Annotated in this window: 48 protein-coding genes, 1 tRNA gene and 1 rRNA gene (1 of these 50 running past the window's edge); 37 read left to right on the forward strand and 13 right to left on the reverse strand. The window is 50.0% G+C overall.

Annotation, left to right across the window (positions count from 1 at the left end; translation table 11 throughout):
* Positions 1–103: ribosomal RNA gene (rrf, locus tag ACO0K8_RS00005) — 5S ribosomal RNA — on the forward strand; the annotation flags it as partial.
* 678 nt (positions 104–781) lie between these two features.
* Here the strand turns inward: rrf and ACO0K8_RS00010 are convergent.
* From ACO0K8_RS00010 to ACO0K8_RS00025, 4 genes are read right to left on the reverse strand one after another with little or no spacing between them, the layout of a single operon-like run.
* The gene (locus tag ACO0K8_RS00010; RefSeq protein ID WP_422944579.1) at positions 782–2,131 is read right to left on the reverse strand and encodes a TolC family protein; all 1,350 of its coding nucleotides are present in this window, start codon (positions 2,129–2,131) and stop codon (positions 782–784) included.
* Positions 2,128–2,472 carry a DUF3240 family protein gene (locus ACO0K8_RS00015; protein ID WP_422944580.1) on the reverse strand — a complete coding sequence of 115 codons (345 nt, stop codon included), beginning with the start codon at positions 2,470–2,472 and terminating at the stop codon, positions 2,128–2,130. The genes ACO0K8_RS00010 and ACO0K8_RS00015 overlap by 4 nt, the downstream gene beginning before the upstream one ends.
* Entirely contained in the window at positions 2,473–5,592 is a 3,120-nt protein-coding gene (locus tag ACO0K8_RS00020) for an efflux RND transporter permease subunit (RefSeq protein ID WP_422944581.1), read from the reverse strand.
* The gene (locus ACO0K8_RS00025) at positions 5,592–6,869 is read right to left on the reverse strand and encodes an efflux RND transporter periplasmic adaptor subunit (RefSeq protein WP_422944582.1); all 1,278 of its coding nucleotides are present in this window, start codon (positions 6,867–6,869) and stop codon (positions 5,592–5,594) included. Before ACO0K8_RS00025 ends, ACO0K8_RS00020 begins: the two co-directional genes overlap by 1 nt.
* Positions 6,870–6,976: 107 nt before the next feature.
* On the opposite strand from ACO0K8_RS00025, the gene ACO0K8_RS00030 reads away from it, so the two are divergent.
* Both ACO0K8_RS00030 and ACO0K8_RS00035 read left to right on the forward strand, forming a co-directional pair.
* Positions 6,977–7,687, forward strand: coding sequence for a response regulator (locus ACO0K8_RS00030; RefSeq protein WP_422944583.1), 711 nt, complete (start codon positions 6,977–6,979; stop codon positions 7,685–7,687).
* A 46-nt stretch (positions 7,688–7,733) separates the two neighbouring features.
* A complete protein-coding gene (locus ACO0K8_RS00035; protein ID WP_422944584.1) occupies positions 7,734–9,122 on the forward strand; it encodes an ATP-binding protein in 1,389 nt (462 codons plus the stop codon).
* Between the two features lie 63 nt (positions 9,123–9,185).
* Here the strand turns inward: ACO0K8_RS00035 and ACO0K8_RS00040 are convergent, their stop codons facing one another.
* Positions 9,186–10,106, reverse strand: a complete 921-nt coding sequence (locus ACO0K8_RS00040) for a LysR family transcriptional regulator (protein WP_422944585.1) — start codon at positions 10,104–10,106, stop codon at positions 9,186–9,188.
* A 164-nt stretch (positions 10,107–10,270) separates the two neighbouring features.
* On the opposite strand from ACO0K8_RS00040, the gene ACO0K8_RS00045 reads away from it, so the two are divergent.
* Together ACO0K8_RS00045 and ACO0K8_RS00050 are read left to right on the forward strand one after the other, a co-directional pair.
* Positions 10,271–11,413 carry a YeiH family protein gene (locus tag ACO0K8_RS00045; protein WP_422944586.1) on the forward strand — a complete coding sequence of 381 codons (1,143 nt, stop codon included), beginning with the start codon at positions 10,271–10,273 and terminating at the stop codon, positions 11,411–11,413.
* A gap of 219 nt (positions 11,414–11,632) precedes the next feature.
* Complete coding sequence (locus tag ACO0K8_RS00050) at positions 11,633–12,250, forward strand: PEP-CTERM sorting domain-containing protein (RefSeq protein ID WP_422944587.1); 618 nt, start codon at positions 11,633–11,635, stop codon at positions 12,248–12,250.
* A 143-nt stretch (positions 12,251–12,393) separates the two neighbouring features.
* On the opposite strand, the gene ACO0K8_RS00055 is transcribed toward ACO0K8_RS00050, so the two are convergent.
* The gene (locus tag ACO0K8_RS00055) at positions 12,394–12,846 is read right to left on the reverse strand and encodes a hypothetical protein (protein WP_422944588.1); all 453 of its coding nucleotides are present in this window, start codon (positions 12,844–12,846) and stop codon (positions 12,394–12,396) included.
* A 107-nt stretch (positions 12,847–12,953) separates the two neighbouring features.
* Positions 12,954–13,421 (reverse strand): hypothetical protein, encoded by a 468-nt coding sequence (locus tag ACO0K8_RS00060; protein WP_422944589.1) that lies wholly within the window; start codon positions 13,419–13,421, stop codon positions 12,954–12,956.
* A gap of 332 nt (positions 13,422–13,753) precedes the next feature.
* On the opposite strand from ACO0K8_RS00060, the gene ACO0K8_RS00065 reads away from it, so the two are divergent.
* The 3 genes from ACO0K8_RS00065 to ACO0K8_RS00075 all read left to right on the forward strand — a co-directional run bounded on the left by ACO0K8_RS00065 (position 13,754) and on the right by ACO0K8_RS00075 (position 18,136).
* Complete coding sequence (locus tag ACO0K8_RS00065; protein ID WP_422944590.1) at positions 13,754–14,947, forward strand: aromatic amino acid transaminase; 1,194 nt, start codon at positions 13,754–13,756, stop codon at positions 14,945–14,947.
* A gap of 193 nt (positions 14,948–15,140) precedes the next feature.
* Complete coding sequence (locus ACO0K8_RS00070; RefSeq protein ID WP_422944591.1) at positions 15,141–17,162, forward strand: LTA synthase family protein; 2,022 nt, start codon at positions 15,141–15,143, stop codon at positions 17,160–17,162.
* A 158-nt stretch (positions 17,163–17,320) separates the two neighbouring features.
* Entirely contained in the window at positions 17,321–18,136 is an 816-nt protein-coding gene (locus tag ACO0K8_RS00075) for a class I SAM-dependent methyltransferase (protein ID WP_422944592.1), read from the forward strand.
* Between the two features lie 173 nt (positions 18,137–18,309).
* Here ACO0K8_RS00075 and ACO0K8_RS00080 read toward each other — a convergent pair whose 3' ends face one another.
* Complete coding sequence (locus tag ACO0K8_RS00080; RefSeq protein WP_422944593.1) at positions 18,310–18,948, reverse strand: NAD(P)H-dependent oxidoreductase; 639 nt, start codon at positions 18,946–18,948, stop codon at positions 18,310–18,312.
* A gap of 223 nt (positions 18,949–19,171) precedes the next feature.
* A complete protein-coding gene (locus ACO0K8_RS00085; RefSeq protein WP_422944594.1) occupies positions 19,172–20,005 on the reverse strand; it encodes a hypothetical protein in 834 nt (277 codons plus the stop codon).
* A 277-nt stretch (positions 20,006–20,282) separates the two neighbouring features.
* Here ACO0K8_RS00085 and ACO0K8_RS00090 point away from each other — a divergent pair, with 277 nt between their 5' ends.
* The 5 genes from ACO0K8_RS00090 (at position 20,283) to ACO0K8_RS00110 (ending at position 26,327) form a co-directional block, all read left to right on the forward strand.
* Positions 20,283–21,134, forward strand: coding sequence for a helix-turn-helix domain-containing protein (locus ACO0K8_RS00090; RefSeq protein ID WP_422944595.1), 852 nt, complete (start codon positions 20,283–20,285; stop codon positions 21,132–21,134).
* Between the two features lie 11 nt (positions 21,135–21,145).
* Positions 21,146–21,448 (forward strand): putative quinol monooxygenase, encoded by a 303-nt coding sequence (locus ACO0K8_RS00095; protein ID WP_422944596.1) that lies wholly within the window; start codon positions 21,146–21,148, stop codon positions 21,446–21,448.
* A 472-nt stretch (positions 21,449–21,920) separates the two neighbouring features.
* Positions 21,921–23,351: an FAD-binding oxidoreductase gene (locus ACO0K8_RS00100; protein WP_422944597.1), complete on the forward strand. Its 1,431-nt coding sequence runs from the start codon at positions 21,921–21,923 to the stop codon at positions 23,349–23,351.
* Positions 23,352–23,450: 99 nt separating this feature from the next.
* Positions 23,451–23,636: a hypothetical protein gene (locus tag ACO0K8_RS00105; RefSeq protein WP_422944598.1), complete on the forward strand. Its 186-nt coding sequence runs from the start codon at positions 23,451–23,453 to the stop codon at positions 23,634–23,636.
* Between the two features lie 441 nt (positions 23,637–24,077).
* Positions 24,078–26,327 carry a DUF7151 family protein gene (locus tag ACO0K8_RS00110; protein ID WP_422944599.1) on the forward strand — a complete coding sequence of 750 codons (2,250 nt, stop codon included), beginning with the start codon at positions 24,078–24,080 and terminating at the stop codon, positions 26,325–26,327.
* Between the two features lie 287 nt (positions 26,328–26,614).
* Here ACO0K8_RS00110 and ilvE read toward each other — a convergent pair whose 3' ends face one another.
* The gene (gene ilvE / locus ACO0K8_RS00115) at positions 26,615–27,607 is read right to left on the reverse strand and encodes a branched-chain-amino-acid transaminase (protein ID WP_422944600.1); all 993 of its coding nucleotides are present in this window, start codon (positions 27,605–27,607) and stop codon (positions 26,615–26,617) included.
* Positions 27,608–27,879: 272 nt separating this feature from the next.
* Positions 27,880–28,719: a PhzF family phenazine biosynthesis protein gene (locus ACO0K8_RS00120; protein WP_422944601.1), complete on the reverse strand. Its 840-nt coding sequence runs from the start codon at positions 28,717–28,719 to the stop codon at positions 27,880–27,882.
* A 619-nt stretch (positions 28,720–29,338) separates the two neighbouring features.
* On the opposite strand from ACO0K8_RS00120, the gene ACO0K8_RS00125 reads away from it, so the two are divergent.
* The gene (locus ACO0K8_RS00125; protein ID WP_422944602.1) at positions 29,339–30,709 is read left to right on the forward strand and encodes an AAA family ATPase; all 1,371 of its coding nucleotides are present in this window, start codon (positions 29,339–29,341) and stop codon (positions 30,707–30,709) included.
* Positions 30,696–31,337 (forward strand): hypothetical protein, encoded by a 642-nt coding sequence (locus ACO0K8_RS00130; protein WP_422944603.1) that lies wholly within the window; start codon positions 30,696–30,698, stop codon positions 31,335–31,337. The genes ACO0K8_RS00125 and ACO0K8_RS00130 overlap by 14 nt, the downstream gene beginning before the upstream one ends.
* A 360-nt stretch (positions 31,338–31,697) precedes the next feature.
* Here the strand turns inward: ACO0K8_RS00130 and murI are convergent, their stop codons facing one another.
* On the reverse strand, positions 31,698–32,570 hold the full coding sequence (murI, locus tag ACO0K8_RS00135; protein WP_422944604.1) for a glutamate racemase: 873 nt from the start codon (positions 32,568–32,570) through the stop codon (positions 31,698–31,700).
* Between the two features lies 1 nt (position 32,571).
* Positions 32,572–34,089 (reverse strand): fumarate hydratase, encoded by a 1,518-nt coding sequence (locus ACO0K8_RS00140; RefSeq protein WP_422944605.1) that lies wholly within the window; start codon positions 34,087–34,089, stop codon positions 32,572–32,574.
* A gap of 364 nt (positions 34,090–34,453) precedes the next feature.
* Between ACO0K8_RS00140 and acs the strand changes: the two genes are divergently transcribed.
* From acs to ACO0K8_RS00250, 22 genes are all read left to right on the forward strand, one after another.
* Entirely contained in the window at positions 34,454–36,436 is a 1,983-nt protein-coding gene (acs, locus tag ACO0K8_RS00145; protein WP_422944606.1) for an acetate--CoA ligase, read from the forward strand.
* A gap of 263 nt (positions 36,437–36,699) precedes the next feature.
* The gene (gene pssA / locus ACO0K8_RS00150; RefSeq protein ID WP_422944607.1) at positions 36,700–37,566 is read left to right on the forward strand and encodes a CDP-diacylglycerol--serine O-phosphatidyltransferase; all 867 of its coding nucleotides are present in this window, start codon (positions 36,700–36,702) and stop codon (positions 37,564–37,566) included.
* A 387-nt stretch (positions 37,567–37,953) separates the two neighbouring features.
* Positions 37,954–39,492, forward strand: a complete 1,539-nt coding sequence (locus ACO0K8_RS00155) for a 2-isopropylmalate synthase (protein WP_422944608.1) — start codon at positions 37,954–37,956, stop codon at positions 39,490–39,492.
* Positions 39,493–39,698: 206 nt separating this feature from the next.
* Positions 39,699–39,968 (forward strand): 30S ribosomal protein S15, encoded by a 270-nt coding sequence (gene rpsO / locus ACO0K8_RS00160; protein WP_126126253.1) that lies wholly within the window; start codon positions 39,699–39,701, stop codon positions 39,966–39,968.
* A gap of 210 nt (positions 39,969–40,178) precedes the next feature.
* Entirely contained in the window at positions 40,179–42,317 is a 2,139-nt protein-coding gene (gene pnp / locus ACO0K8_RS00165; RefSeq protein ID WP_422944609.1) for a polyribonucleotide nucleotidyltransferase, read from the forward strand.
* A gap of 226 nt (positions 42,318–42,543) precedes the next feature.
* A complete protein-coding gene (locus tag ACO0K8_RS00170; protein WP_422944610.1) occupies positions 42,544–43,521 on the forward strand; it encodes an NAD(P)H-quinone oxidoreductase in 978 nt (325 codons plus the stop codon).
* A gap of 263 nt (positions 43,522–43,784) precedes the next feature.
* The gene (gene tpiA / locus ACO0K8_RS00175) at positions 43,785–44,531 is read left to right on the forward strand and encodes a triose-phosphate isomerase (RefSeq protein ID WP_422944611.1); all 747 of its coding nucleotides are present in this window, start codon (positions 43,785–43,787) and stop codon (positions 44,529–44,531) included.
* A gap of 96 nt (positions 44,532–44,627) precedes the next feature.
* Complete coding sequence (gene secG, locus ACO0K8_RS00180) at positions 44,628–44,990, forward strand: preprotein translocase subunit SecG (protein ID WP_422944612.1); 363 nt, start codon at positions 44,628–44,630, stop codon at positions 44,988–44,990.
* 114 nt (positions 44,991–45,104) lie between these two features.
* Positions 45,105–45,189 (forward strand) — tRNA-Leu (locus ACO0K8_RS00185).
* 127 nt (positions 45,190–45,316) lie between these two features.
* On the forward strand, positions 45,317–45,676 hold the full coding sequence (locus ACO0K8_RS00190) for an NADH-quinone oxidoreductase subunit A (RefSeq protein WP_422944613.1): 360 nt from the start codon (positions 45,317–45,319) through the stop codon (positions 45,674–45,676).
* Positions 45,677–45,682: 6 nt separating this feature from the next.
* Positions 45,683–46,159 carry a NuoB/complex I 20 kDa subunit family protein gene (locus ACO0K8_RS00195; protein ID WP_295755387.1) on the forward strand — a complete coding sequence of 159 codons (477 nt, stop codon included), beginning with the start codon at positions 45,683–45,685 and terminating at the stop codon, positions 46,157–46,159.
* Positions 46,160–46,218: 59 nt separating this feature from the next.
* Positions 46,219–46,818: an NADH-quinone oxidoreductase subunit C gene (locus tag ACO0K8_RS00200; RefSeq protein WP_422944614.1), complete on the forward strand. Its 600-nt coding sequence runs from the start codon at positions 46,219–46,221 to the stop codon at positions 46,816–46,818.
* Positions 46,819–46,828: 10 nt separating this feature from the next.
* Positions 46,829–48,082: an NADH-quinone oxidoreductase subunit D gene (locus tag ACO0K8_RS00205; protein WP_422944615.1), complete on the forward strand. Its 1,254-nt coding sequence runs from the start codon at positions 46,829–46,831 to the stop codon at positions 48,080–48,082.
* 48 nt (positions 48,083–48,130) lie between these two features.
* On the forward strand, positions 48,131–48,619 hold the full coding sequence (gene nuoE, locus ACO0K8_RS00210; protein WP_422944616.1) for an NADH-quinone oxidoreductase subunit NuoE: 489 nt from the start codon (positions 48,131–48,133) through the stop codon (positions 48,617–48,619).
* Positions 48,619–49,914: an NADH-quinone oxidoreductase subunit NuoF gene (nuoF, locus tag ACO0K8_RS00215; protein WP_422944617.1), complete on the forward strand. Its 1,296-nt coding sequence runs from the start codon at positions 48,619–48,621 to the stop codon at positions 49,912–49,914. Before nuoE ends, nuoF begins: the two co-directional genes overlap by 1 nt.
* 43 nt (positions 49,915–49,957) lie before the next feature.
* Positions 49,958–52,285 (forward strand): NADH-quinone oxidoreductase subunit NuoG, encoded by a 2,328-nt coding sequence (gene nuoG, locus ACO0K8_RS00220; protein ID WP_422944618.1) that lies wholly within the window; start codon positions 49,958–49,960, stop codon positions 52,283–52,285.
* Complete coding sequence (nuoH, locus tag ACO0K8_RS00225) at positions 52,282–53,352, forward strand: NADH-quinone oxidoreductase subunit NuoH (protein WP_422944619.1); 1,071 nt, start codon at positions 52,282–52,284, stop codon at positions 53,350–53,352. Before nuoG ends, nuoH begins: the two co-directional genes overlap by 4 nt.
* A gap of 10 nt (positions 53,353–53,362) precedes the next feature.
* Positions 53,363–53,851, forward strand: a complete 489-nt coding sequence (nuoI, locus tag ACO0K8_RS00230; RefSeq protein WP_422944620.1) for an NADH-quinone oxidoreductase subunit NuoI — start codon at positions 53,363–53,365, stop codon at positions 53,849–53,851.
* A gap of 18 nt (positions 53,852–53,869) precedes the next feature.
* Positions 53,870–54,496, forward strand: coding sequence for an NADH-quinone oxidoreductase subunit J (locus ACO0K8_RS00235; RefSeq protein WP_422944621.1), 627 nt, complete (start codon positions 53,870–53,872; stop codon positions 54,494–54,496).
* A gap of 1 nt (position 54,497) precedes the next feature.
* Positions 54,498–54,806 (forward strand): NADH-quinone oxidoreductase subunit NuoK, encoded by a 309-nt coding sequence (gene nuoK, locus ACO0K8_RS00240; RefSeq protein ID WP_295755422.1) that lies wholly within the window; start codon positions 54,498–54,500, stop codon positions 54,804–54,806.
* Between the two features lie 92 nt (positions 54,807–54,898).
* The gene (nuoL, locus tag ACO0K8_RS00245) at positions 54,899–56,947 is read left to right on the forward strand and encodes an NADH-quinone oxidoreductase subunit L (RefSeq protein WP_422944622.1); all 2,049 of its coding nucleotides are present in this window, start codon (positions 54,899–54,901) and stop codon (positions 56,945–56,947) included.
* 20 nt (positions 56,948–56,967) lie between these two features.
* Positions 56,968–57,671 carry the 5' portion of an NADH-quinone oxidoreductase subunit M gene (locus ACO0K8_RS00250; RefSeq protein WP_422944623.1) on the forward strand. It continues 790 nt past the right edge of the window, so 704 of the gene's 1,494 nt are visible here — the first part of the coding sequence; the start codon lies at positions 56,968–56,970; the stop codon falls past the right edge of the window.

The raw sequence follows: 57,671 nt of genomic DNA on the forward strand, positions 1-57,671 counted from the left end.
ATAGCAAGTCGGTACCACCCCTTCCCATCCCGAACAGGACCGTGAAACGACTCCGCGCCAATGATAGTGCTGCAACCAGTGTGAAAGTAGGTCATCGTCAGGCTTTTATTAGAAAACCCCTCAACAGTTTCCTGTTGAGGGGTTTTTGCTTTGCAGGTCCAAATTTCAATCCGATTCCCCTTGACTTGCCTCCCATATACTCGGCTTTCGCACCTCACTTGCTCAGCCGACTACCTACCGGGTTGCACCGCACCTGCACAGCCATTGCAAAGATGCTCCTGCCCTGTATCTTTACAATACGCACGTTGTCCATGCGCAATTGACCTGTTTCAATTTAATTTTAGGGGAGTATGTGAGAACGAAGCACGCTGACGATATCATGGGGCCAAGATCTTTCGCACTTTAAGTGCTGGGCCTAAGCAATACTGCAAGTAGAGAAGAGATCCGACGACGGAGTGAAAATGAATCGGGATTGCCCCGATTCATTTCGTCAGCTTGCGTGTGATGATGTGATACTACCTACCAGTATATTTGTACCGCGCGCTATTCGTATGCGCAACAGGCATGCTTTTGAAAATTTTTTGGGGAGTATATAAAAATATTGTAGTAACTGAGTTTGTCTGCAAGATAATTCATCCTAAAATTACACATCCACATGCCGGTCGCACCACGGCTCTTACTGCAATTCATTTAATTGTTTTTGCCATCGAATCTGGATGCGAATCGTAAAGCTCATCAATGTTGCGATGAACCTTACGAGAGTGTTGGAATCACTAATTTCTTATCGATTTTCTGCAACTTGATCAATCGACCAGATCAGATGCGCGTCTAGTAGCAGGCGGGCCAGCGCGGCCAGTGCATCTATCTGTGCCGATTCGCTTGCCAGCGTGGCGTCCAGCGCTTGCCTTCTGGTTGCCAGTGCTTCGCTTAAGCTGGCTTCGCCCAATTTATAGGCGCTCATCATCTTGCTTGCCTGGGTCAGGCTTTGTTGCTGTATCTGCTGCATGGTTTGCCAGATGGCATGGCTGCGTTTGCTGTCGGTGATGACCCTTTGTGCTGCTGAGTACACTTTCAGCCTGGCCTGAGTCACTCTTTCCGCAGCCATTCTGGCTTTCAGGCTGGCATTGCTTGCTTCGGCGCTGCGTGCGCCGCCCGGTAAGGGGATGGAAATGCTGATGCCTAGCATGCGCGTCTGGCCGCCATTCTGCGTTTGCTCCCGGCTGCTCAGCACGCCTACGGTCGGGTCTGGCATTTTGTCGCTGGCGATTCTGCCCGCTTGCAGGTTAAACAGATCGGCTTCGGCTTGCGCCAACTCCAGTTCGTGGTTGTCGTCCATAATCTTGTCTTGCCAGAAGCTGGCTGATTCCGTCAGTGTCGCCGGCACCGGCAATTGTTCTAGGCGAGGTTGCGGCAGGCCCGGATAATTGGTTTCCAGCATCTGACGAATTTGCTCTTCCCTTAACTGCGCTTGCTGCAATAGGATGCTGACACGTCTGGTTTCGGTATCTGCCATCAACAATTCCAGTTGTGCGGCGTCGCCGGCCTTCACCCGTTTTTCTGCGATGCCGCGCAATTGCTCGGCCAGCGTCAGTTGCTCACCAAGTCTGCGTATGCCGGCGCTTTCACGCAGACTATCAAACCAGTCTTTCATGAGGCTGCGGCTGGCTTCATGCCACAGGTCGGCTTGAGCGGCATGGGCCAGTTCTATGCCTTTGTCTCCTATGGCCAGGTCCTTGGCCGCCTTGCCAAACCAGCGCACCGGCCTTTCTAGTGTCAGCTCTTGCTCATTGAAACGCTCGCCATTCTGCTCGCTACGTCGTTTGGCGGTTGCCCGTAGCGTCCATTCGTATTGCCCGGCTTGCAGCCGTGTTTTGCCGGAATTTGCCAGCTCTATGCCAAGTGCGCCGGAGCGCAATTGCGGTAGATTTTCCAGGGTCTTGCGCACCGCCTGTTCAGGGGGGAGTGCGGAGAGCGCATGCACCAGATCGGCGTTATACGGCATCGCCTTGACCGCATGATGCGCGGTATTTGGCACAGTTGCTTGTGACACTGTTTGCGCGATGGTTGCCGTAGCCGTCGCTGCAGCGCTGAGTGTCGTCAGCAGCAAGAAGAAAGCGCGAGCTGATTTCATTGTAGTCTCCCGAATGCCGAAACGGCGGTGATCCAATAGGCGACATCGTGATTGCGAATTTCCTGCCCTAGCGCTTGCAGCAGTAGCTGCAATTCCGTGTCTCGTCCGACAATGAAGACCAACTTGCGTTTGCAGCGCCCCTGGACTTTCTCCATGGTCGAGAGCAGGGAAGCTCCGTGCCCCATGCCTTGCGCATCGATGATAGAAAAACCGTTGGCCCACTGCGGGTGTAGCATCAGGAAATCAAGTATCTCTTCTTCCAGCGTGACCGGAATCGCCAGTGTCAGCATGGCGTCGTATTTTGTGCTCGCTGTTGTGGTTGTTACGTTAGTCGTTATCATTTAGCTTTCCTCATATTCAGTATTGGTTTCCGGAACGCCAAAGCGCTGGAATAAAATCGGTAGCAGGATCAGGGTCAGCAAGGTCGCAGTCACCAATCCGCCTATCACCACGATCGCCAACGGACGTTGGATTTCCGAACCAGGGCCAGTGGCCATCAATAAGGGAATCAAGCCGAAGCCAGTGATACAGGCGGTCATCATGACCGGCCGGAAGCGTCGCAACGCACCTTCCGAGACCACTTCGGCTAATGGCGTGCCGCGTGCCACCAATTGGTTAAAGTAGGTAATCATCACTAGTCCGTTCAATACCGCGATCCCCATCAGGGCGATGAACCCTACCGAGGCCGGTACCGATAAATACTCGCCGGTGACGGCTAGCGCCACCACACCACCCAATAGCGCAAAGGGAATATTGACGAATACCAGGAGGGATTGGCGTACGCTGCCCAGCGTGGTAAATAGCAGCAGGAAGATCAGTGCCAGCGCAATCGGTACCACCAGCGCCAGACGTGCCGCGGCGCGTTGCTGGTTCTCGAACTGGCCACCCCAGGACATGCGATAGCCGGCCGGTAGTTTGATTTGTTGCGCGACCTTGCCCTTGGCTTCATCGACAAAACCAACCAGATCACGACCGCGTACATTCGCCCTGACCACTACCAGACGCGAGGAGTTTTCACGCTCAACCTTGACCGGACCATCGACTGTGCGCAAGCTGGCTAACTGGCTCAAGGGAATCGAGGCACCATCGCTGACTGGCAGTTGCAGTTGACTGAACAACTCTACCGACATCTGTAGCTGGTCACTGCCGCGTATCAGTAATGGCAGACGTCGGCCTTGTTCGATGACGACTCCGGCACTACGGCCTTCGACCAGCGTGCGCAGCTCGTTTTGTATCTGCTCTACGCTAAACCCGAGGCGACCGGCAGCTTCGCGGTTGATGTCGACCTGTAGGTATTGCACACCTTCATTCTTGACCGTGAGTACATCCTCGTTGCCGGAGATGCCGCCCACCAGTTTGACGACTTGTTCGGCCAAGCTTGCCAGCACTTGCGTATCCGGGCCGTAGATTTTGATCGCCAGGTCGCCGCGTACCCCGGACAACATTTCCGAAGTGCGCATTTCTATCGGCTGGGTGAAGCTGAAATTCATCCCGGGGAATTGTGCGGTGACGCTGCGCAGGGAATCGATTAAGGCTTCCTTGTCTTTGCTGCGCCATTCCGCCCGCGGTTTCAAGACCAGAAAGGTGTCGGTTTCATTGAGTCCCATAGGATCTAGCCCCAGCTCGTCAGAACCGGCACGCGCCACGATGCTGCTGACATCTGGCACTTGTTCCAGGATGCGCTGTTGTACCGCCATATCGAGTTTGGCCGATTCCTGCAGATTGACGGACGGCAGTTTTTCTATCTGCATGATGATGTCGCCTTCATCCAGGGTAGGCATGAAGGATTTTCCTATGAATGGAAACAGCGCCGCCGTGACCACTAAGGCCGCTACGGAAGCGAGCATGACTTTTTTGGCGTTTTTCAATGCCATCGTCAATAAGCTTAAATACATCGCTTCTAGTTTGCGCACCAGCCAGGGGGCCGGGCCATGGGCTTCTTTCAGGAAAAACGAGGACAGTACCGGTATCACGGTCAATGACAGTATCAACGAGGCGGCCAACGCAAAAATGATGGTCAACGCAACCGGCGAAAACAGTTTTCCCTCCAGTCCTTGCAAGGACAGTAGCGGCAAGAACACGATCATGATGACGATCATGCCTGCCGTCACTGGCACAGCCACTTCACGCACGGCACGGTAAATTACATGCAGACGCGGCAGGCTAGGGCGTACCGCAGTACCAGCATTGTCGGTACTTACCGGGGTCTGGGCATGACTGCTGTGCGCTTCGATGTTTTCGACTACCACCACGGCGGCATCGACCAGCATGCCTATCGCAATTGCCAGACCACCGAGTGACATCAGGTTGGCGGTGAGCCCGAAAGCCTGCATCAGTAAAAAGGTACCTAAGGCTGACAATGGCAGTATGCAAGCCACGACCAGCGCCGAGCGTATATTGCCCAGAAATAGATACAGCAGTATCACCACCAGTATCGTCGCTTCCGCCAGCGCCTTAGTGACGGTCGCTACGGCGCGTTCTACCAGATTGCCGCGGTCATAGAAGGTCTTGATGGTGGTGCCTTGCGGCAGGGTTTTTTCCAGATCGACTAAGCGTGCGCGAATTTGATTCACCACTTTTTGCGCGTTGGCGCCACGCATTGCCAGTACCAGGCCCTCGACCGCTTCGTTTTTACCGTCTTTGGTGACGCTACCGTAGCGCGTCATCTGACCTATACGCACTGTCGCCACTTCGCCTATCTTGACTGAGTAGCCGTCACGGCTCTGGATCGCAATGGCGCGCACATCATCGAGACTGTGGATGCTGCCGTCACTGCGTATCAACAGCGACTCTTCGCCGGAAGCCAGACGTCCGGCGCCGTCGTTGCGATTATTCGCTTCCAGTGCGGCCAGCAATTGGCTTAGCGAGATTTTGCGTGCTGACAGCGCAGCCATATCAGGCACGACTTCAAAACTCTTGACCATGCCACCGAGCGAATTGACATCGGCCACGCCGGCAATATTGCGCAATTGCGGGCGTATTGTCCATTCCAGCAAACTGCGTTTTTCCATCAGCGATAACGGGCCTTCGATGGTGAACATAAAGATTTCGCCGAGCGGGGTGGTAATCGGGGCTAAGCCACCGCTGACCGAGGCCGGTAGATCTTTCATGATATTGCTAAGGCGCTCACTGACCTGCTGACGAGCCCAGAACACATCGGTGCCATCCTGGAAATCGAGCGTGATGTCGGCAATCGCGTATTTCGATTGCGAACGCAAAATCACTTGCTTGGGGATGCCCAATAGCTCTTGCTCGATAGGCGCGACGATGCGTGCCTCGACTTCTTCCGGCGTCATGCCGGGCGCTTTTAAAATGATCTTGACCTGAGTGCTGGAGACGTCAGGGAAGGCATCAATCGGTAAATTTTTGAAAGCATCTATCCCGGCACCTATCATCAGCACCGTGACGACTAGCAGCAATAGGCGCTGTGCCAGCGAGAACGCAATGAGGCGAGCTAGCATTATTTCGCTCCGTTTGGTGTGGCAGGTGTGCTAGCTGCCGGCACTGGCGCGTCCTCTGCACCCAAACCTATCCAGGCACCTTTGATGGCGATGATGCCTTTGACGGCAACTGCATCACCGGCTTTGAGTTTGCCGCTGACCCAGGTTTTATCTGCACTGCCGGGTATTACTTGTACCTTCACCGCTTCAAAGCCTGGCCCGTTACGCACAAATACATACGAGTTGGCACCGTTGCGCACGATGGCCGCGGCCGGCACACCCAAGCTGTCGGGATTGCGCTGGGTGGAACTGTGGCTGGCCTCGATAAACTGATTGAGCTTGAGGCAAGCATCCTGGCCGCTGGCCCGTGCACGTATCAGGGTGCTTTGGTTGCTGCCAATGATCTGTGGAGAAATCGCAATCACTTTGGCGTTGGCGGCATTCGCTTTGCAGCCCTTGATCTGCAATTGGTCGCCCAGACGGATTTGCTCAGCTTGCTGACGGGAGGCCTGAAACTCTATCCAGAGCTCGGTGTCTCTGGCGATCGTGGCCAGTGGCATGCCCGCTTCTACATGCTGACCATTGGCCAGCTTGAGTTCGAGCACGGTACCGCGCACCCCGGCATTGACACTGAGGTAAGGCGACAGTGCATGAGTGCTGAGGATGCTGCGCAATTGCGCTGCGCTCATACCTGCGGCGCGTAAGGCTTGATGGCGCTCACTGGCAGCAACCGCAGCCAGAGTGGCGGCGGCACGGCTTTCTTGTAACCGGCTCAGTGCGATGATGTCATCCTTGAACAAGGCTTCGTCACGTTCCTGTTTTTCTTTGGCGAGTCGCGCCTGAGTCGATAATTGCAGGTAGTCGCGCTGTATTTCAAGCAGTTGTTGACTAAATAATGTCGCCACTATGGTCGCTGGTTGCACCGCTTGTAGCGAGCTAATAGGTACGCTCTGAACCACGCCGCTAACCGTGCTGCTCACCACACTGATGGCATTGGTCGGTGCCACCACGGTGCCCGATAGTTGTTGGCCGACATTGGCATTAGAGCCAGTTGTGTTGATGGCGCTGTCGCTTGCCAATGGGGCTTGAGCAAGCTCCGTAACGATGCCGGCACGCGCGATTTGCTCCTTGCTGAGCTTGATTTGTGTCGTCGCTGTGGCATCGGCCATGCCGCTTGTCGACATCGCCAATAGTCCTGTGATGAATGGCATACTTGCTAGCGCATGAAACACCTTTGGTGCCAGCGAGGAAAATAGCGGGGGGATTTTTGCCTGAAGCGGGGTCGTAATCTGAGTCATAAAAGTTTGCAGGAGTAAGGAATGGCGCTATCTTGCAGGGGGTAACTTAAGAACTTCTTAACAAGTGCCGGATAAAATGCCTACCATCAACAAAGTAAGGAAAATTCATGCGCATACTATTGGTCGAAGATGACCCGCAACTCGGACGCGCCACTCAGATAGGCTTAGATCAGAGCGGCTATGCAGTGGACTGGGTGCAATCGGCTGAGGCGGCCCTGACCGCGCAGCGTCTGCATCAATATGCTTGCATCTTGCTTGATCTTGGCTTGCCCGGTGAGGATGGCATGCTGGCGTTGGCGAAATTGCGCAGGGCCGGGTTTGCCGATGCGATCTTGATCGTCACTGCGCGTGATCAGGTTACTGACCGTATCGCCGGCCTCGATGCCGGTGCGGATGATTTCATCATCAAACCGTTTGACCTTGATGAATTGGCGGCCCGTATACGCTCGGCTAGTCGGCGCGCGTCCGGCCGCACCCAGGAGCTGATCTGTCACGGTGAGATACAAATCAATGTTGCTGAGCGTCAGGTGTGGCGGGGTCAGGAGACTGTCGCCCTGACCAGTAAAGAGTTCGGTATTTTGCTGATGTTGATCGAGCACGTGGGCCAAGTGTTGACCAGGGAGCAGCTCGAAGAGGCCCTGTATGGCTGGGGCGAAGAAGTGGAAAGCAATGCGATACAGGTACACGTGCATCATCTGCGCAAAAAACTCGGCAAGGGTTTTATCCGCACCATTCACGCAGTGGGCTATGTGATCGATAAAAGTAGTGATAAAAATAGCGAAAACTGCTTAGAAAAGAACATGGATAAGCCATACTAAGATGATGCCACTACCGGTAAAAATACTAGAAACAAGGAGTTTGGCGATGGATTTACGGTTGCAGCCATGGTCCTTACGTCGTACCTTGCTAGCGATTTTGTTGACATTGACAATCTCTGTGTGGGGAGTGAGCGCTGTTATCGTGTATCTCGATGCAGATCAGGAAAGCCAGGAACTGTTTGATCAGTCCCTGTCAGAGACCGCCCATCTATTGCTAGCCTTGGCTGGACATGAAGTCGAGGAACGTATGGCGATTGACGGCTCATCGACCCTGGTCGAATCTAGTCATGAAACACATATTCAGTATCTGTTGTTCCAGATTTGGGATGCCGAGAAACGGCTGCGCTACAAAAATCGCGGCGCGCCAGATCAGCCTTTTGCCACCGATAACAGTACCGGCTTTGGCTATGCCACGGTGAATGGCCAGCGTTGGCGTATCTACACCACCTGGAACGCTGAGCACCGCCTGCAAATCCAAGTCGGGGAACCTAGTGCGCACAGAAAGGAAATAAGCGGGCGCTTCGCCTTTAAATTATTGTTTTTCGCATTGCTGATTATTCCTTTGCTGGCTGGAGCCATTTGGTGGGCAGTAAACCGGGTCTTCCAAGTTTTGCAAGTGTCCGCCAATCAGGTCGCCCAGCGCACTCCCAACGATTTGCAATTAGTCAGTTTGGCAGGAGTGCCGGCGGAGGTTCGGCCACTATTGCAGGCAATTAACCGCCTGTTTGAACGGGTCAGCAATACACTCGAGCATGAGCAGCGCTTTACCGCAGACGCCGCGCACGAACTGCGTACTCCGCTGGCCGCTATCAAGACCAATTTGCAAGTGATACAACGCGCCCGCAACGAGGGCGAACGTGCCGAGGCGATAGAGGGACTGGGTGCCAGTGTGGATCGCGCCACCAGACTGGTCGAGCAACTTATGACGCTGGCTCGCTTAGATCCTCAAACGAATAAAGAGCAGGCGCAGAACCAGCAATGGCAGTCACTCGACATGGCCCAGCTGTTGACGGCGCAATTGCCGATCTGGCGTCTACAGGCAGAAAAATCACAGCTTATTTTTTCGGTAGATCTACAAGCTGCCATCTGTGCGCTGAATCAGGATAGCTTCCTGATCTTATTGCGCAATCTTCTAGATAATGCTTTTCGGTATACGCCGGCAGGCGGCGAAGTGCGTTTGTCGTGTCGTATCGAGGAGGGACTAGCCTGTTTGACGATTGCTGATAGCGGGGTTGGCATTGCGCCAGCGATGCGAGAGCGGGTGTTCGACCGGTTTGTGCGCTTGGCCGCTGCCAGCAAGCCCGGTAGCGGCCTTGGTTTGTCTATCGTTAAACGTATTGTCGAAGCCCATCAGGCCAGCATCGTGTTTTCGGAAGGACTCAATGGCGCAGGATTGACGGTGGAAATTCGTTTCCCAACTAGTTTGCCTGTGTAGATTTATCCGCCAGAAACTCGCTACTTTAGGTGCTTGATCACGGTGCTGTCTGACGATCGGGTTTTAGTGCCAGTCGCGGCAAAACTGCATAAAATGCGTCAGCCGCGCCGATAGTATTTTGTGCTTACTGCGCACCAGATAGAAGTGTCGTTGTAGCGGGGGCAGTGCGGTATTTAGTTCAATCAGACTGCCCAGCGCGAGCATGTCGGCCACTACCACGCGTGACAAACAAGCCAAACCAAGTCCCGCGGCGGCGGCATGTTTGATTGCCTCAGAATTACTTAATTCTGCTGCACAGTGCAGCGTATGCAGGTGCGGTAGCAAGGCATGCTCTACCGCTACGCGGGTACCGGAGCCAGCTTCTCGCAATAGCCAGCCAGATGCACTTAAGGCGGGTAAGCTGATATTGGAGGTATTTTTTTGCTGACTTTTACTTTTGTTGCTAGCTGCTAGCAAAGCATGCTGAGGCGCGCAGACTACGATCAATTCATCCTTAATCCACGGCTCTACCAGCAAGTCAGGCTCCTCACAGGGGCCTTCGATGAAGCCTATGTCGGCCGCAAAATTTGCCACTGCAGTGGCAACATCGCTGGTGTTGGCGATCAGCACGCGTGGATTTGCCTGAGGTGCCTGTACTGAAAAACCGGCAAGTAATTGTGGTAGATGATAAATGCCTATCGTGGTACTGGCCGCTAGCCGCAGCTTGATCGCCAGCCCAGCATCGGCACCGGAGAATTGCTGCTCTATGCCAGCGGCAGCATCTAAAACCTGCCGTGCCTGTGGCAATAGCAGGCGACCATTATCGTTAATGATCAGGCGCTTGCCGACCCGGTCGAAGAGTTGTGTGCTCAACAGATGCTCTAGTTCATTTAAGGCGGCGCTGGTTGCCGATTGCGATAAGGCCACCACCCCTGCTGCCGCGGCGGTACTGCCGTGATCACACACGGCGAGAAATATCTGTAATTGTCTGAGGCTTAGTCGCATTTGCCTGTTCTTTGATTTGGATTTGATGGCGTACTTGCTACGCGTTAAAAAAATAATTAAGCTGAAATTTAGCTTAATTATACATAAACAAGTTGTTTTATTGTTTTGCCGGGAATGCGTAGACTGGCTGTATTCGGATCGATACCGCATTTAATAGGAAGATGATGTTTAGTTTAGTGAGTAAAAATCCCGCAGCAGCGCTTTCAAACCGATTCTTCGTGACCTCGTTTGTACGTCTATCTCAACCAGTACCCCCTTTATTGCCGATATTGCCGGGTTTGTTGTTGAGCGCCGCTCTCGGCTTGCTTTCCATCGCATTGGGACAGATCAGCTATCTGCAGCAGCATGGTCTAAGTGCGCTGACGATTGCTATACTTATAGGTAGTTTGCTTGGCAACACACTATTTTCGCAGATGACACAGAATTATGGTGCCGGTGTGAATTTCTCCAGACAAAAACTGCTGCGTCTGGCCATCGTTTTGTACGGCTTGCGACTGACGTTTCAGGACGTGGCTCAGGTCGGTATCGCTGGTGTGTTGATCGACTTCTTAATCCTCAGCTCCACCTTCGCTCTGGCTTTATTGTTGGGTCTGAAGCTATTTAAGCTTGATCGCGAAACGGTCATTCTAATCGGTGCCGGCAGCTCCATCTGTGGTGCCGCTGCAATCATGGCTTCGGAGCCTGTCTTGCAGGCGCGCTCGGAAAAAGTCGCTGTGGCAGTTGCCACGGTGGTCGTTTTTGGCAGTATCGCGATGTTCGTCTACCCTGTGCTATACAGTCTTAATCAGCAATGGCAGTGGCTGGCTTTTTCGGAACAGAGCTTTGGCGTTTATATAGGATCGAGTCTGCACGAGGTCGCGCAAGTCGTGGCGGCTGGGCGCGCCGTGAGTCAGGATGCGGCCAATACCGCGGTCATCGCCAAGATGGTCAGGGTCATGATGCTGGCACCTTTTTTGATATGGTTATCGATCTACCTGCTGCGCGATAAGCACGCTGGTGAAGACGTGAAACATCATCCCGCAGACGGGGCATTAAGTGGCATCAGCTTTCCTTGGTTTACTCTGGGATTTATGCTGGTAGTCGGGCTGAACTCGCTGACATGGCTGTCGCCAGCTATGGTGAATGTGCTCATCGATTTTGACACCTTGTTAATGGCGATGGCGATGGCTGCGTTAGGCTTGAGCACGCATGTTTCAGCGATCCGTCAGGCGGGTGTCAAGCCGCTGTTGTTGGGGGCATTTCTCTTGTTATGGTTGATGGTTGGCGGTGCGTTAATTAATCTAGGCGTGAGCGCGCTGCTGACGTAAACGCCTGCGACTACTTACGAGTATAGATTGAAGAAAATCGCAGGCCGATTTGCATCGTCAGTCTCGATATGTAAATTGCAAGTGTGGGTGTCGGAAAATTTTACACTTGCAGCGCTTCGTTATTCGAGAATTTCCGTAAGTGAATGATTTCAAAAAAGAATATTTTCCAGGCATAAATATTGCTGTGTAAGAAGCTAAGTTCAATTTACATCCTATATCATGAAAAACTTACTCGCCTCCTTAGTTCTGACTGTTGTCGGTATTACTTCTGCCAATGCAACCGTCCTGACCGCAACGACTAACGTTGATAATACGTTTAAATTATACGTTTCCACTAGCGACGCAACCTTAGGTAGCTTGATGGGCTCAGGAACCGACTGGCCAACAACCTATACGTCGAGCGCGACTCTGGTAGCAAATACCACGCAATATATCCATTTAGTGGCAACTAACCAAGGCGGCCCTGGCGGTTTCCTGGGTATGTTTAACTTGAGCGACAATGCCTTTGCATTCGACAATGCGACACAAACACTGCTGACCAATCCAACTGACTGGAAGCAAAATACCAGCGGTTTTGGTAATGCTAGTTTTGCTGCGGTAGGTGAAGGCAATAACGGCGTTGGACCATGGGGTACACGTCCTGGCTACGGTACAAATTCGCCAACCTGGATCTGGAACTATGTCAGCAACAATAGTAGTGATTTCCAAACGGTGTATTTCTCAGCCAGAATCAACGCCAGCAATAATAGCTCGCAAGTTCCAGAGCCAGCTTCATTGGTTTTGTTAGGTTTGGGTTTGGCCGGTTTGGCAGCGGCACGCAAGCGCGGCGCTAAATAATCATTTGCATCCAATAAAAAACCCGCTTTGGCGGGTTTTTTTACGCCTGACTTATTGTGTTGCAAACCAGTCGCTAGCTTAAATCTATACTTTATTGCTTAAGCAAACTGGCATTAATAGTGTCGTCAGTAGTCTTTTGCAGATCAGGGTGCAGGGGTTTCGGTTAGGCTCTGTAACATCGCTTGAGCTTGTTGTAGATCGGCCTCTTTATCGAGATAGATCGCGAATTCAACTTGCCCGCGTTCGCCTATGGCAAAACAGTAAAACGCCGCAACAGTCTCATCCTCGTCGTCGCTGGGTTCTTCTTCGCTGATGTTTTCATGCAAGCGATAACTAAAACGCAGGATGCCGTCGCTGGTGCTGCTGTTGATCTGGTATGCATTTGCCGACATCGCTTTTTTGATACTCTCCAGGCGTGACTCTTGGCTCTGGGCGTGATCATTGTTCCAGATTGCGATCCATATAGTTAAGTCGGGGTTCCACAGTACCAAATCCCCATCTTCTATGCGGCGATTAAATTTTCCCGGAAGCATTACGCTCCAGTTTTCGGTCAGTTTGTAATTACCCTCAACAACCGGGAAGTCGGCGTGTAACATGTTTTTTTCCTTCTAACGAGTATTCTACAATCGTAAAAAATAGAGTTAAAGTTGATTTGTGCGCGTCTGGCCAGTTGCGCGCGCGAGTTCGAACGAGCTAGGTCGAATCAGGGTTTTGCCTTGAATAAATTCGCCGATGACGTCGCCGCAATTGCGAGCGCAAATAAAGTGAGAACAATCTGCTGGGCTTGAACTGCATTGTCCTCTTTTGCCTTGTCCCTCAGCACGCTACGCATACGCGCAATCAGCGATTCCTGATTGGCGGAATCCAGTGTCTGGCCAAGCACGGTAATTCCTTTCATCGTCAGCTGAGCCTGGTATAGGGTGGTGCCTTCGACGTAGTGATCAGAATATTTTAGTAGGCCCTCATCTTTTAGAAAAGCTAAGCTTTCAAAGGTCGGCTCAAGGATCTCGAAAGATGGTTCAGTCTGTTTAGCTTGATCGCTCGCCGGATTTGCCAACGCTGCAATTTCGGCGACATTAATCTCAGTGGGCATAGGGAAGGCTGCATATAAACGATCGAAGCTGTGTAGTACTACGCGATTGAACTGGTCTATGTTGTCGGGTGTGGACATGGATACTTCCTTATTCCGGGGACGCTGATCGTCGAGGCTGCTGTCATGGTATTTTTTAGCTTAATGTTCATTTTATCAATTGCTCCGCGAGTTGAGGAATATTTCCTTACTCGGTTTATGATTGTTTTTTTGCAATAGCAGGCCAGTGCAGGGGTGAGGTGCGTGAGGTTTGCGCTCTCATCTCGCTGAGCTTTACTGAATATGGCGCTTTAATCTCGTCGACCTGAGGCTGAGGCTGACTAATGTGGCAAAATAGCGGACTGGCGCTGAGTGCAGGAATGTCTATCTAAGCACTCAGCTTGACGCTACGTTTATTACTCTGGAGTTTAACCATGTTTCAACACGTCGAAGCCTACGCGGGCGATCCTATCCTTTCCTTGAACGAAGCCTTTGGCAAGGATCCACGTACCAATAAGATTAATCTCTCTATCGGGATTTACTTTGACGATGCCGGCAAGATTCCTATGCTGCCGTCGGTACGCGCGGCCGAGTTGAAAGTGGTAGCCGAAGCCGGTGCCCGTCCTTATCTGCCTATGGAAGGTGCGGCCAATTTCCGTACCGCAGTTCAGCATTTGCTGTTCGGTGCCGAACACGCGGCAGTCAAGGCTGGTCGTGTAGTGACCTTGCAAACCGTGGGTTCTAGCGGCGGTTTAAAAGTCGGTGGCGATTTTATTAAACGCTATTTTCCGAACAGCACTATGCTGATCAGCGACCCGACCTGGGACAATCACCGTGCCGTGTTTGAAGGTTCTGGCATCACGGTTAAGACCTATCCTTATTACGACGCTGCCACTGGTGGTTTGCGTTTTGAAGCAATGCTAGCAGCCTTGCAGCAAGCCGAGAAACACAGCATCGTGCTGTTGCATGCCTGCTGCCACAATCCTACTGGTGTCGATTTGACGCAGGCGCAGTGGCAAGCGCTGGTGCCGGTGCTGCAAGAGCGTGAACTGATTCCTTTCCTCGATATTGCGTATCAGGGTTATGGCGATGGCATCGTGGAAGACGCGTATGCCATCCGCCTGCTCGGTGATTCCGGTCTGAGCTTCTTCGTTGCCAATTCCTTCTCTAAGAGCATGAGCCTATACGGCGAGCGTTGCGGTGCCTTGAGTGTGGTGTGCCCGGATGCGGCGCAAGCGGTGAATGTGCTGGGCCAGATGAAGGCCAATATCCGCCGCAATTACTCCAATCCTCCTCTGCATGGCGGCCAGATCGTGGCACGCGTGCTGACCGATCCAGAATTGCGCGCACAGTGGGAAGGCGAAGTGGTCGCTATGCGCGAGCGCATCCAGGCTATGCGTAAAAAACTGCATGATGTCTTGAGCGCGAAATTACCGGGCCGTGACTTCAGTTATTTCCTGACTCAGCGCGGTATGTTTAGTTACACAGGCCTGTCGGCTGAGCAATGTGACCGCTTGAAAGAAGAGTTCGGCGTGTATCTGGTGCGCTCCGGTCGTATGTGCGTGGCCGGTTTAAACAACGGTAACGTCGAAGCCACCGCCACAGCGATGGCGGCGGTACTGGCCTAAGCCAGCTTGGCGGACGGTGTTCATACAATTTTTATGAACACCCCCGCCAGAGCGCATATTCCATGCGGGTTTCCAGCCTGCCAGGGCTGCAAGGCGCATGGAATATGCGCGTCAGGGCAGGTGATTTCTTGAACGCGAGCCCAGCGTAAGTACCGTATTTCCAGCACATTAAGCACAGTAAGCACTTTCGGTAATGACCTCGAACACCACACAAAACCCTGGGCGTACAGCTCCTGTCGGCCTGCTGCAAAAGCTGATGCAAGCGCAGCGTCAAAATATTTACCTGCGCCTGGCGCTAATCGCCATGTTGTGCCTGATCCCCTTTTTGCTGGCGCGCCTGGGCCTGTATCTGGTGTATTTTGAGCACTTTAAAAATCTCAGTCTGCCTCAAGTGCTGATGGCTTTTTGGGTCGGTCTGCGTTTTGATCTCTCCGTGATTACCTTCAGTATGATCTTGCCCGGCATTTTTTTGTTACTGCCATTTCGCTGGGCTCAGCATGCGCTGTGGCAGCGCCTGTGGTGTTGGATCATCTATCTGGCGCTGCTGCTGTTGGTGGTCTTATTGATAGGCGACGCGGTCTACTTTGGCGAAGTCGGTCGACACGTGGGTTCGGAGATCACTACCATACGCGCCGATCTCGGCCCCATGTTGGTGCTGGCCTGGCGCCAGTATGCGGGTTTGCTGGCGCTGTTCGCCGCTTTCTCTGTGCTGGGTGCGTGGGTTTGGCATAGAGTGGTGCACCCTGTAGCGCCGGTCATCAAGCACCGTTCGCTCAGGTTGATCGGCTTGTTATTGGTGCTGGCCTTGTGTGTGGTCAGTGGGCGCGGCGGCTGGACCAATAAACCTATCAGCGTCTCAGATGCCTTCTTTTCAAATTCCGCCCCGCAGGCCTATCTGACGCTGAACGGTGCCTTTGCAGTGAGTCATGCGCTGGCCGATAATACCCCGCCGGTACATGATTTTATGCCGCAGGAAGAAGCGATTGCACGCACCCAGAAGTCGCTGGCAGGCGAGCGCGCTGTATTTCAAGATCCAGCCTATCCGTTGTATCGACAGCTTAATACGGTCGCCAATGGAGCTGAAGGCGCGAGCGCCAAGCAGCCCAATGTGGTGGTCTTGGTGCTAGAGAGTTGGGGCGCGCAACATATCGATGCGATCCGCTCGCATCTCGATTTGCCGTCCATAGGCGCCACTCCCAACTTTGATGTGCTGGCCAAACAGGGCCGTTTGTATACGCGGTTTTTTGCCAATGGACAGCGCTCTATCGTCGCTGCCGAATCTATCCTGGCCAGTCTGCCTACTTTACCCGGCATGCTGTTTCTCGGTGAGGGCATAGAGCAAAATCGTCAGAGTTTCATGGGAGAGATGGCGCAAGCGCACAACTACCAGACGATTTTTTTACAGAGCGATCATCGAGTCTCGTTTCGCTTTAACTCCATCGCTGCGCGTGCTGGCTTCGCGACTTATCTGGGCGCAGAAGACATGCCCGAACTACACCCTCAATCCAAACCTGATTTGGTGTGGGGTACCTGGGACCACAATACCCTGCAACAAGCGAATCGTCTGTTTGCCCAGGCGCATCAAGCTCAGCAGCCTTTTCTTGGTTATATTTTCACCTCCACCACGCATGCACCGTTTATGGTGCCGGAGCAGCGCTGGCGTAAATACCCAGAGACCAGTGAGCTGAATAAATTTCTCAATTCCATGTACTACGCCGATTGGGCGATTGCCGAAATGATGAAGTCCGCTAAACAAGCCGGTTATTACGACAACACCATCTTCATCATTACGGGCGACCATGTCAGTGGCTTGGGCGACTATAAACAGCATGTGCCCAATCTCTACCATATCCCTCTACTCATCGTCGGGCCGGGGATTACGCCCGGGGTCGATGAGCGTATCGGTAGTCATGTCGATATCTTGCCCACTATCGCGGATCTGGCGCATTGGCCGACTGGCTACGCAGGAGTAGGGCGCTCTTTACTAGACCCGGAACGGGTGGACGAGCGCGTCGCCTTGTCGGTGCGCGGCGAAGTGATAGACCTGATCTCAAATCGAGGCTGGGTCTCGCATAATTTAACGCGTGCGGTGGGCAATAGCGCCGATCTGCCAGCCACAGTGAAGTCCGAATTAGAGCAACTGCTACTGGCGCAATATCAAAGCATTAGCCACCTGATGCTGGAGAATCGGTTGCTGCCGCCCGCACTGAATTAATTTAAGCACTGCCGCCAGCGCGCATGGAATATGCGCGCTGGCGGCAGTGCTGGCATAAAAAGCGTTGGTGGAATACGCATGTAGTGTTACTGTAGTGTGAAAGGGGCGGCGTCACCGATCTTGATCTGGTAGTGCCTCTTTACTTCCTGCTAAAGACCATGAATCCTATTTCCGATACGGCCTTTTATACTTGCGCCATCAGAGCGCAAGACGCGCAAGAGGCCCAGCCTTTATGCGGTGATGATTTTGCCCATCTATTCATGACCAGGCATGGTAAGGCCATCTTTGATAGCATGAAAGCAGATACCCGGCCGTATCAAAGTATTGCAGTGCGCCATCGCATGATAGATAACTTCTTGCGCATGCGTTTGGCGCAACAGCCCAAGACCAAGGTGATATTGATCGGTGCCGGTTTTGATGCGCGTGCATTTCGCCTCAGTGACGGCGTATGGTTCGAATTAGACGAGCCGCAGCTCATCAAGCATAAAAATCACTGCCTGCCAGAAATTAGTTGCCCGAATCCATTGCGCCGTATTGCGATTGATTTTTCGGAACAGACGCTGGCATCAAAACTCCCCTTGAACGCAGACGAGGTACCGGTCATCGTGGTGATGGAAGGTGTGTTCGGTTATCTGGACGAGGACCAAATTACGCAAACCCTGCAAACCTTAATCAAGGCTTATCCGCGACACAGTCTGATCTGTGACCTGATGACCAAATATTTTATCCTGACGCAAGGTAAAGAACTGACCGACTGCATAGAAAAACTCGGGGCTAAATTTCGATTTTTTGCCGATGATCCTACCGATATTTTTAAGCGTGCCGGATACCGGCACGTCTATGGCAATTCGATATTGAGCGAAACGCTGGAGGTTTCGCAGCAAGACTTCTCGCTGTTTGTATTGAAAAATTTCTTCAGCTACATCATGCGCGGTTACTCCATGAATTTGTTCGAAGTGAAGTCACGCGCTTGACGAATCGCGCAAGGATACGGTCTTAACTCATGCACCGTTGATACTTGGTGAACAGAGAAAAGCATAGATATTTGGCTGCGGGAGGAATAGAAAAAAAGACGGCAATGCGCCGTCTTTTTTTGTGTAAAGCTATTCGAGACTTGGTTAGTGCAAATTATTGCTGATCACTGAATTTATTCGATTTCGGTGACAAACTGGGCATGCGGTCTACGGACTTTTTTCAGCTTGACCAGCCAATCCTGCTCTTCTTCACGGTAGCCCAAAGGCATGATGACGACGCTGCGCAGGCCGCGTTCTTTTAATCCCAGGATGGCGTCTACCGCATCTGGATCAAAACCTTCCATCGGCGTGCTATCAACTTCTTCGGTCGCGGCCGCGATCAAGGCAGTACCGACGCCGATGTAGGCCTGGCGGGCAGCGTGCTGATAATTCACTTCGGCGCTGCGCGCAGGATAGCTGCCCAGCAGTTGCTGGCGATAGCTTTCCCAGCCTTCGTTTTTAAAACCGCGCTCATCATTGGTCAGATCAAACATCATATTGATGCGTTCTGCTGTGTAATTATCCCAGGCGGCGAACACCAGCAGGTGAGAGCAATCCGTGATCTGTCCCTGATTCCAGGCGACCGGTTTGATCTTCTCGCGCACTTCTTTATTCGTGATGACGAATAATTCATACGGTTGCAGGCCGCTCGATGTGGCAGTCAGACGTACCGCTTCGATAATGCGATCAATTTTATCTTGTGCCACCACTTTGGCAGGGTTCATTTTTTTTGTGGCATAACGCCATTGCAGCTTGTGTAATAGATCGGACATGCGTCGCTTTCTGGATAAGGGGCTTAGGGATGTAACGCTCAGGACGACAGCCGCAAAGCTTAAGCTGGCTGCCGCGTGTGACTGTAGCTAGGCACTTTTTTGGAGCGTGCGCTGCAGCTTACTGGCCACATCTGGGGTGGCGATGGCGTTTTACAAGCGCCAGATCCAAATTATCGGAGCGAAAGTCCGCTCCGCTCTGAGATATAGCAGCGCGCGCCCAGCCTTAAAATCTCACTGTTACATTTAAGCCCTGATAGTTGATCTTGCTGGCGTCCGGCGCTGCCTCATAGTCTAGTTCTATGATGGCATCATCACTAAAACTGGCATCGAACAAGGGCGGTGAAAAGCTGGCGGGTTTTTTATCTGACTTCTCGGGTTTTTCCATCATGATCGCAAGCCGGCGCTCGCCTTGTATCAGGGTCGCACTACGCAAATCGGTAAAATCTGCCGGAAAGCTGAGCGTGACTTTATTCGATTTGCAAGGTCCGCCCAGCGCCCGCACAAAATTACGCGCCACAAAAGGCAGATCGTCGTAATGTATCGCCCAAAACATCTGGCACTCCAGCCGCAAATCACCCAAACGCCTTTGATTCGCTGCCAGCTGCGGGCTGCGCACATACGGCCACCAGCGAAACAATTCTTTCTTGCGATTGATCATCAGTTCGGCATTGTCTTGCTCAGCCTGCGCGTCGCGTGGCAAAGAGAAAGTACCGTTGTCGGCCAGCGCGATAGGCAAGCTATGTGCATCACTGGCCAGCCGCAAAACCACGCCGCTTAATGTGGCCGCTGCGTTACGTGGCTTGAGGACAAATTTGGCACTGGCCTGCGGTGCCATATCATGTTGCTTATCAAACGCAGCTAGGCCCTTGAGCATGACGCGATACGGCTTCCAATCCGGATTTTTGGTAGCACTGACGTCCACCTCGGCGATAGGCTCAGCGCTAACTTCGGCAGCGGATGCGGCAGTATTTTCAGTGCTAGCCGGGGCAATTTGGGCGCCGCTTTGGGTCGTCAGCAGTGTGCCGAATAGGAGGGCCAGTAGGATAGATTTTTTCATTTTTTTGAGGGCTGTGAAAAGCAAAAAATGCTGCTGTTGATGCGCCAGAGTTAAATTCCGTTCGCAGTATAAGCGATTATTTATAAGCAAAAGTGCCAGGTAATTAAGTAGCATCGCACGCCCCCGGCGGTCTTGGCTGGCGCGCCTTGCGCATTATTTTTTCTATCCACAAGTAAGCGCGGCTAAAGCATATTTTAATGCTGTTCGCCTTGCCAAGCATTTTCGGATGCGCTACTGCTCTGCTAAAATCTACAGTCAGACAGCTATTTACTTCTTCATGAAAAAATTTCAAAGTCAGCCGGTTTCGCAATTGCGACCCTACGTAGATCGCATTTGGGGATGGGATAGTGCTGCGGCGGAGACCGTTCACTTGCCCGTTTTGTTACCCGGCACCGGAGCCGAGCTGTATTTTCATTATGGAGATCCTTTTCGATATACGACAGCGAGCAGTTGTGAGCAAAAAACAGGACGCGCACATCTGTTCTGCGTGCGCCAAAACAAGATAGACTTATCGGCATCGGCCGACATCGGCTTTGTTGCGGTTCGGTTTAAGATAGGCATGATGCACCGTTTTACCACGATCCCCGGTGCTGCGCTAATGGATCAAGTGCTGTCGGTTGACGATATTTGGGGAGCGTCGGGTGCGGCTTTGTTGCGCCAGTTATCGTATGCCAGTGAGATGCCAACAAGGCTGACTCTGATCCAGTCTTTTTTGCTGCAAAAACTCAGTCATACCTCCCTCGATTTATTGGCTGAGCACGCCATGGCGCGCATTTACAGCCGCAGTTCTACCGTTTCGGTCGAAAGCATCGCTGAACATTTTTGCCTTGGTCGCAGGCAACTGGAACGCCGCTTGATGGCATTGTCCGGATTAAGTCCCCGCGATATTAAAGGGCTTAGCCGGTTCCAGCGTACCATACGCAGCGCAATGTTAGAGAGCGCAGAAAACCCAACCTTACTTGCTTTGGAAAATGGCTATTATGATCAAGCCCATTTCATCCGCGATTTTCAAAAGCGCGTGGGTAGTACGCCACATCTTTACTTAAAAGAAGCGCACAACAAGACGCATTTTTACAATACAAGTTTTCGCCCGCAAGGCATGCTACCCACTCCCCATTCACATGTTTAAAGGAGTATCCGATGTTCGCTTTAATTGTTGAGCTGGAAGTAAAGCCAGCGTTTGCCGAAGAGTTGGAAAACGTATTGCAGTCCCTGGTCGATTTGACCGGAAACGAGTCTGGAACAATTTTTTATGCGGTGCATCGTTCACAAGATCGCCCGCATTTTTATGTCCTTTATGAGCAATACACAGATCGCTCGGCATGGGAGACGCATCTTGCGGATACATCGGTACAAGGTGAGCTGAAACGCTTCGATACGCTGTTGGCGGCACCGCCTGCTATCACTTTTTTAGATGCGATCGCCAACAGGCTTGCTAAATAAAGACCTTGCCGCCTCGCGCCTCTCGTGCCGAATCGCTGAGCAATAATGTGACAATCAAGTAAGGGGGAGGGCTTCTAAAAAAACCTTAATCGGGATGCGGATTGCATTGAATAGTCGCCACTGCGATGCGCCCGAATATAGGGTTTTTAGAAGCTCCCTAAGCCCTATACGCATATTCTATGGGGCCGCCAGCCTGGTTTTGCTTGCAAAGGCGCATGGAATATGCGTGTTCGATTTGTAAAGTGGTAAGGGCGCAGTTTTGCCATCGGCGCGCCGCCCTTTACTTTAGATGCGCTCTTTGAGAAGCGGCTGGCGCTAAAAAACACTGAAAAAACACTGAAAAAACACTGAAAAAGCAGTGAAAAAGCAGTGAAAAAGCAGTGAAAAAGCAGTGAAAAAAACGCCCGTTAAATTTGCCGGGAATGCCGCATAATCGCATACTGTATCAATACGATCTGAAACGGAATGTCTCATGAACGATTTTGCCGACGCACTTGCTAAGCCCTCCGCCACCAAAAAAGCATTGCCTGAAGAACTCTGGCAGGCACTGCAAAGTCTGCTGGAAAATCGCTGTACGCGCGCCAGCGCGGTGTGCCAGCATCATGGCAGCGACGAATCCTCGTATCCGTCTATGCTGCCCGATGCGGTGGTGTTTGCGCATAGCACAGAAGAAGTCGCCGCCATTGTCAAGCTCTGCCATCACTATGCGGTGCCTGTCATCCCCTACGGTGCCGGCTCTTCGCTAGAAGGGCATATACTCGCTTTGCATGGCGGCATTAGCCTGGACCTGTCGCAGATGAATCAGATCGTCGCAATACACCAGGAAGACCTCACGGCTACTGTGCAGGCCGGTGTCACGCGCAAGCAAATCAATCTGGAAATCAAGGATAGTGGCTTATTCTTCCCGGTAGACCCGGGAGCGGACGCCTCGCTAGGCGGGATGGCGGCCACCCGCGCTTCCGGCACCAATGCAGTGCGCTACGGTACTATGCGCGAAAATGTGCTGGCGCTGACAGTGGTGACAGCCGATGGCAGCATCATCAAGACCGGCACCCGCGCTAAAAAATCCTCCGCTGGCTACGACCTGACCCGGGTGTTCGTCGGCAGCGAAGGTACGCTAGGCGTGATTACCGAAGTGACGGTCAAATTGTATCCGCTGCCGGAAGCGATAGCGGTGGCCGTGTGCAGCTTTCCCAGCGCTTTTGACGCCGTCAATAGCGTCATACAGAGCATACAAATGGGGATCCCGCTGGCCCGCGTAGAATTTCTCGACGAAAATAGCGTCAGAGCGATAAACGCCTATGACAAACTGAGCCTGCCAGAAAAGCCCTTGTTGCTGTTTGAATTTCATGGCAGTGCGACGGGTGTTAAAGAACAGACCGAGCTGGTACAAGAGATCGCCACTTCCAACGGTGCCGATCATTTTGAATGGGCCAGTCAGCCTGAACAACGCTCACGTTTGTGGGCCGCCAGACATAATGCCTACTTCGCCCTGCTGCAACTACGTCCGGGTGCCAGTGCCATCACTACCGACTGCTGCGTACCGATTTCTCGCCTGGCAGAATGCATCATAGAAACCCAGCTAGATTGCGAGCGGCATCAGATCCTGTACTCGCTGATAGGCCATGTCGGCGATGGCAATTTTCATGTGCTGATGCTGATCGACCCGAATAATCCTATCGAAGTTGCCAATGCGGAAGGCGTCAATGCGCGCATGGTGAGCCGGGCCATCGCGATGGACGGCACCTGCACCGGCGAGCATGGCGTAGGCATGCACAAGATGGCGTTCCTGATCGAAGAACACGGCAGCGCTGCCATCCACATGATGCGCACCCTCAAGCAGGCTTTCGATCCTCTTAATATTCTGAATCCCGGAAAAATGATCGCCTGGGATGAGGCTTAGAAGCTCGCAGCTGCGGTTTGAGAATTAGAGCAAATCTGGGTGTAATTACAGTATGCAAATTTCACGCGCCTCACCGCCTGTTGTGACCTTTAAAGACCCATGGGATATGCGTATTCATTTTTGATGTCGGCTAATACCGGAGCAGTAATCGAAGCAGCTTATGGATTTACGCCTCACCTTTGGTTAAGTGTGCGTGCCGAGTCGGAAAAATACCAGCAGGATGTTCCTTACGGTAAGTTTTACAACGGTTCGCATGTAGGCGTTAATTTCGCCTATCAATTTTAAGCGCAAGCCCGCTTGGTAGTGCGCTGATACCGGCACTACTTCACAAAACGGCACCTCAAAAAACCCGCGCTCAGGGATTTGTTTTGCGCCGGTTTTGCATAGATAGTCGCCGCTTGTGCTGGTTCTGAAAACCATCCGTGCCAGCGCGCATATTCCATGCGGCCGCTGGCGGCATCTGTCCGCAAACCCGCATGGAATAAGCGTGTGCGGACAGGCACTTGTTAAAATTGGATCGCTGGCCCTGCACCAATGCAGGCGCTCAGCATCGCCAAATTTTTGAGTGATGCCGCCTTTTTGATTCACAGTTGGCGATAGTGGCGGTCAAATAAATACTATGCAATACCCTAGCTCAATCTCAGTTTATGTGTTCGATGCCCAAGTTCAGGCGCGCCATTTACTATAGAATGGGCGGTTTTTTTTAATGTTTAACCTAGGACTTACATGAAAACTGAAGTGCCCGTAACAAAAGGCGTACATGCTGCGCTGATCGTCTTGATGTCGACTATCGTAATCGGATGTGGCGGTAGTAGCAGCAATGATGCAGTAAGTGGCGGCGCATTAGTGAGCACGACCAGTACTACTCTGAGCGGCGTCGCTAGTAAAGGGCCACTGAACGCCGCAAGTATCTGCGCTTACGCCATTGCTAACGGTACTACAGGCGCGCAGATTGGCTCTTGCGTGACGACCGACGCTAACGGTAACTATAGTCTTAATCTCGGCACATATACTGGCGCGGTTTTATTGCAAGCGACCGGCGGTTCTTATGTGGACGAAGCGACTGGGAAAACGCTGTCATTGGCAACACCTTTGCGCAGCGTGCTTGCAAATGCCAGCGGTGCTGCAGTAAACCTGGCAGTGACCGCCTTGACCGAGTTGGCATACACAAATGCGAGTAATTTATCGGGCGGTTTAACTCCGGCAAATATACAAGCTGCCATTAGTAAAGTGCAAAATAACTTCGGCGTGGTCGATATCGTCAACACCATGCCTGTCGATGCGCTCAATGTACCGACTGCTGCCAGCTCTGCGCAATTAAGCTACGCCTTAGCGCTGGCAACCATCTCGCAATATGCCAGCTCACTGCCTAACGGGACTAGTCTAGCTAGTGGCTTGCAAAGTTTACAGGCATGCTTGGCAGCACCGACGACTGCTTGCGGTAGTGGTAACAACGGTGTTGGGGCTCTGTTGAGTCAGGCCTTGAGTACATTTGCGACAAAACATGCAGAATTTTCCTGTGTGACTTTGCCGCTCCAGACTTTTGGCGCGGTGAATACCTTACCGGCCGCCGGCGGCAACGCGTGTGCCGTGAAAAAAATAGCATTCTCGGTACAAAACTCCGCGCCTGTTAGCGCCTGCCCTAATGGCGGTTTGACTATTTCTAGTGGATTAGATGCCAATGCCAACGGTGTGCTTGACGCGAGTGAATCCAGCAATACACAGGCGGTCTGTAATGGTGTGAACGGGACTAATGGTACTAACGGTACTAATGGTACTAACGGAAGCAATGGAAGTAACGGTGCTAGCGGTGTCAATGGCGTGAACGGCTTGAACGGTGCAACCGCCTTGTTCGTGGTCAGCAGTGAAGCGATCGGTAGCAATTGCGCCGCGGGCGGAAAAAAACTCAGCACAGGTTTAGATGTCAATGCAAACGGTGTTCTGGAGAATGCAGAAGTAAGTTCGATTAACTATCTCTGCAATGGCGTAGCCGGAGCAACGGGTGCAACAGGTTCAGCGGGCGCAACAGGAGCAACAGGTGCAACAGGTGCAACAGGTGCAACAGGTGTAGCCGGAGCGACGGGCGCAACAGGCGTAGCCGGAGCAACGGGTGCAACGGGCTCAACGGGTGCAGCAGGTTCAGCGGGCGCAACAGGAGCAACAGGTGCAACAGGTGCAACAGGCTCTAACGGCAGCAATGGACTTAATACCTTGGTGACTATCGTTGCCGAAGCTACTGGTGTAAATTGCCCGAAAGCGGGTGTGAAAATGAGTTCAGGGATTGATGCCGACGCCAATAACGTTCTCGATGCAGGCGAAATCTCTACTACGACTTATATTTGTAACGGTGCAACTGGCGCAACAGGAGCAGCGGGTGCGACAGGTCCAACAGGTGCTGCGGGTGCGACAGGAGCAACAGGCGCAACTGGCGCAGCAGGTGCAGCAGGTGCAGCAGGTGCAGCAGGTGCTACATGGAGAAATGCGACTGGTGTTCCTTCGAATAGTTTAGGCACCGACGGTGATTATTACATCAATAATGCTACTGGTGACGTGTATGCGCGTGCCACTGGCGTGTATGCATTGGTCGCCAATCTCAAAGGGCCAACAGGAGCAACCGGTGCAGCAGGCGCAACAGGCGCAACAGGCGCAACCGGCCCAGCAGGCCCAGCAGGCCCAGCAGGCGCAACAGGCGTGCAGAATCTGTTTGGGACCAACACAGGTAATGCGCCCGCAGGTCAATCCGTAGGTGATTGTGTTATGGGTACCGTATCGTTGACAGCTGGCGTGAGCGCCGGAATGATTGCGGATGGACGGCTTTTGTCAATTAATGCATATACCGCTTTGTTTTCGCTGCTTGGCACCAATTTTGGCGGGAATGGAATGACAACCTTCGCCTTGCCAAATTTAAAGGCGGCAGCACCGAATGGTCTGACCTATTACATCTGTGACCAAGGCATTTATCCTTCGCGCATTTAAATACTAGATTCAATGAACGATAGATGGGCGGCGGGCAAGTTAAATGTTACACGTACACTGCAAGCCATAGCGGGGCTTGCAGACGCATGGGGAATGTTTGTTGATTGCCTGTTAATGCCGTGAAAAAAAGGACGACACTTTGTCGTCCTTTTTTCGTTTGATCATTTCTTGTTAATCTGGCGAGTGTCGTCCCAGCCTTGTGGTGCGCGTGAAAATGGCGCTCAGGTATTTGTTTTTCGCGGTAATTAAGTAAATAATCGCGGCTTGCTAAACAAAAAAACTAAAAATCAAATCTTAGTGATCCAGTTAAAAGTATCTGCTTCTATCCCTTGCTGAATATCGTTTAGATACTTACGCAGGCGTTTTGAATTGACCGCTTCTTTGCCTTGATTAACAGTGTGTGTTTGACCTTGATAGACGATCTCACCGACTGGTGCCAACACTGCGGCGGTGCCTGACAAGGCGACTTCGCCGGTCTTGATCCATTCGATTAATTCAGTGGCTGAGATATTGCGCTCAGTAACTTGGTAGCCTAATTTAGCCGCTACTTTTAGCAAAGAATCGCGCGTGATGCCAGGCAAAAATTCACTGTTCAAAGGCTTGGTGAGCAGCTCAGTGTCACTGATTAAGATGCAATTGGCTGCGCCGGTTTCTTGTACGTCACCATTCGGTGCAAAAATCACTTGGGCCGTATTGTATTTTTCTTTGGCTTTTTGGATTAAACCTAAAGCGCTGGCGTAATTGCCACCTGATTTGACGTTGCCAAAATGGGGCGCGCAGCGTTGATTTTCTGTGTCTAATAAAACGCGCATGGTGGCGTCGGCAGAGAAGTAATCTCCCACTGGCGAGATCAAGACATACAGCAGTGCTGTGCTGGTAGGCGCGGCAGCCCGGCCGATAGAGGCATCGGTGCCGATCAGAGTAGGGCGGATATAGGCGGAGCCAGGGAAGGCGGGTACTTGTGCTTTGTATTTTTTCAGTAAATCTAAAATCATCGTCTTTAATTGCACCGCATCAGGAACCGGCAGATACAAAGACGCTGCGCTGTTTTGCATGCGTTTGATATGGTCGTCAATGCGAAAAACACAGACCGCACCATCCGCTGCACGAAACGCCTTCATCCCTTCAAAACAGGTACTGGCGTAGTGTAAGACGTGCGAAGCAGGGTGTAACGGCAGGTGGTCGCTAGGGCCAAAGCGTGTGTCCGACCATTTCTCGCCATCAAAATTTGCGAGTGTTATTTCATCAAAAAAGACTGTTCCAAATTCTGCGCTTGCCATGTGATTCTTTCAAAAAATGAAGGATTGCAAAAAAACTCTAGACGCTAGACTGAGCTTGCTCTGGTCTAGCGATTGCCAAAATAATAAACCAATATGCCAGGAGTCGCAGCTGAAATTTTTCATTGACGCTGAGCGTTTTGATACAGATTTGATTTCGTTTCGATTCGGCATTTTCTTAAAAAATGAAGCAGCGCGTAGGGTGGGCACAGCAACATCGTGCCCACGTGTAAGGCTCACGCATCAACGCGCCACCTTGGACATCCAGGCTTAAATTACCAATGCAACTCTCCACGCCCAACCTCAATGACGCGACCGCCAACCTGAATTTCTCCATTAGCGACATGTAAACTGAGTACGTTTGGGCGCTGAATAAATGTGCCCTGATTAATTTTTGCGATTAAGGGTTTATCACCTTCTGTTGATAACCACCAAGCGCCAAGATTTGCGCAGGCAGACCCTGTTCCTGGATCTTCATTGATGGAGTTTTCATCTGCCATTGAAAAATAACGAGACTCAAACCCACCAAGTGTTTTTGCAAATACATAGGTTTTTGCCTGCCCGGAAAGGTTCTTGCTGTACTTGGCTATTAAACGTAAATCTGGACGACAAGCGTGAATAAACTCAGCGCTGGCAAGAGGAATCATCAATTGCTCTGTTCCGCAATCAACCCATAATGGATCACCAGCGATGGCAACTTCTGGAAGATTGAGCATTGCCGCTAACTCGGGACGCGAGGCTAACATGGGGCGATAGCGAGGCGTATTGGCAAATAAAGTCCAGCGGTTTTCTATCGCTGATACGGGAATCAGACCGGCCTTCATTTCAATTTTAAATGCATCTCCCAAATGAAACAGCTCTCTGATGACCTGCGCGGAACCCAGTGTCGGGTGTCCGGCAAAATCCATTTCGTAAGTGGTCGTGAAAATGCGAATTTGAGCGGCCGCTATATTCGAGGGCAGGATAAATGTGGTTTCAGATAAATTGAATTGACGCGCAATCAACAGCATTTCTCTATCAGTCAAAGCACTGGCATCTTCAATCACCGCTAACGGATTACCGCCAAAGGCTGTTTCAGCAAAAACATTGAGTAATCTATAGCTAATTTTGGTCATCTGATTTTATGAAAATGAATAAAAATTGCAGCTCAGTGAATTGGGCCGCGATCTGCTGATTGTAGTCGCTGATTGTAAAATTGTCGCGGATCGTTAACTCCCCCAGAGCGCCGGCCTTACGCTTTACTTGCGGTGGTGATGGCGGGTTGATCGTGTTTTAGCCCAGACTACCGCGATTGAATCCAGATTCCAAAAGCAGGCAAGCCCAGTGCGCATATTCTATGCGGCTGCTGGCGGCATCTGCCCGCAAACCCGCATGGGATATGCGCCTGCGGGCAGGTCTCTGTAAAAAATGAATCGCTAACCTGGCACAAATGCAGGCGGGCAGCATAGGCAAATTTTTAATCGATGCTGACCCGTTTGATTCGCGTTTGATTACTTTTGATTCCTCGTGTTACGCTTCGCATCGAAAATACAATTTACATGCTTAAGAGGTAATATTTTCTCTATAATCTATTGATTGGATTAATAGGTTATTTTGTATTATGTATCTATGTGAAAAGTTCACTCAAAGAAAACATATTGATGATGGAACGGCTTGCCGTGATGCGCTCAAGAGGACTGATAGTACTGGTGTTTTAGTAGGAACTTTCGAGTCGCCAATAGATTGGATAAAACTGTGGAAATTATAAAATTTCGTTTGATAAATATTGGGCGATTTAGCGAAATTGACATTCATCTTGCACCTACTACCGAACAGAGCAGTAATGTGACTGTGTTTGTTGGGAATAATGGTTCTGGTAAAACTTCGTTGTTAAAATCACTCGCAACTTCACTAAGTTGGCTGGTTTCGCGCATTCGCAGTGAAAAGGGTAATGGTAGCCCTATTGACGAACTCGATATTAATAATCTCGCAAATACGGGGGCAATCGACATCGCAATATTTGATGAACAGGGACAGTCCGCCAATCCTGACGCGGATGAGGGGGATTTTATCTTTAATTGGACAATTGCGAAAACTCGTAAGGGTCGTAAAGTTGAACAAAGTAGTCAATTGAGCGAGGTATCCTTACTTGCCGATCACTATCGATCTCTTTTGTCAAAAGATGATAAAAGTGCGTTGCCATTAATCGCTTTTTATTCGGTTAATCGTGCCGTGTTAGACATCCCATTAAAAATCAAAGATAAACATACCTTTACCCAATTGGATAGTTACGATAATTCGTTGAGCCGAGGTGTTGATTTTCGTCGATTTTTTGAGTGGTTTCGGGAGCGAGAGGACACTGAGAATGAATCAGGCCTATCGGAAGATGTACTAGAAAAACTTAAGACTATGCTTGATGAAAAAGGCAGTTTCTGGGAAAAACTCGAGAAAGTCAGGGCTAGCTCAAGGGATAGGCAACTAACTGCCGTTCGCACTGCGATTGTGAGCTTTATGCCTGGTTTTAGTAATTTGCGAGTACGCCGTAAACCACGTTTGCATATGTCTATTGAGAAAAATGGAGAGAGTTTAAATGTAATGCAACTATCTCAAGGTGAGAAGTCGCTGATGGCTTTAGTTGGTGATCTTGCACGTCGTTTAGCCATGATGAATCCTGATCTTCAAAATCCTCTTCGCGGCGACGGCATTGTGTTGATCGATGAAGTTGAGCTACATCTCCATCCTCAATGGCAACGTAGCTTGATCGAGCGCTTAACTACAACATTTCCAAATATTCAATTTGTTCTGAGTACGCACTCACCCCTGGTTATTAGCGACAGTAAAAATATGCTGATCTATTCACTTGATGATGGTGATTTGACCGAGCTACCGTCGCAGTTCGGTCAAGACGCGAATTCTGTATTATTAGAAGTGATGGATACGGACATACGTAATGCCCAGGTAAACGGTAAGCTAAATGATTTATTGGATACGATTCAAGACGGGGATTTGGTGCTTGCAAATTCCAAGTTGAATGAGTTAGAGAATGAACTGCCGTCGTCTAATATTGAACTCATTAAGGCTCGCCTCTTACTGCGAAAACAGGAACTCCGACGTGAGAAAAATTAACAAACGAGAGGAACCAAATTCACTGACGACCTGGAAAAGGCGCAATCCGAATGCAACGTACGACGATTTGGATCAAACGAATCCCGCAATACGTCAGGATATTCGTAATGCATGTCTTGAAGAGCAATTTTACTTATGTGCTTACTGCTGCCAACGGATTACTGGTGATCTTGATTCTAAGAATGAACACGTCGAAGCTAGGAAAATCGCCCCCCAAAGAAGCCTTGATTTTTCAAACATCGTGGCAAGTTGTAGATCAAAACGCCAATGTGACGCGGCGCATGGATCCCAACCGTTGCCGTTAACTCCGCTAATGGATGAATGTGAGACAGAATTTAAATTTAAAATTAGTGGCCGTGTCGAAGGACTAACTGCGCAGGCAAAAACATCAATTCAAGTATTAAACTTAGGGGATGCGGAGTATCTCAATAGAACTTTAATAGAGAAAAGAAAGCAGCTTTCAGATGCTTTACTCTTTGCTAATGGTGTTGAGCCAAATAACCAGTTGGAGGATGAAGATTTGGTTCAAATGGTTATTGATGATATTCAACGACCCAAAGATGGCAAACTTGAACCTTTCGCGCCAGTAGTCGCCAATATTTTACGCGGGTGGCTGGCAGCCGTGTAGGGCGAGTTCAACCCACGCCGGCATGTGTAAGAAACTAGTAGAAAATAAACTTTGCTAGTTTTCTCAATTTCATTTCTTATGAATTTCCCCAAAAATTGCGCTTGCACCCGTCCTCCGCTATTACTGGCGATGGAGCTATTGCTTGCGGTGGTGCTGCTGGGCTGATACAGCTTTAGCCCAGCCTACAATGGTTTAGCGCTAGCTGCGGAGATTCAATTCAGTTTTTAAAAGCAGGCAAGCCCAGCGCGCATATTCTATGCGGCTGCTGGCGGCATCTGCCCGCAAAGGCGCATGGAATATGCGCGTGCGGCTAGGCACTATTTGAAATTGCTAGGTTTTTCGGACGCGTTGGCGCTGGTCTTATGCCAGGGCGCTGAGCTGGTACTGGTCGGCGCGCAAGCCTAGCATGTGCTGTAGTGCATGTTCCTGACTGCTGGTGCTGCCTGTTGTGTAGGCGTTTAGTACGCTTGTTGTGTGCTGAGGATTGAGTAAGCCTTGCTGCTCTAGTAGTTTGTGCAGACGTCTGGCGACCGCTTCGCCTGTGTCTATCAGGCGCACTGCGTCTAGCTTGGCGTCTGGCTGGTTTTCTGCCACAACTTGACGAATCAGATGAGCGATGAACGGGTAGTGGGTGCAGCCTAGTACTAGCGTATCGGCGCCTTGCGCCAGTAGCGGCGCGACGTAGCGGCGCACCAGTTGCAGGGTTTCGGCAGAATGCAGCTCGGCTTTTTCAATTTGATTGACTAAGCCTATGCAGGCTTGCGCGATAAAGTTGACGCCGGTTTCGACGCTGAGCTGGTCGCGTAACTGGCTAAATTTTTGACTTTGCAAGGTGCTCTTGGTGGCTAATACGCCGACCACTTTCGATACGCTGTGCAGCGCGGCCGGTTTTAAGCCCGGCTCCATGCCTATGATGATCAATTCGGGATAGCGCAGGCGTAAAGTGGCGACCGCAGCGGCGGTGGCGGTATTGCAAGCGATGACTAAGGCTTTGATATGCTGGGTCCGCAGAAATTCGGCAACTGCCAGACTGCGTTCTATCAGCACCTCATCGGATTTTTCGCCATAGGGCGCAAAACCAGAATCGGCAAAATAGATCAGCTGTTCGCCCGGCAGGTGCTGGCGTATATGCGCCAACACCGAGAGGCCGCCCACGCCAGAATCAAACACCCCGACTGGTTGCTCGGGGTGTTTGATCGATGTAGTCTTAGCTAAGGTGTTAATGGCAGACAAATTAGGCAACCGGGATGATGCCTATCTTGGCTTGCCATTCTTTCGGGCCGGTGGTGTGGACCGAGGTGCCTTTGGAATCAACCGCTACCGTGACTGGCATGTCGACGACGTCAAACTCGTAAATCGCTTCCATACCCAGATCGGCAAAGCCGACTACCTTGGCGGTTTTGATGGCTTTTGATACCAGGTAAGCGGCGCCGCCCACTGCCATCAGATAGGCCGAACCATGTTGTTTGATCGATGCAATGGCAGCTGGGCCGCGCTCTGCCTTGCCTATCATAGAGATCAGGCCGGTTTTTTCTAACATCATGTCGGTAAAACTATCCATGCGGGTCGCTGTAGTCGGGCCGGCTGGGCCTACCGCTTCGTCGCGCACAGGATCGACCGGGCCTACGTAGTAGATCACGCGGTTGGTGAAATCTACCGGCAGGGTTTCGCCCTTGGCCAGCATGTCCTGGATACGCTTGTGGGCGGCATCGCGACCAGTCAGCATTTTGCCGTTTAACAGCAAAGTTTGGCCTGGCGTCCAGGAAGCGACTTCTTCTTTGCTTAAGCTATTCAGATCGATGCGTTTGGATTTCTCTGTGTCGGCAACCCAGTGCACATCCGGCCAGCTAGACAGCGCTGGTGGTGTCATGTAGACCGGACCAGAACCGTCCAGCACAAAGTGACCGTGACGGGTAGCGGCGCAGTTAGGAATCATGGCTACTGGCTTAGAAGCTGCGTGCGTCGGGTACATACTGATCTTAACGTCGAGCACGGTGGTCAAACCGCCCAGACCTTGTGCGCCTATGCCTAAGGCATTGATCTTGTCGCACAATTCTATGCGCAGTTCTTCAGTCTTATTTTGCGGGCCGCGTAATTTCAGCTCGTACATATTGATGTCTTCCATCAAGGATTCTTTCGCCATCAGCATGGCTTTTTCTGCGGTACCGCCTATGCCTATACCCAGCATGCCAGGTGGACACCAGCCTGCGCCCATGGTCGGTACGGTTTTCATGACCCAGTCGATCACAGAGTCGGATGGGTTGAGCATCACGAACTTGGATTTGTTTTCTGATCCACCGCCTTTGGCCGCCACTTGTACGTCGACCGTATTGCCCGGCACCAGTTCCATGTGGACCACCGCTGGGGTATTGTCCTTGGTGTTTTTGCGATCAAACAAAGGATCGGCCACGATAGAGGCGCGCAATACATTGTCGGGATTGTTGTAACCCTGACGCACACCTTCGTTAACGGCGTCGGTAATGGAGCCGCTAAAACCTTCAAAGCGCACGCCCATACCGATTTTCAAGAACACATTGACGATGCCGGTGTCCTGGCAAATCGGGCGCTTACCTTCGGCGCACATGCGCGAGTTGGTCAGGATCTGGGCAATCGCATCTTTGGCGGCCGGGCTTTGTTCTGACTCGTAGGCGCGCGCCAGATGGGCGATGTAGTCAGCCGGATGGTAGTAGCTGATGTATTGCAGTGCGGCGGCGATGGATTCGATCAGATCGTCTTGCTTGATGATAGTCATGATTTGGCTCTGGGCTAGGTAAAAAAATCGTGCTTGCTTAAAATTTTGTTGCTAATGCGCGTTTCAATTGCATCGTTGGTGTTGGCGCCGAAGATAACTCTCAGTCTTTGCGGTTTTTATATCGCTGAACGTACCAGTCGCCTCGTATCGCGCCGCCATTTTGATCTGCGCCACGCAAGATGGCAGTATTTTACACGGACACAGATATTGCGGTAAGCCACTTGCGGATAAATGGTATTGTTGTGGTATTATCGTTTTAGCACTTTGGCGTAAGGCTTGGGTAAGTCTGCGCGACTAAGGTAGAGCTGTCTATTTCAAGTTTGTCGTTTTAAAATAAATCAAAATAAACCAGTTGGAGATATCAATGTCAGACCTCGATGCCGTAAAAGCTGAATCACGTATTTTCCCTCCACCGGCAGCATTTGCTGCAGATGCCACGATTTCTGGTATGGACGCCTATTACGCGCTATGCGCTGAGGCGGAACAGGATTATGAAGGTTTCTGGGCCAGGCTAGCGCGAGAAAATCTGCATTGGCATAAGCCTTTCACCACGACCCTGGATGAAACGCAAGCGCCGCTGTATAAATGGTTTGAAGACGGTCTGCTGAACGTCTCTTACAACTGCCTGGATGTGAATCTGCAAAAGGGTCTGGGCGACAAAGTAGCACTGGTGTTTGAAGCCGATGGCGGCGAAGTCACTAAGGTCAGCTATACCGAATTGCATCAAAAAGTCTGTCAGTTCGCCAACGGCTTAAAGTCGTTGGGGATTACTAAGGGCGACCGCGTGGTGATCTACATGCCTATGTCGGTGGAGGGCGTAGTGGCGATGCAAGCCTGTGCCCGTATCGGCGCAACGCACTCTGTGGTTTTTGGTGGCTTCTCTGCTAAATCCCTGCAAGAACGTATCGTTGACGTTGGCGCGGTGGCAGTGATTACTGCCGATCAGCAAGTGCGCGGCGGCAAGCATCTGCCTTTGAAAGCGATCGTCGATGAAGCGCTGGCGCTGGGCGACTGCGAAAAAATTAAAAACGTGGTGGTCTACCAACGCACCGGCGGCGAAGTGGCTATGGCCGGCGGACGTGATCGCTGGATGCATGAGCTGGTGGCGGCGCAATCTGCCGTCTGCGAGCCAGAATGGGTCAGTGCCGAGCATCCGCTGTTTATCCTATACACCTCTGGTTCTACCGGCAAGCCAAAAGGCGTGCAGCATTCTAGCGGCGGCTATTTGCTGTGGGCCATGCTGACCATGAAGTGGACCTTCGACATCAAGCCCAACGACGTGTTCTGGTGTACCGCCGATATCGGCTGGGTCACCGGCCACACCTACATCACTTACGGCCCCTTGGCCGTGGGTGCGACCGAAATCGTGTTTGAGGGCATCCCAACTTACCCGAACGCCGGACGCTTCTGGGACATGATACAAAAGCATAAGACGACGATTTTTTACACCGCGCCGACCGCGATCCGCTCGCTGATCAAGGCGGCTGACGGTGATGCCACTATCCATCCGAATAAGTACGATTTGACGTCCTTGCGTTTGCTCGGCTCGGTGGGTGAACCGATTAATCCGGAAGCCTGGATGTGGTACTACAAAAATATAGGCGGCGAGAAATGTCCGGTCGTCGATACCTTCTGGCAAACCGAAACGGGCGGTCATATGATGACGCCTTTGCCAGGCGCGACACCTTTGGTGCCTGGCTCTTGCACCTTAGCTTTGCCGGGCATTATGGCCGCGATCGTCGATGAGACTGGCCATGATTTGCCGAACGGGCAGGGCGGTATTTTGGTGGTTAAGCGTCCTTGGCCTTCGATGATACGCACTATCTGGGGTGATGATGAACGCTTCAAGAAGAGCTATTTCCCAGAAGAATTCGGCGGTAAGGTGTATCTGGCCGGCGATGGTGCGATCCGCAATAAAGACACCGGCTATTTCACGATTACCGGTCGTATCGATGATGTCTTGAATGTCTCCGGTCATCGCATGGGTACTATGGAAATCGAATCGGCATTGGTGGCCCACCCTATGGTGGCCGAGGCGGCGGTGGTCGGTAAGCCAGACGATACCACCGGCGAATCGATCTGCGCCTTCGTGGTCTTGAAGCGCAGCCGTCCTACCGGTGATGAGGCTAAACAAATCGCCACCGAATTGCGTAACTGGGTCGCCAAGGAGATTGGTCCGATTGCCAAGCCGAAAGAAATTCGTTTCGGCGACAACTTGCCAAAAACCCGTTCCGGCAAAATCATGCGTCGTTTGTTGCGTGTACTAGCCAAGGGCGAAGAAATTACTCAGGATATTTCCACGTTGGAAAATCCGGCAATTCTGGAGCAACTGAAACAAGCTTTGTAATTTTGGATTGTTAGTTTTAAAAACCGAGTGCGCAATGTGGATGCGGCCTGCAGACCATTATTGGCCTGCAGGCCGCATCCACATTGCGCGTCCGAAATTGAAATGTAAGTGCCTGCGCCTGGTGTTGACTTCGCGCATAGTTTTACTTCGCGCCAATCGCGGTTATACTCCAGCCTCTTAGTCGCCGCGTAATTGCGCGGTCAATGCGATTAATTCGCTGTGATGGTGCCTGGTCGCTATCCTCATCTACCTAGAATAGACGCATGTCCTCATTTAAAAAACGTCAGCCCAAGGGCAGTTTTAAGTTGTTCCCGCGCGGTGCCAGAAAAACCAAGCTGGTAGGCAATCAATCTACGCAAGCCGATGATCTGGGTTCGCCCGTTAAGCCACGGCGCGGTATTTATCTATTGCCCAATGCGTTTACTACGGCGGCCTTGTTTTGCGGCTTTTATGCAATCGTGATGGCGATGACGCAACGCTTTGAACATGCCGCATTGGCGATCTTTGTGGCAATGGTGCTCGATAGTCTGGATGGCAGGGTGGCGCGCATGACCAATACCCAGAGTGAGTTTGGGGCGCAATACGATAGCTTGTCGGACATGATTTCTTTCGGTGCGGCACCTGCGCTGGTGGTGTTTGAATGGTCGCTCAAGGGTATGGGTAAGCTAGGTTGGTTGGCAGCTTTCGTGTATTGCGCTTGTGCCGCTTTGCGCCTGGCACGTTTCAATACGAATATCGCGGTGGTCGATAAGAAATATTTTCAGGGTTTGCCTAGTCCGGCTGCGGCCGCGCTGGTGGCAGGTTTTATCCTATTGATGGATGACTTGCATTTTAAAGGCGCAGAGCTGAGCTGGAGCGCCTGGAGTATTACCTTGTTTGCCGGTTTAACGATGGTGACGAATGTGCCGTTCTATAGTTTTAAAGACGTGAATATGCGCAAATCTGTGCCTTTCGTTGCGCCATTTTTGATCTTGCTAGGCTATGTGGCGATCGTTAGCGATCCGCCTCGGGTCTTGTTTGGTCTATTCGTCTTGTACGGACTCTCCGGTTACGCCGTATTGTTGTGGCGCTGGCGTAGTGGTCGTCCTATCAGTATCGTGCAAACCACGATTGATCATGGCGAGAAATAAATTTTTGGAATTGTAGGCTTGTTTAAATCCACGTTTTTGGCGTGGATTTTTTTTGCCGCTCATATGAAACGCACTGCCTTAAATTCTTGCACTTTTCTGGTACTTGTCCTTGCACTTTTGGGCAATCGCGTTTATAGTCGTCCAATGAACTTCGCATTCACCTCTCTCGTTACACCAGCTAAGGCAGGCCTATCAGGCCTGCTGTCGTTACTGGTGCTAACTGCACTAAATCTACTAGTGCGGTAACGCGCTAAATCTCATACCCCCACAATCTGAGTAGTCTCCCCATCCGTGTGCGTCTTGCAAGGATAGGTGAAAGAGTATTCAGACCAGTATCAGCCGCATTTCAAACATCACTTTTTGCAATTAATTCTCTGGAGAGCAGACATGGCAGACCAACTCATCATATTCGATACCACCTTGCGTGATGGCGAACAATCCCCCGGCGCATCAATGACCAAGGATGAAAAAGTCCGCATTGCGCGTCAACTGGAGCGCCTGAAAGTCGATGTGATCGAGGCTGGCTTTGCGGCTGCGTCGCAAGGTGATTTTGAATCGATCAAGGCGATTGCTTTAGCGGTGCGCGAGCCGATTATCTGTTCTTTGTCGCGTGCCAATGACAGGGATATTGCGCGTGCTGCCGAGGCTCTGGCCGGTGCCGAGCGTAAGCGTATTCATACCTTCATCGCTACCTCGCCTCTGCATATGGAAATGAAGTTGCGCATGAGTCCGGATCAGGTGCTGGAGCAAGCCAAACAAGCGGTGCGCTATGCCCGCACATTTACCGATGATGTTGAATTTAGTCCTGAAGATGCAAGTCGCTCGGACATCGATTTTTTGTGCCGTGTGATTGAGGCCGTCATCAAAGAGGGCGCGACCACGATTAATTTTGCCGATACGGTTGGCTATGGCGTGCCTGAGCTGTACGGCAATACGCTGAAAACTTTACGCGAGCGCATTCCCAATTCGGATAAAGTAGTGTGGTCGGTGCATTGCCATAACGATTTAGGGATGGCAGTTGCCAATTCTCTGGCCGGTGTCATGATAGGTGGTGCGCGCCAGGTTGAATGTACGATTAATGGTCTCGGTGAGCGCGCCGGAAATACCGCGCTGGAAGAAATTGTGATGGCGCTGCGTACTCGCAAGGATTATTTCAATCTTGATTTCGGTATCGACACCACGCAAATCGTGGCAACCTCAAAATTGGTCTCGCAAATTACCGGTTTTGCAGTGCAGCCGAATAAGGCCGTGGTTGGGGCTAACGCCTTTGCGCATGCTTCAGGCATCCATCAGGATGGTATTTTGAAGGCGCGCGATACTTACGAAATCATGCGTGCCGAAGATGTGGGGTGGGCCGCGAATAAGATCGTATTAGGCAAATTGTCGGGTCGCAATGCGTTTAAACAACGTTTGCAAGAATTAGGTATCGCTCTGGAATCCGAGGCAGAAGTGAATGCCGCGTTTGCGCGTTTTAAAGAATTGGCGGATAAAAAATCGGAGATTTTCGACGAAGACATCATGTCTTTGGTGTCCGATGAAGAACATGCGCATGGCAATGAGCATTACCGTTATGTGTCTCTGGCGCAGCATTCCGAGACCGGTGAGCGACCGACTGCCAAGGTGGTGTTTTCTATCGCCGGCGAGGAAGTCAACTGTGAAGGCACAGGGAATGGGCCGGTCGACGCCATCGTCAACGCGATCGAGTCGCTGACCCAAAGCGGCTCTGAGCTCTTGTTATTTTCAGTCAATGCGATTACCACCGGCACTCAGTCTCAGGGCGAAGTGACGATGCGTTTGTCTAAGGCTGGGCGTATCGTCAATGGGGTAGGGGCGGATCCGGATATCGTCGTCGCGTCAGCCAAGGCGTATTTGTCGGCGCTGAATAAACTGCACTCTAAGTCTGAGAAGCTTAATCCGCAAATTTAGTTTGCCTGCCAGGGTGATCGCACGTGGTGAGATTTAATCTTAGACGATCACCCTTTTTACGCATGCAAGTATTTGAATTTGCGTAATTTTCATGCTATAGTCGCAGATCTCATCATTCCGATGGGATTGTTATCTTGTAAAAAGTAAGCACGATAATGAGGGTTGAATTAATTTTTACTCTTGTTACCGCATGTAAAAGGAAAATCATGACTATTGAAAAAACAGCAAAGGCCGCTATCGTTGCGGACAATGCCCGCGGTCAAAACGACACCGGATCCCCAGAAGTGCAAGTTGCTTTGTTGACTGCACGCATCAATGACCTGAATGGTCACTTTAAAGCTCACAATAAAGATCATCATTCACGTCGTGGTTTGATCATGATGGTTAACCGTCGTAAGAGCTTGTTGTCTTACCTCAAAGGTAAAGATTTGAATCGCTATCGCTCACTGATCGAAAAACTCGGTTTGCGTAAGTAATTCTTGCTGATTTTAGCAAAAAATTTATAGTAAAAAGCCTGCCTCAGTTTAGCTGACGCAGGCTTTTTACTTATCTGGTGTTTTGGTGGTTCGGTTGTTTGGTAGTTAAAGTTGGTAGTTAGAGTTGGTAATAGGGCGGCCATTTGGCTGCTTGTGGTGAGGTGAACGACAGCGCCTGAAAATCTGTTGGAAAATTCGAAAGGATATATTGTGTTTAATAAAGTTACGAAAACCTTCCAGTACGGTCAACATCAAGTGACCCTGGAAACCGGCGAGATCGCTCGTCAAGCTTCTGGTGCAGTGTTAGTCTCCATCGAAGATACCGTTGTTTTGGCAACTGTTGTTGCTAAAAAAGACGCTAAACCTGGTCAAGATTTTTTTCCTTTGACAGTTGATTACATGGAAAAAACCTATGCGGCTGGCCGTATTCCTGGTGGCTTCTTCAAACGTGAAGGCCGTCCATCTGAAAAAGAAACGCTGACATCGCGTTTGATCGATCGTCCTATTCGTCCTTTGTTCCCTGAAGGTTACTTGAATGAAGTTCAGGTAATTATCCATGTGTTGTCGGTTAATCCTGAGATTGATCCGGACATCGCTGCCATGATCGGCGCTTCTGCTGCGATCTGCATTTCTGGTATTCCTTTCAATGGTCCTATCGGCGCGGCACGCGTTGGTTACATTGATGGCGCTTACGTCTTGAACCCAACTGCTAGCCAGTTGAAATTGTCTGAGATGGATCTGGTTGTTGCCGGTACCGAGCAAGCGGTCATGATGGTTGAATCAGAAGCCAAAGTATTGTCTGAAGAAATCATGCTGGGCGCGGTCGTTTACGGTCACGAGCAAATGAAGGCTGTGATTGATGCGATTCACGATCTGGTTGCTGAAGGCGGCAAGCCTGAAGTGCAGTGGGCGCCTGCGCCTAAGAATGAGGCTTTGATTGCTCAGGTGACTGCCGTGGCTGAGCCACTGTTGCGTGCTGCTTATCAAATCAAAGAAAAGCAAGCGCGTACTGAGCAATTGAAATCTGCTAGTGCAGTTATTTCGGCTAGCTTGGCTGAGCAAGCCGCTGCTGCTGGTGTTGATGCGCCAAATTCTGCTGATGTCAGCAATGTCATGTTTGATCTGGAAGCGAAGATCGTTCGTTCCCAGATCTTGGATGGCGAGCCGCGTATCGATGGTCGTGATACCCGCACTGTGCGTCCTATTTCCATCCGTACTGGCGTCTTGCCACGTACGCATGGAACTGCCTTGTTCACACGTGGCGAAACTCAGGCTTTAGTTATTGCTACTCTGGGTACTGCCCGTGACGAGCAAAAAATTGATGCTTTGATGGGTGAGTTCACTGATCGCTTCATGCTGCATTACAACATGCCTCCGTTTGCTACTGGCGAAACTGGCCGTGTTGGTACGCCTAAGCGTCGTGAAATTGGTCACGGTCGCTTGGCTAAGCGTGCTTTGTTGGCTGCCTTGCCAGCGCCAGAAGATTTCAGCTATTCGGTACGTCTGGTATCGGAAATTACTGAGTCTAACGGTTCTTCCTCAATGGCGTCGGTATGCGGTGGTTGCTTAGCCTTGATGGATGCTGGTGTGCCTATGAAAGCGCACGTTGCAGGTATCGCAATGGGCTTGATCAAAGACGGCAATAAATTTGCAGTCTTGACTGATATCTTGGGTGATGAAGATCACCTCGGTGACATGGACTTTAAAGTTGCTGGTACTGCGGCTGGTATCACTGCTCTGCAAATGGATATTAAAATCCAGGGTATCACTAAAGAAATCATGCAAGTCGCTCTGGCGCAAGCTAAAGAAGGCCGCGTGCATATTCTCGGTGAAATGCAAAAAGCTGTGCCAGTCGGCAATGTTGAATTGTCCGATTTCGCGCCACGCCTGATCACAGTGAAAATCAACCCAGAAAAAATCCGTGATGTTATCGGTAAGGGTGGTGCGGTGATTCGTGCTCTGACTGAAGAGACTGGTACTCAGATCGATATCAGCGATGAAGGTATCGTGACTATCGCTTCGGTGGATGCCGCTGCTGGCCAAGAAGCCAAACGTCGCATTCAAGAGTTGACGGCTGAAGTTGAAGTCGGCAAGGTCTACGAAGGTACCGTTCTGAAACTGTTGGATTTCGGCGCTATCGTGCAAATCATGCCAGGTAAAGATGGTTTGTTGCACATCAGCCAGATCGCCAATGAGCGCGTCAATGCAGTTGCCGACTACCTTAAAGAAGGTCAGCAAGTGAAAGTGAAAGTTCTGGAAACAGATGATCGCGGTCGCTTCAAATTGTCGATGAAAGCCGCCGCAGCCGAAGTAGAAGCAGCGCCACAAGCGCAAGAAGCACAACAGTAATACCGTTTGCGATGAAGCGCATTCATCGCAGGTTTTGCTGAGTCGTGTATAAAGGCCGTACGCATATCAATGCGTACGGCTTTTTTATTCTGGGGGCTTACGCAAATCAGCCCAAACGTCGTTGCACTCGCCTTGCTGTACTAAAGTGCGGTCTCCGGCGGAGCTCCTAGCTAAAGCAATTTTGCGTAAGTCCTAATTCTCAGAAAATTTTATACTGGAAAAATTGATGCGAGCAATCGAAATCACTGCCTATGGCAAGCCTGAAGTGTTGCAGTTGTGTGAGCGCCCCGTGCCGCAAGCGCGCGCTGGAGAGGTGTTGATTAAAGTGCAGGCGGCAGGTATCAATCGACCGGATGTATTTCAGCGTATGGGGCAGTATCCGGTGCCGCCAGGCGCTTCCGATTTGCCGGGTCTGGAAGTGGCGGGCGAGATTGTTGGTGGAGATCTGGCTGGCAGTAATTTCAAATTGGGTGATATGGTGTGCGCGCTGGTGCAGGGCGGTGGCTATGCCGAATATTGCGTCGCTCCGGTCTTGCAGTGCCTGCCGATTCCGGTTGGGCTGTCTGCGCTGGAGGCGGCCTCCTTGCCTGAAAACTATTTTACCGTCTGGAGTAATCTGTTTGATCTGTCCAGGTTGGCGAATGCTGAGAGCTTGCTGGTGCAGGGTGGCACCTCCGGGATAGGCGTGGCGGCGATCCAAATTGCGGCGGCACTCGGCCATCGGGTGTTTGCGACTGCAGGTTCAGATGAGAAGTGTCGCATCACCGAGAGTTTGGGAGCTGAGCGCGGGATTAATTACCGCACTGAGGATTTTACTGAAATCGTCAAATCATTGACTGGCGGTGTCGGGGTCGATGTAATCCTGGATATGGTGGCGGGGGCTTACTTGCCGCGTGAAATCAATTGCCTGGCCGATGATGGGCGTTTGGCGATTATTGCCCTGCTTGGTGGAGCTCGCGCCGAGCTCGATATGGGGCAGGTGTTGCGTAGGCGTCTGAGTATTACCGGCTCGACTTTGAGGCCGCGTTCGGTAGCATTTAAGGCGGCAATCGCAGCGCAATTGTTGGAGCGGGTTTGGCCCTTGCTGGAGGATAAGAAAATTAAACCGGTAATTTATCAGGTTTTTGCCTTGGATCAGGCGGCACAGGCGCACAGCTTGATGGAGAGTAGTGAGCATATAGGGAAAATAATGTTGCAAATTTGATTTGCAGTAGATTGACAGTGATTTTCTACTTTGTTTTATATACTCCCCTATTTTTGTAAACGATTATGGCATTTGCGCTTGTTGTTATTGCGTAGTTGAGAAATACATGGGGGAGTATGCTGCATGTGTTGCTGAGTAAGTGTGGTTTGTGACTTATATTTCGTCTAGCGCAAGGGATGAACTGTTTTGAAACTGGTCTGCTCAATTTGACCCCTATGCCGCCCTCGCGATACAATAGAGGGTTAATAAAATTTTAGAATGCTATGCGCCGTACACTAATAGCTGGTAACTGGAAGATGAATGGCAGCCTCGCTGCAAATAGCGCGTTGCTCGCCGAACTTAAAGCTGGCATGACGGGGCAGTCTTGTGATGTATTGGTGTGTGCTCCTGCTGTGTATTTGGCGCAGTGTGCCGAGTCGCTCGCGGGTAGTGCTGTAGCCTGGGGGGCGCAGGATGTTTCTATGCATGTGGCGGGTGCTTACACGGGTGAAATTTCGGCCGCGATGCTGAATGATTTTTCCTGTAAGTATGTGATCCTTGGTCACTCTGAGCGTCGCGCCTACCATCACGAGTCGAATGAATTAGTTGCTCAAAAAACGCTGCGCGCATTGGCTTCGGGTATTTTTCCGATAGTTTGTGTGGGTGAGACTTTGGAGCAGCGTGAATTAGGGCAGACGGAAGCGGTCGTTAGCGCGCAATTGCAGGCGGTACTCGATGTGCTTGATGATAGTGTCTTGCCCAAAATCGTCGTTGCCTATGAGCCGGTGTGGGCAATCGGTACCGGTAAAACGGCAACGCCACAAATGGCGCAGGATGTACATGCGGTATTGCGTGCTCAGTTGGCGGCGCGCTCGGCCGATGCTGCGCAAAAAATTCAAATTTTGTACGGTGGCAGCATGAAGCCGGAGAATGCGCAAGAACTGTTGGCGATGGCGGATATTGATGGTGGCCTGATAGGTGGGGCTGCACTTAAGTCTGTCGACTTTTTGGCGATCATTAATGCAGTGTAATAATCGATGTAAAAGGGCGGTGTGAAAACGCGCTATAAAGAATGTTTTGGTGGTTGTTGTTTTTAATGTGGTGATTAATTTAACTGGGTGTTTTGAATGCAAAATTTTTATACTTTGGTCGTGGTTGTGCAGGTTTTGTCAGCGTTGACTATCATTGGTTTAGTCTTGTTGCAGCACGGTAAGGGCGCGGATATGGGGGCCTCTTTTGGTTCTGGCGCTTCAGGCAGTCTGTTTGGTGCTACCGGCTCATCGAACTTCCTTTCTAAATCGACTGGCATTGCAGCGGCTATTTTCTTTGGTGCGACTCTGGCCTTGACTTTTATCGGTGGTCATCGCACTAGTTCGGTCGGTGTTATGGATAATTTGTCGTCGGTGAAAACGGCTCCTGCAGCGGCTTCTGCTGCTGTGTCGGCAGTTTCGGCGAGTGCTGCAGGTCAGTCGAATCAAATCCCTAAATAATTAGAAATTTTTTAAAATATTTAAAATTTTTAATGTTGCGCTGTAAAAAATGATTGAATTTCCGCAATTGTGCGTTGAACAATTGGGCTGAAGAGAGTAGAATGCAGCGCTTGTGCCGACGTGGTGAAATTGGTAGACACGCTATCTTGAGGGGGTAGTGGCGAAAGCTGTACGAGTTCGAGTCTCGTCGTCGGCACCAATAGTTTGTCTTTAGTTTTTGTCTTGAGTTTGATCAAGGAATCCTTCCTTATTGATGCTGCGATGAAATTTGCGGTTATCATAATGCGAATTATTTCAATCTGACATTTAAATACGGGGAACCTATCGTGAATCTCGAAAATTATTTCCCTGTTCTTCTCTTCGTTTTGGTTGGTATTGCGGTTGGTGTGGTTCCGCAAATTTTAGGTCGCGTTCTAGCGCCTTTTAAGCCCGACAGTCAAAAAACTTCTCCTTACGAATGCGGCTTTGAAGCGTTTGAGGATGCTCGCATGAAATTTGATGTGCGTTACTATCTCGTCGCTATTTTGTTTATTCTGTTTGATTTGGAGACTGCATTCTTCTTTCCGTGGGCAGTGGCAATGCGTGACCTTGGTTGGATGGGTTATTTGGTCATGTTGGGTTTTATTGTCGAGTTTGCGGTGGGCTTTTGGTATATCTGGAAAAAGGGCGCCCTGGATTGGGAGTGATAGATTATGGCAATTGAAGGCGTACTCAACGAAGGTTTCGTCACCACGACGGCCGATAAGCTGATCAACTGGACGCGTACCGGTTCTTTGTGGCCGATGACCTTTGGTTTGGCTTGTTGTGCGGTGGAGATGATTCATGCGGGTTGTTCACGTTATGACTTGGATCGATTTGGGGTTGTATTTCGACCATCTCCTCGGCAGTCTGATGTGATGATTGTGGCTGGTACTCTGTGTAATAAGATGGCGCCAGCCTTGCGTAAAGTTTACGATCAGATGGCTGAGCCGCGTTGGGTAATTTCCATGGGTTCTTGTGCCAATGGTGGTGGTTACTATCATTACTCTTACTCTGTGGTGCGTGGTTGTGATCGCATTGTTCCGGTTGATATTTATGTGCCGGGCTGCCCTCCAACCGCTGAGGCTTTGATCTACGGCATTATTCAGTTGCAAAATAAAATTAAGCGCACGAATACGATCGCGCGCTGATGCTGCGAATTTCTTTGAAATTCAGCGCTTCAGTAGCGTAATTAAGGGCAGTTCATACTATGACTACAAAATTTGAAAATCTTGAAGCGGCTGTGAAAAATGTCTTGGGGGATAGGATTCTTCAATCGTTTTCCGCTTTTGGTGAGTTGACGGTGGTTCTAGCTCCTGCTGCATATCTGCAGGCGATGATCGATTTGCGCGATGATGCATCAACTGCATTTGAAGAGCTAATTGATTTGTGTGGCGTGGATTACTCAGCTTATGCCGATGGTGTTTGGGATGGCGCGCGTTTTGCTGCAGTCTCGCATTTGCTGTCGATTTCGAATAATTGGCGTCTGCGGGTGCGAGTGTTTGCTGCTGATGATGAAATGCCGGTAGTGCCTTCTTTGTCTGAAGTTTGGAGCTCGGCTAATTGGTATGAGCGTGAAGCTTTCGATTTGTTTGGTATTTTGTTTGATGGGCATAATGATTTGCGTCGTATTTTGACTGACTATGGATTTATCGGTCATCCGTTCCGCAAAGATTTCCCTATCTCTGGTTATGTTGAAATGCGTTATGACGCAGATCAAAAGAGAGTTATCTATCAGCCAGTGACAATAGATCCGCGTGAGAATACTCCGCGGGTTATTCGTGAAGAGCATTACGGGATGAAGGGTTGAGGCACTATTAATGGCTGAAATTAAAAATTACACCTTAAACTTTGGTCCGCAGCATCCTGCCGCCCATGGCGTATTGCGTCTTGTCTTGGAGCTTGATGGTGAGGTGATACAGCGTGCCGATCCGCATATTGGTTTGCTGCATCGCGCTACCGAAAAACTCGCAGAGCAAAAAACATATTTGCAGTCGGTTCCATACATGGATAGGCTTGATTACGTTTCCATGATGAGTAATGAGCATGCCTACGTAATGGCAATCGAGAAAATGTTGGGCCTCGAAGTGCCATTGCGTGCGCAGTACATACGCGTCATGTTCGACGAGATTACCCGCATCTTGAATCACTTGCTATGGATAGGTACGCATGCACTTGACGTTGGCGCGATGGCGGTGATGTTGTACGCTTTCCGTGAGCGTGAAGATTTGATGGATTGTTATGAGGCGGTTTCTGGTGCGCGTATGCATGCTGCCTACTATCGTCCAGGTGGAGTGTATAGAGATCTGCCAAATGAAATGCCTAAGCACAAAGCATCGCTGTTGAAAAACGACAAGGCAATGCGTTTGCTAAATGAAAATCGTCAGGGTTCTTTGCTCGATTTCATTGAAGATTTTACCAATCGGTTTCCGACGTATGTCGATGAATATGAAACTTTGTTGACGGATAATCGTATCTGGAAGCAACGTCTGGTTGGCATCGGTGTGGTTTCCCCTGAGCGCGCCAAAGCTATGGGTTTTACTGGCGCTATGTTGCGCGGTTCCGGCGTTGAATGGGATCTGCGTAAGAAGCAGCCTTATGAAGTTTATGACTTGCTGGACTTTGACATCCCTGTCGGTGTCAACGGTGATAGTTATGATCGCTATTTGGTGCGTGTAGAAGAAATGCGCCAATCGAATCGAATTATTAAGCAGTGCGTAGAATGGTTGCGTAATAATGCTGGTCCGGTGATCAGTACGAATCTTAAAGTAGCACCTCCAGCACGCGTGAATATGAAATCGAATATGGAAGAGTTAATCCATCATTTTAAATTGTTTTCAGAAGGTTTTCATGTGCCAGCAGGTGAGGCATATGCGGCAGTTGAACATCCTAAAGGCGAGTTTGGCATCTACATGATATCGGATGGCGCTAATAAGCCGTATCGTTTGAAGATACGCGCCCCGGGATTCGCTCATTTGCAAGGTTTGAATGAAATGGCTAGTGGGCACATGATTGCGGATGCAGTAACCATTATTGGTACGCAAGATATTGTGTTTGGCGAAATTGATCGATGATAGAAATGATCACACGCGGTTTGCGTGTTGATATTTGAGGCAAAAGCGATGGTCTTATCAGAGCAAGCATTTAAAAAAATTGATCGTGAATTGGCGAAATTTCCGGCCGATCAAAGACAGTCGGCCGTGATGGCTGCGCTAGCAATTGCGCAAGACGAAACTAGCTGGTTGTCACCTGAAGTGATGCAGGCTGTTGCTGATTACATCGGTATGCCAGCGGTCGCGGTGCAAGAAGTAGCAACTTTCTACAATATGTATAACACCAAGCCAGTTGGGAAATATAAAATTTCGGTTTGCACTAATTTGCCTTGTGCCTTGTCGGGTGGCGAGCGTGCTGCGCATCACCTGAGAACTAAGTTAGGTCTCGCTTACAAAGAAACTAGTGCCGATGGTTTGTTCACCTTAGTCGAGGGTGAGTGCATGGGGGCTTGTGGCGATGCACCGGTGATGTTGGTGAATAATAAGCGTATGTGCAGTTTGATGTCGCATGAAAAAATCGATGCTTTGGTCACTGAATTGAAAGAGGCGGGTAAATAATGACGAGTCTGCACAATCGCCATATCAAACCCTTGATTTTGGCCGGCCTGGATGGAAAAAATTGGCATCTGCAAGATTATGTTGCACGAGGTGGCTATCAGTCGCTCAAGCGCATACTCGATGAAAAAATACCGCCTGAACAAGTTATTGCTGAGTTAAAGGCTTCATCCTTGCGTGGGCGCGGCGGCGCTGGCTTTCCTACTGGCTTGAAGTGGAGTTTTATGCCGCGTCAGTTCCCTGGTCAAAAATATTTGGTCTGTAATACTGACGAAGGTGAACCTGGTACTTTTAAAGATAGAGATATCATTCGTTATAACCCCCATGCCCTGATAGAAGGTATGGCAATCGGTGCTTACGCGATGGGGATCACGGTCGGGTATAACTACATACACGGTGAAATTTTTGCCGATTACGATAGATTCGAAGAAGCGATTGAGGAAGCACGCGCTGCCGGCATGTTGGGCGACAAAATCCACGGTTCTGAGTTTTCGTTTCAGCTGCATGCCTTCCATGGTTATGGTGCCTATATCTGCGGTGAAGAAACTGCACTGCTGGAGTCCTTAGAGGGAAAAAAAGGGCAGCCACGCTTTAAGCCACCGTTTCCTGCTAGCTTCGGTATGTATGGAAAACCGACTACGATTAATAATACCGAAACTTTTGCTGCGGTACCGTTTGTATTGGCAATGGGTGGCGAGAAATATGCTGCCTTGGGTAAGCCAAATAACGGTGGCACAAAAATCTTCTCGATGTCAGGTGACGTTGCACTGCCGGGTAATTATGAAGTTCCTATGGGGACGCCGTTTGCCACCCTGTTGGAATTGGCGGGCGGTATGCGCGATGGTAAAAAGCTGAAGGCAGTTATTCCTGGTGGCTCTTCTATGCCAGTGTTGACGGCTGACGTTATGATGGCAACCGACATGGATTACGATTCTATCGCCAAGGCCGGTTCTATGCTTGGTTCTGGTGCCGTGATTGTGATGGATGAGACCCGTTGCATGGTCAAGTCTTTACTGCGCTTGTCTTACTTTTATTTCGAGGAATCTTGCGGTCAATGTACGCCATGCCGTGAAGGTACTGGTTGGTTGTATCGCATGGTCCATCGCATAGAGCACGGTCAAGGACGTCCTGATGATTTGGATATGCTGAACTTTATTGCCGACAATATCCAGGGGCGCACTATTTGCGCACTTGGTGATGCTGCGGCGATGCCAGTTCGTGCCTTTATCAAGAATTTCCGAGAAGAGTTTGAATATCACATCGAGCATAAGCATTGCTTGGTTCCTACTTACATGTAAGCCAGCTTGAATTTTTATTCGCTTAGCGCACCCAGAGTAAACCATGGTTGAAATCGAAATAGACGGCAAAAAAGTTGAAGTGCCTGCGGGCAGTATGGTAATGGATGCTGCCAATAAACTTGGCACTTACATTCCTCATTTTTGTTATCACAAAAAATTATCTATTGCGGCCAATTGCCGTATGTGTCTGGTCGAGGTTGAGAAAGCACCTAAACCATTGCCCGCCTGCGCCACGCCGGTGACACAAGGTATGATCGTTCGCTCCAATAGCGACAAGGCGATCACAGCCCAAAAAGGCGTGATGGAGTTTTTGTTGATCAATCATCCTTTGGATTGCCCGGTTTGTGATCAAGGTGGCGAATGTCAGTTGCAGGATCTTGCGGTTGGTTATGGCGGCACGACTTCACGCTATCAAGAAGAGAAACGCGTCGTCTTTCATAAGAGCGTTGGTCCTTTGATTTCTATGGAGGAAATGACGCGCTGCATACATTGCACTCGCTGCGTTCGTTTTGGTCAAGAAATCGCTGGTGTGATGGAATTAGGTATGCTCGGCCGTGGTGAACACGCCGAAATTACTTCTTTTGTCGGTAAAACTGTTGATTCAGAATTGTCGGGCAATATGATAGATCTTTGCCCAGTCGGTGCTTTGACGTCGAAACCCTTCCGTTTTTCTGCGCGTACTTGGGAATTGTCGCGCCGTAAATCGATTAGTGCACATGATGGACTAGGTTCCAATCTGACGGTTCAGGTCAAGAACAATAAGGTTATGCGTGTTGTCCCTCTGGAAAATGAAGCGATTAATGAATGTTGGATCTCGGATAAGGATAGATTTTCCTACGAAGGATTAAATAGTTCTGATCGCTTGACCAAACCTATGATTAAACAGGGCGGTCAATGGCAAGAAACTGATTGGCAAACCGCGCTGGAATATGTCGCGCATGGTTTGCGTAACGTCAAACATGAACATGGTGCCGATGCCATTGCGACCATTGCAACAGCAAATTCAACTTTAGAAGAACTGTTTTTGGCGCAAAAAATTATGCGCGGCTTAGGCTCTGAGAATATTGATTTCCGCTTACGTCAGGCAGATTTTTCGTTGAGTTCTGAAATTAAGCCTTGGCTAGGGATGTCGATCGCTGATTTTGGACAGCTGAAAAATGTATTTGTGATCGGGTCTTTCCTGCGTAAGGATCATCCTTTGTTGGCCGCGCGTTTGCGCCAGGCTGTGAAGATGGGCGGAAAGCTAAGTATTTTGCACGCTACAGACGATGATTTGTTAATACCAGTAGCAAATAAAACGATTTTGGCTCCCTCAGCATGGCTAGGTTTCCTGGCTGAAGTTGCAGTTGCTATCGCAAACAAAAAAGAAATCGCGAAACCAGCCGGGTTTGACGCTGTTCAAGTTTCTGCATCTGCGGAATCGGTTGCCAAAAGTTTGTTGACTGGAGCTGATTTAGCATCGAGTGGCGTATTTATTGGTAACGCTGCAGCACAATGCGACGACGCGGAAAAAATACATGCGCTCGCTCAATGGATTGCGCAAAATTCGGGCGCTGGATTCGGTTATTTGACCGAAGCTGCAAATACTGTTGGCGCATATCTGGTTAATGCTAAACCAGCCGCAAATTTGGGTTCGCTATTTAGTGCTCCGAAAAAAGCTTACGTATTGTTGAACACTGAGCCAGAGTTCGACTGTGCGAATCCTCATCAGGCAAAACTAGCTCTGAATCAGGCTGAGATGGTGATCGTCATGTCTGCATTTAAGCACGCCGCTGATTATGCTGACGTATTGTTGCCAGTGTCGCCATTTACAGAAACTTCAGGTACTTTCGTTAATTGCGAAGGCCGTGCGCAGAGTTTCCACGGAGTAGTGAAACCTTTAGGCGAAACCCGTCCAGCATGGAAAGTGCTGCGCGTTTTGGGCAATTTACTTGGATTGGATGGCTTTGAGTTCGAAACTTCAGAAGCGATACGTGATGCAGTCTTGGGTAAGGATATCAAGGACATTTCAACTAAGTTAAATAATTTCTCTTCTGTTCAACCATCACTGGCGAACCCAACTGTAGGTCTGGAGCGTGTTTCTGATGTGCCTATTTACAGCACAGATGCGATTGTTAGAAGATCTGAGTCCTTGCAGAAAACCGCTGATGCTAAGACTGGCAATGTGTCATTAAGCAGTGTCGAATTTGCTAAGTTGGGAATAACAGTAGGTGAGTTCGTTAAACTGATGCAGGGTGATGCAGTTGCCATCTTGCCAGCAGCGCTTGATAAGTCTTTACCTGATAATGTGGTGAGAGTATCGGCTGGAATTGCTGCGACCCAAGCTCTCGGAGCGATGTTTGGTGCTATTAGTGTGGAGCGTGCAGTATGAATTTTTTGCCCACCATACAATCCTTTGGCGTCAGCCTTTTCGGAGGCCTGTGGCCATTAATCTGGACCTTGATTAAAATTATTTGCATTACCTTGCCAGTAATGGCTTGTGTTGCCTATCTCACGCTGTGGGAACGCAAAATGATAGGCTGGATGCACATACGCCTGGGACCTAATCGCGTGGGCCCCGCTGGCTTGTTGCAGCCTATCGCCGATGCCCTAAAACTGCTGTTAAAAGAAATTATTATTCCGGCCAAAGCAAACAAAGTTCTGTTTGTATTGGCGCCTATCATGACTATCATGCCGGCATTGGCCGCTTGGGCGGTTATACCCTTTGGCCCAGAAACAGTATTGGCGAACGTCAATGCTGGTTTATTGTTGATTATGGCGATCACGTCTATGGAAGTGTATGGAGTGATTATTGCCGGGTGGGCCTCCAATTCTAAATACGCCTTCCTTGGTGCAATGCGCGCTTCGGCTCAGATGGTGTCCTACGAAATCGCGATGGGCTTCGTGTTGGTGATCGTTTTGATGGTCTCAGGTAGTTTGAATATGACGGACATCGTAAATGCGCAAACGCACGGCCGCTTCGCAGATATGGGACTCAATTTCCTTTCTTGGAATTGGTTGCCATTATTTCCTATGTTTGTGGTGTACATCATTTCTGGTATTGCGGAAACTAACCGTCATCCGTTTGACGTTGTGGAAGGTGAATCCGAGATTGTTGCCGGGCACATGGTGGAGTATTCGGGCATGTCATTCGCAATGTTCTTCCTGGCTGAATATGCCAACATGATTTTGATTTCGGCAATGGCGTCGCTGATGTTCTTAGGTGGCTGGTCAGCGCCATTGGATTCCATCGTGTTTAATTGGATACCGGGATGGATTTGGTTGGGAATGAAAACATTTGTGGTGGTGTCTATGTTTATTTGGGCGCGCGCTTCTTTTCCTCGCTATCGTTACGATCAGATCATGCGCCTAGGCTGGAAAGTATTTATTCCGCTCACTTTGGTGTATCTGGTGATTGTTGCGACGTGGATGCAAACCTCCTGGAATATTTGGAAGTAAAAGGCTAAAAATGGAAGCAATTAAGGATTTTTTTGGCAGCCTGATGCTGCGCGAATTGATTAAGGGTTTTTCCTTGACCGGACGCTATATGTTCGCTCGTAAGATTACGGTGCAATTTCCTGAGGAAAAAACACCGCAGTCACCTCGATTTCGTGGATTGCATGCTTTACGCCGCTACCCGAATGGGGAAGAGCGTTGTATCGCATGTAAATTGTGCGAAGCGGTTTGTCCCGCAATGGCAATTACGATAGAGTCTGAGCAACGCGAAGATGGCAGTCGTCGTACCACTCGTTACGATATCGATTTGACTAAGTGTATCTTCTGCGGTTTTTGCGAAGAGTCTTGTCCAGTTGATTCGATAGTTGAGACACATGTACTTGAATACCACGGTGAAAAGCGTGGTGATCTTTATTTTACCAAAGAGATGTTGCTTGCTGTTGGTGACCGTTATGAACCCGAGATTGCTGCAGCGCGTGCCGCTGACGCAGCGTACCGCTAAATTGGATTTGGCCTGGCTATGGAATTTATAACCGCTCTATTTTATGTGTTCTCAGCAATTTTAGTATTGTCTGCGACCTTAGTAATTACTGCCCGCAGTCCCGTTCATTCGGCATTGTTTTTGGTTTTATCATTTTTTACTGCTGCCTGTCTGTGGCTATTGCTAAAAGCGGAATTTCTCGCAATCGTCTTGGTCTTGGTGTACGTCGGTGCGGTTATGGTCTTGTTTTTGTTCGTGGTTATGATGCTTGATATCGATATGCCAAAATTGCGCGAAGGCTTCTGGAGTCACTTTCCTGCCGCTGCGGGGGTTGGTGTCGTGATCGTTCTGGAAATGTCAGCTGTATTGTGGCGCGGATTTCTGCGTCCAGACAATCATATTCCTGCTGCGTCTGAGCATATTGGCGACACCAAAAATTTAGGGATAGCGATTTTCACCCAATACACTTTAGCCTTCGAGATCGCAGCGGCTATCTTGCTGCTCGCTATCGTAGCTGCCGTTGCATTGACCTTACGTCGCAGAAAAGATTCCAAGTACTTTAGTCCGTCTAAAGCCTTGAAGGTTAAACGTAGTGATCGTATTCGTATTGTGAGCATGAAGGCTGAATCTGATCGCGTCAACGTTGTAGAAAAGACAGAGGCATAAAATGACTTTAACGCTGACACATTTTTTGATTTTGGGAGCGATTTTATTCGCGATCTCCATAGTCGGAATTTTTCTGAATCGGAAAAACATTATTGTTTTATTGATGGCAATTGAGTTAATGCTCTTGGCTGTGAATATGAATTTCATCGCATTTTCGTATTACTTGGGCGATGTGGCTGGACAGATTTTTGTTTTCTTCATCTTAACAGTTGCCGCGGCTGAGTCTGCTATTGGTCTGGCTATATTAGTGGTGCTGTTTCGTAATCTCGACACGATCAATGTTGAAGATTTGGATGCACTCAAAGGGTAATAGATGTGCTGAATTTTCGCTCATTCTTTGACGCGAATAAATCATCATTGGCTAGCAATTTAAAAAAAGTACTAAGATAACAAAGGGTCATCATGGCGGGGCAACTTAACCCACATTTACTACTGGCTGTACCTCTAGCACCTCTGGCAGGATCGGCCATCGCTGGTTTGCTTGGTACTAAGTTTTTCGGTAATTTGGTTGGTCGGACTGTGTCGCACAGTGCCACCATACTTGGCGTGCTGGTCGCCTTTATCATCTCTTGTTTTACTCTATCTGCAGTGGTGGATGGAGCTAGTTATAACGCCACTTTGTATCAGTGGATGAATGTCGCGGGACTGAAGCTGGAAGTGGGTTTCCTAGTCGATAGCCTGACAGCGATAATGATGTGCGTGGTGACTTTTGTTTCGCTGATGGTGCATATTTATACTATCGGATATATGAAAGACGACGAAGGTTATAACCGCTTCTTCGCGTATATCTCGCTTTTCACCTTCGCCATGTTAATGCTGGTGATGAGCAATAACTTTTTGCAGTTGTTCTTCGGTTGGGAGGCTGTTGGTTTGGTTTCTTATTTGTTGATAGGATTTTGGTACACCAAACCCACTGCAATTTACGCCAACATGAAAGCATTCTTGGTAAACCGCGTTGGTGACTTTGGATTTATTCTCGGAATAGGTCTGTTGGTTGCCTATGCGGGGTCCATGAACTATGCCGAGGTTTTTGCTAAAAAAGAACAATTGCTGGCGCTTACTTTGCCGGGTACTGATTGGATGTTGATTACGGTTGCTTGTATTTGTCTGTTTATTGGTGCAATGGGTAAATCGGCGCAATTCCCTTTGCACGTTTGGTTGCCAGATTCGATGGAAGGCCCAACGCCGATTTCCGCTTTGATTCACGCTGCAACGATGGTAACCGCGGGTATTTTCATGGTGGCGCGTATGTCGCCGTTGTTTGAACTGTCTGATACCGCTTTGTCCTTTATTTTGATCATCGGTTCGATTACTGCGCTGTTTATGGGCTTTTTGGGTATTATCCAGAATGACATCAAGCGTGTTGTCGCTTACTCGACCTTGTCACAGTTAGGATATATGACTGTGGCCTTGGGTGCTTCAGCCTATTCAGTCGCGGTATTCCATTTAATGACCCACGCCTTCTTTAAAGCGCTGCTATTTCTGGCTGCTGGTTCTGTGATTATAGGTATGCATCATGACCAAGACATTCGCAATATGGGTGGCCTGCGTAAGTACATGCCCGTCACCTGGATCACCTCTTTGCTGGGTTCATTGGCACTCATAGGAACGCCGTTTTTCTCGGGTTTTTATTCTAAAGACAGCATCATTGAGGCGGTACAAGCAAGCCATCTGGCTGGTGCTGGATTTGCACAGTTTGCTGTGTTAGCCGGTGTCTTTGTAACGGCTTTTTATTCTTTCCGTATGTATTTCCTGGTATTTCATGGGGACGAGCGTTTTGGTAAAGATCACAGCCACGACCATCATGGACATGATGATCACGATGCTCATGATGAGGATCACCATGGATTAGCTCCAGGACAAAAACCGCATGAGTCGCCTTTGGTTGTTTGGCTACCTTTGGTATTGCTGGCGATTCCATCAGTCATCGTTGGATTTATCGCAATAGAACCAATGTTGTTCGGCGATTTCTTCAAAGGCGTGATCGTCGTAGATGAAGCGCATCATGCGATGGAAGAATTGAAGCATGAATTTCATGGTCCGATTGCGATGGCTATTCATGCATTAACTAGTCTGCCTTTCTGGTTAGCACTTAGCGGTGTCGTCACTTCTTATGTGTTCTACATGCTGAAGCCGGCAATACCTGCAGCAATCAAGAAAAACATGACACCTATCTATAATTTGTTGGACAACAAATATTACCTCGATAGATTCAATGAGATCGTCTTTGCAGGTGGCGCGCGTCTCTTGGGTGATGGCTTTTGGAAATTTGGCGATAAAGGTCTGATCGATGGTTTAGTCGTGAATGGTAGTGCTAAATTAGTAGGCTGGCTGTCGTCTGGGGTGAGGTTGTTTCAGACCGGCTACATCTATCACTATGCTTTCGTAATGATAGTAGGCGTATTGGGATCCCTGACGTATTTCGTCTTGCCTTTACTGTTCGCAAAATAAGTGTCCATAAAAAATAAATCATGATGCAGTCAAACTCTTACTTATTAAGCCTGGCGATTTGGTGTCCTATCGCTTTCGGATTCTTTATTCTGGCCTTTGGTCGCGACAGTAACCCGGGTATGGTACGCGGGGTTTCTTTGCTTGCAGCTATTGCGAGTTTCCTGGTGACTCTTCCATTGGTGAATCGTTTTGATAATCTTGCCCACGGTATGCAATTTGTCGAAAAAAGTGCATGGATAGAGCGCATCAATGCCTTCTATGCGTTGGGGATAGATGGAATTTCACTTTGGCTGGTTCCTTTGACTGCCTTCATAACCGTGATCGTGGTGATAGCAGCTTGGGAAGTAATCGAAAAGCAGGTTGCTCAGTACATGGGCGCATTTTTGATTTTATCCGGCTTGATGATCGGTGTGTTTTGCGCTACTGATGGCCTGTTGTTCTATGTGTTTTTCGAAGCTACATTAATACCTATGTATATCATCGTCGGTGTTTGGGGTGGCCCAAACCGAGTGTATGCAGCTTTTAAATTCTTTTTGTATACCTTGATGGGCTCCTTGCTGACTTTGGTAGCGATCATTTATCTCTACTTGAAAGCGGGAAACTCCTTTGACATCTTGGCGTGGCATGGTTTGGCTCTGCCGTTTCAAACACAAATATTCTTATTCCTCGCGTTCTTGATGGCGTTTGCGGTCAAGGTACCTATGTGGCCGGTGCATACATGGTT

The organism is Undibacterium sp. Ren11W (assembly GCF_049340485.1).
GTDB lineage: Bacteria > Pseudomonadota > Gammaproteobacteria > Burkholderiales > Burkholderiaceae_D > Undibacterium.

Excerpts from the sequence above, each read along its gene's own strand:
- ilvE (WP_422944600.1), bottom strand. The coding sequence starts at position 27,607 with ATGGCAAGCGCAGAATTTGGAACAGTCTTTTTTGATGAAATAACACTC.
- ACO0K8_RS00065 (WP_422944590.1), top strand. The coding sequence starts at position 13,754 with ATGTTTCAACACGTCGAAGCCTACGCGGGCGATCCTATCCTTTCCTTG.
- ACO0K8_RS00200 (WP_422944614.1), top strand. The coding sequence starts at position 46,219 with ATGACTACAAAATTTGAAAATCTTGAAGCGGCTGTGAAAAATGTCTTG.
- ACO0K8_RS00045 (WP_422944586.1), top strand. The coding sequence starts at position 10,271 with ATGTTTAGTTTAGTGAGTAAAAATCCCGCAGCAGCGCTTTCAAACCGA.
- nuoH (WP_422944619.1), top strand. The coding sequence starts at position 52,282 with ATGAATTTTTTGCCCACCATACAATCCTTTGGCGTCAGCCTTTTCGGA.
- rpsO (WP_126126253.1), top strand. The coding sequence starts at position 39,699 with ATGACTATTGAAAAAACAGCAAAGGCCGCTATCGTTGCGGACAATGCC.
- ACO0K8_RS00040 (WP_422944585.1), bottom strand. The coding sequence starts at position 10,106 with ATGCGACTAAGCCTCAGACAATTACAGATATTTCTCGCCGTGTGTGAT.
- ACO0K8_RS00075 (WP_422944592.1), top strand. The coding sequence starts at position 17,321 with ATGAATCCTATTTCCGATACGGCCTTTTATACTTGCGCCATCAGAGCG.
- ACO0K8_RS00050 (WP_422944587.1), top strand. The coding sequence starts at position 11,633 with ATGAAAAACTTACTCGCCTCCTTAGTTCTGACTGTTGTCGGTATTACT.
- ACO0K8_RS00100 (WP_422944597.1), top strand. The coding sequence starts at position 21,921 with ATGAACGATTTTGCCGACGCACTTGCTAAGCCCTCCGCCACCAAAAAA.
- nuoK (WP_295755422.1), top strand. The coding sequence starts at position 54,498 with ATGACTTTAACGCTGACACATTTTTTGATTTTGGGAGCGATTTTATTC.
- ACO0K8_RS00235 (WP_422944621.1), top strand. The coding sequence starts at position 53,870 with ATGGAATTTATAACCGCTCTATTTTATGTGTTCTCAGCAATTTTAGTA.
- ACO0K8_RS00030 (WP_422944583.1), top strand. The coding sequence starts at position 6,977 with ATGCGCATACTATTGGTCGAAGATGACCCGCAACTCGGACGCGCCACT.
- nuoE (WP_422944616.1), top strand. The coding sequence starts at position 48,131 with ATGGTCTTATCAGAGCAAGCATTTAAAAAAATTGATCGTGAATTGGCG.
- ACO0K8_RS00140 (WP_422944605.1), bottom strand. The coding sequence starts at position 34,089 with ATGACTATCATCAAGCAAGACGATCTGATCGAATCCATCGCCGCCGCA.
- nuoL (WP_422944622.1), top strand. The coding sequence starts at position 54,899 with ATGGCGGGGCAACTTAACCCACATTTACTACTGGCTGTACCTCTAGCA.
- secG (WP_422944612.1), top strand. The coding sequence starts at position 44,628 with ATGCAAAATTTTTATACTTTGGTCGTGGTTGTGCAGGTTTTGTCAGCG.
- ACO0K8_RS00105 (WP_422944598.1), top strand. The coding sequence starts at position 23,451 with ATGGGATATGCGTATTCATTTTTGATGTCGGCTAATACCGGAGCAGTA.
- ACO0K8_RS00090 (WP_422944595.1), top strand. The coding sequence starts at position 20,283 with ATGAAAAAATTTCAAAGTCAGCCGGTTTCGCAATTGCGACCCTACGTA.
- nuoG (WP_422944618.1), top strand. The coding sequence starts at position 49,958 with ATGGTTGAAATCGAAATAGACGGCAAAAAAGTTGAAGTGCCTGCGGGC.
- ACO0K8_RS00095 (WP_422944596.1), top strand. The coding sequence starts at position 21,146 with ATGTTCGCTTTAATTGTTGAGCTGGAAGTAAAGCCAGCGTTTGCCGAA.
- ACO0K8_RS00070 (WP_422944591.1), top strand. The coding sequence starts at position 15,141 with ATGACCTCGAACACCACACAAAACCCTGGGCGTACAGCTCCTGTCGGC.
- ACO0K8_RS00195 (WP_295755387.1), top strand. The coding sequence starts at position 45,683 with ATGGCAATTGAAGGCGTACTCAACGAAGGTTTCGTCACCACGACGGCC.
- ACO0K8_RS00080 (WP_422944593.1), bottom strand. The coding sequence starts at position 18,948 with ATGTCCGATCTATTACACAAGCTGCAATGGCGTTATGCCACAAAAAAA.
- ACO0K8_RS00025 (WP_422944582.1), bottom strand. The coding sequence starts at position 6,869 with ATGACTCAGATTACGACCCCGCTTCAGGCAAAAATCCCCCCGCTATTT.
- ACO0K8_RS00055 (WP_422944588.1), bottom strand. The coding sequence starts at position 12,846 with ATGTTACACGCCGACTTCCCGGTTGTTGAGGGTAATTACAAACTGACC.
- ACO0K8_RS00020 (WP_422944581.1), bottom strand. The coding sequence starts at position 5,592 with ATGCTAGCTCGCCTCATTGCGTTCTCGCTGGCACAGCGCCTATTGCTG.
- ACO0K8_RS00010 (WP_422944579.1), bottom strand. The coding sequence starts at position 2,131 with ATGAAATCAGCTCGCGCTTTCTTCTTGCTGCTGACGACACTCAGCGCT.
- ACO0K8_RS00015 (WP_422944580.1), bottom strand. The coding sequence starts at position 2,472 with ATGATAACGACTAACGTAACAACCACAACAGCGAGCACAAAATACGAC.
- ACO0K8_RS00085 (WP_422944594.1), bottom strand. The coding sequence starts at position 20,005 with ATGAAAAAATCTATCCTACTGGCCCTCCTATTCGGCACACTGCTGACG.
- nuoF (WP_422944617.1), top strand. The coding sequence starts at position 48,619 with ATGACGAGTCTGCACAATCGCCATATCAAACCCTTGATTTTGGCCGGC.
- nuoI (WP_422944620.1), top strand. The coding sequence starts at position 53,363 with ATGGAAGCAATTAAGGATTTTTTTGGCAGCCTGATGCTGCGCGAATTG.
- ACO0K8_RS00170 (WP_422944610.1), top strand. The coding sequence starts at position 42,544 with ATGCGAGCAATCGAAATCACTGCCTATGGCAAGCCTGAAGTGTTGCAG.
- tpiA (WP_422944611.1), top strand. The coding sequence starts at position 43,785 with ATGCGCCGTACACTAATAGCTGGTAACTGGAAGATGAATGGCAGCCTC.
- ACO0K8_RS00060 (WP_422944589.1), bottom strand. The coding sequence starts at position 13,421 with ATGTCCACACCCGACAACATAGACCAGTTCAATCGCGTAGTACTACAC.
- ACO0K8_RS00155 (WP_422944608.1), top strand. The coding sequence starts at position 37,954 with ATGGCAGACCAACTCATCATATTCGATACCACCTTGCGTGATGGCGAA.
- ACO0K8_RS00035 (WP_422944584.1), top strand. The coding sequence starts at position 7,734 with ATGGATTTACGGTTGCAGCCATGGTCCTTACGTCGTACCTTGCTAGCG.
- acs (WP_422944606.1), top strand. The coding sequence starts at position 34,454 with ATGTCAGACCTCGATGCCGTAAAAGCTGAATCACGTATTTTCCCTCCA.
- ACO0K8_RS00205 (WP_422944615.1), top strand. The coding sequence starts at position 46,829 with ATGGCTGAAATTAAAAATTACACCTTAAACTTTGGTCCGCAGCATCCT.
- pssA (WP_422944607.1), top strand. The coding sequence starts at position 36,700 with ATGTCCTCATTTAAAAAACGTCAGCCCAAGGGCAGTTTTAAGTTGTTC.
- ACO0K8_RS00120 (WP_422944601.1), bottom strand. The coding sequence starts at position 28,719 with ATGACCAAAATTAGCTATAGATTACTCAATGTTTTTGCTGAAACAGCC.
- ACO0K8_RS00110 (WP_422944599.1), top strand. The coding sequence starts at position 24,078 with ATGAAAACTGAAGTGCCCGTAACAAAAGGCGTACATGCTGCGCTGATC.